At 52.7% G+C, this 57,671-nt stretch carries 52 protein-coding genes and 1 riboswitch (1 of these 53 running past the window's edge); of the genes, 48 read left to right on the forward strand and 4 right to left on the reverse strand.

The window, feature by feature from the left end; all coding sequences use genetic code 11:
• Positions 1-143 precede the first annotated feature (143 nt).
• Positions 144-1,181 (forward strand): RluA family pseudouridine synthase, encoded by a 1,038-nt coding sequence (locus tag AN477_RS22165; RefSeq protein ID WP_054971367.1) that lies wholly within the window; start codon positions 144-146, stop codon positions 1,179-1,181.
• Positions 1,182-1,299: 118 nt separating this feature from the next.
• Here AN477_RS22165 and AN477_RS22170 read toward each other — a convergent pair whose 3' ends face one another.
• Entirely contained in the window at positions 1,300-1,695 is a 396-nt protein-coding gene (locus AN477_RS22170) for an acyl-CoA thioesterase (RefSeq protein WP_054971438.1), read from the reverse strand.
• Positions 1,696-1,968: 273 nt separating this feature from the next.
• Here AN477_RS22170 and AN477_RS22175 point away from each other — a divergent pair, with 273 nt between their 5' ends.
• From AN477_RS22175 to AN477_RS22220, 11 genes are all read left to right on the forward strand, one after another.
• The gene (locus AN477_RS22175; protein WP_157062124.1) at positions 1,969-2,139 is read left to right on the forward strand and encodes a hypothetical protein; all 171 of its coding nucleotides are present in this window, start codon (positions 1,969-1,971) and stop codon (positions 2,137-2,139) included.
• Positions 2,140-2,286: 147 nt separating this feature from the next.
• Positions 2,287-3,333 carry a M23 family metallopeptidase gene (locus tag AN477_RS22180; protein WP_245631933.1) on the forward strand — a complete coding sequence of 349 codons (1,047 nt, stop codon included), beginning with the start codon at positions 2,287-2,289 and terminating at the stop codon, positions 3,331-3,333.
• A 214-nt stretch (positions 3,334-3,547) separates the two neighbouring features.
• A complete protein-coding gene (locus tag AN477_RS22185; RefSeq protein WP_054971369.1) occupies positions 3,548-4,846 on the forward strand; it encodes an O-antigen ligase family protein in 1,299 nt (432 codons plus the stop codon).
• On the forward strand, positions 4,843-6,480 hold the full coding sequence (locus AN477_RS22190) for a hypothetical protein (protein ID WP_054971370.1): 1,638 nt from the start codon (positions 4,843-4,845) through the stop codon (positions 6,478-6,480). The genes AN477_RS22185 and AN477_RS22190 overlap by 4 nt, the downstream gene beginning before the upstream one ends.
• On the forward strand, positions 6,480-7,271 hold the full coding sequence (locus AN477_RS22195) for a hypothetical protein (RefSeq protein WP_054971371.1): 792 nt from the start codon (positions 6,480-6,482) through the stop codon (positions 7,269-7,271). Before AN477_RS22190 ends, AN477_RS22195 begins: the two co-directional genes overlap by 1 nt.
• An 87-nt stretch (positions 7,272-7,358) precedes the next feature.
• A riboswitch (cyclic di-AMP (ydaO/yuaA leader) is annotated at positions 7,359-7,486 on the forward strand.
• Between the two features lie 105 nt (positions 7,487-7,591).
• The gene (locus AN477_RS24860; RefSeq protein WP_157062125.1) at positions 7,592-7,750 is read left to right on the forward strand and encodes a hypothetical protein; all 159 of its coding nucleotides are present in this window, start codon (positions 7,592-7,594) and stop codon (positions 7,748-7,750) included.
• A gap of 148 nt (positions 7,751-7,898) precedes the next feature.
• Positions 7,899-8,609, forward strand: a complete 711-nt coding sequence (locus tag AN477_RS22200; RefSeq protein WP_054971372.1) for an HlyD family secretion protein — start codon at positions 7,899-7,901, stop codon at positions 8,607-8,609.
• Between the two features lie 125 nt (positions 8,610-8,734).
• Positions 8,735-9,079: a 50S ribosomal protein L19 gene (gene rplS, locus AN477_RS22205; protein ID WP_054971373.1), complete on the forward strand. Its 345-nt coding sequence runs from the start codon at positions 8,735-8,737 to the stop codon at positions 9,077-9,079.
• 114 nt (positions 9,080-9,193) lie between these two features.
• Positions 9,194-10,087 carry a ribosome biogenesis GTPase YlqF gene (gene ylqF / locus AN477_RS22210; protein ID WP_054971374.1) on the forward strand — a complete coding sequence of 298 codons (894 nt, stop codon included), beginning with the start codon at positions 9,194-9,196 and terminating at the stop codon, positions 10,085-10,087.
• A gap of 141 nt (positions 10,088-10,228) precedes the next feature.
• Complete coding sequence (locus AN477_RS22215; protein ID WP_245631934.1) at positions 10,229-10,903, forward strand: ribonuclease HII; 675 nt, start codon at positions 10,229-10,231, stop codon at positions 10,901-10,903.
• The gene (locus AN477_RS22220) at positions 10,896-11,279 is read left to right on the forward strand and encodes a YraN family protein (protein ID WP_054971375.1); all 384 of its coding nucleotides are present in this window, start codon (positions 10,896-10,898) and stop codon (positions 11,277-11,279) included. The genes AN477_RS22215 and AN477_RS22220 overlap by 8 nt, the downstream gene beginning before the upstream one ends.
• Here AN477_RS22220 and AN477_RS22225 read toward each other — a convergent pair.
• Positions 11,270-12,793 carry a YifB family Mg chelatase-like AAA ATPase gene (locus tag AN477_RS22225; protein WP_054971376.1) on the reverse strand — a complete coding sequence of 508 codons (1,524 nt, stop codon included), beginning with the start codon at positions 12,791-12,793 and terminating at the stop codon, positions 11,270-11,272. The genes AN477_RS22220 and AN477_RS22225 overlap by 10 nt on opposite strands.
• A gap of 157 nt (positions 12,794-12,950) precedes the next feature.
• On the opposite strand from AN477_RS22225, the gene AN477_RS22230 reads away from it, so the two are divergent.
• From AN477_RS22230 to AN477_RS22320, 19 genes are all read left to right on the forward strand, one after another.
• Positions 12,951-13,328: a hypothetical protein gene (locus AN477_RS22230; RefSeq protein ID WP_054971377.1), complete on the forward strand. Its 378-nt coding sequence runs from the start codon at positions 12,951-12,953 to the stop codon at positions 13,326-13,328.
• Between the two features lie 252 nt (positions 13,329-13,580).
• The gene (gene sucC / locus AN477_RS22235; protein ID WP_054971378.1) at positions 13,581-14,735 is read left to right on the forward strand and encodes an ADP-forming succinate--CoA ligase subunit beta; all 1,155 of its coding nucleotides are present in this window, start codon (positions 13,581-13,583) and stop codon (positions 14,733-14,735) included.
• A gap of 14 nt (positions 14,736-14,749) precedes the next feature.
• Positions 14,750-15,652, forward strand: a complete 903-nt coding sequence (sucD, locus tag AN477_RS22240) for a succinate--CoA ligase subunit alpha (RefSeq protein WP_054971379.1) — start codon at positions 14,750-14,752, stop codon at positions 15,650-15,652.
• 176 nt (positions 15,653-15,828) lie between these two features.
• The gene (gene dprA, locus AN477_RS22245) at positions 15,829-17,013 is read left to right on the forward strand and encodes a DNA-processing protein DprA (protein ID WP_169787942.1); all 1,185 of its coding nucleotides are present in this window, start codon (positions 15,829-15,831) and stop codon (positions 17,011-17,013) included.
• 187 nt (positions 17,014-17,200) lie between these two features.
• A complete protein-coding gene (topA, locus tag AN477_RS22250; RefSeq protein ID WP_083486578.1) occupies positions 17,201-19,477 on the forward strand; it encodes a type I DNA topoisomerase in 2,277 nt (758 codons plus the stop codon).
• 64 nt (positions 19,478-19,541) lie between these two features.
• Positions 19,542-20,849 carry a methylenetetrahydrofolate--tRNA-(uracil(54)-C(5))-methyltransferase (FADH(2)-oxidizing) TrmFO gene (trmFO, locus tag AN477_RS22255; protein ID WP_054971380.1) on the forward strand — a complete coding sequence of 436 codons (1,308 nt, stop codon included), beginning with the start codon at positions 19,542-19,544 and terminating at the stop codon, positions 20,847-20,849.
• Entirely contained in the window at positions 20,849-21,742 is an 894-nt protein-coding gene (xerC, locus tag AN477_RS22260; RefSeq protein ID WP_054971381.1) for a tyrosine recombinase XerC, read from the forward strand. Before trmFO ends, xerC begins: the two co-directional genes overlap by 1 nt.
• 29 nt (positions 21,743-21,771) lie before the next feature.
• The gene (hslV, locus tag AN477_RS22265; RefSeq protein ID WP_054971442.1) at positions 21,772-22,305 is read left to right on the forward strand and encodes an ATP-dependent protease subunit HslV; all 534 of its coding nucleotides are present in this window, start codon (positions 21,772-21,774) and stop codon (positions 22,303-22,305) included.
• 76 nt (positions 22,306-22,381) lie between these two features.
• Positions 22,382-23,770 (forward strand): ATP-dependent protease ATPase subunit HslU, encoded by a 1,389-nt coding sequence (gene hslU / locus AN477_RS22270; RefSeq protein ID WP_054971382.1) that lies wholly within the window; start codon positions 22,382-22,384, stop codon positions 23,768-23,770.
• A 276-nt stretch (positions 23,771-24,046) separates the two neighbouring features.
• Complete coding sequence (gene rpsB / locus AN477_RS22275; RefSeq protein WP_054971383.1) at positions 24,047-24,760, forward strand: 30S ribosomal protein S2; 714 nt, start codon at positions 24,047-24,049, stop codon at positions 24,758-24,760.
• A gap of 98 nt (positions 24,761-24,858) precedes the next feature.
• Positions 24,859-25,509 carry a translation elongation factor Ts gene (gene tsf / locus AN477_RS22280; RefSeq protein ID WP_054971384.1) on the forward strand — a complete coding sequence of 217 codons (651 nt, stop codon included), beginning with the start codon at positions 24,859-24,861 and terminating at the stop codon, positions 25,507-25,509.
• Between the two features lie 198 nt (positions 25,510-25,707).
• On the forward strand, positions 25,708-26,439 hold the full coding sequence (gene pyrH, locus AN477_RS22285; RefSeq protein ID WP_054971385.1) for a UMP kinase: 732 nt from the start codon (positions 25,708-25,710) through the stop codon (positions 26,437-26,439).
• The gene (frr, locus tag AN477_RS22290) at positions 26,432-26,989 is read left to right on the forward strand and encodes a ribosome recycling factor (RefSeq protein ID WP_157062127.1); all 558 of its coding nucleotides are present in this window, start codon (positions 26,432-26,434) and stop codon (positions 26,987-26,989) included. Before pyrH ends, frr begins: the two co-directional genes overlap by 8 nt.
• Before the next feature lie 37 nt (positions 26,990-27,026).
• Positions 27,027-27,791: an undecaprenyl pyrophosphate synthase gene (locus AN477_RS22295; RefSeq protein WP_054971386.1), complete on the forward strand. Its 765-nt coding sequence runs from the start codon at positions 27,027-27,029 to the stop codon at positions 27,789-27,791.
• An 8-nt stretch (positions 27,792-27,799) separates the two neighbouring features.
• Complete coding sequence (locus AN477_RS22300; protein ID WP_054971387.1) at positions 27,800-28,585, forward strand: phosphatidate cytidylyltransferase; 786 nt, start codon at positions 27,800-27,802, stop codon at positions 28,583-28,585.
• 78 nt (positions 28,586-28,663) lie between these two features.
• On the forward strand, positions 28,664-29,842 hold the full coding sequence (locus AN477_RS22305; RefSeq protein ID WP_054971388.1) for a 1-deoxy-D-xylulose-5-phosphate reductoisomerase: 1,179 nt from the start codon (positions 28,664-28,666) through the stop codon (positions 29,840-29,842).
• On the forward strand, positions 29,839-31,119 hold the full coding sequence (gene rseP / locus AN477_RS22310) for an RIP metalloprotease RseP (RefSeq protein ID WP_054971389.1): 1,281 nt from the start codon (positions 29,839-29,841) through the stop codon (positions 31,117-31,119). The genes AN477_RS22305 and rseP overlap by 4 nt, the downstream gene beginning before the upstream one ends.
• A gap of 74 nt (positions 31,120-31,193) precedes the next feature.
• Positions 31,194-32,888, forward strand: a complete 1,695-nt coding sequence (locus AN477_RS22315; protein WP_054971390.1) for a proline--tRNA ligase — start codon at positions 31,194-31,196, stop codon at positions 32,886-32,888.
• A gap of 28 nt (positions 32,889-32,916) precedes the next feature.
• Positions 32,917-37,311: a PolC-type DNA polymerase III gene (locus AN477_RS22320; protein WP_054971391.1), complete on the forward strand. Its 4,395-nt coding sequence runs from the start codon at positions 32,917-32,919 to the stop codon at positions 37,309-37,311.
• Positions 37,312-37,507: 196 nt separating this feature from the next.
• Here the strand turns inward: AN477_RS22320 and AN477_RS22325 are convergent, their stop codons facing one another.
• Complete coding sequence (locus tag AN477_RS22325) at positions 37,508-38,239, reverse strand: thymidine kinase (RefSeq protein WP_054971392.1); 732 nt, start codon at positions 38,237-38,239, stop codon at positions 37,508-37,510.
• 460 nt (positions 38,240-38,699) lie between these two features.
• Between AN477_RS22325 and AN477_RS22330 the strand changes: the two genes are divergently transcribed.
• The gene (locus AN477_RS22330; RefSeq protein WP_169787943.1) at positions 38,700-39,503 is read left to right on the forward strand and encodes a glycosyltransferase family 2 protein; all 804 of its coding nucleotides are present in this window, start codon (positions 38,700-38,702) and stop codon (positions 39,501-39,503) included.
• A gap of 168 nt (positions 39,504-39,671) precedes the next feature.
• Here the strand turns inward: AN477_RS22330 and typA are convergent, their stop codons facing one another.
• Entirely contained in the window at positions 39,672-41,504 is a 1,833-nt protein-coding gene (gene typA, locus AN477_RS22335; protein WP_054971394.1) for a translational GTPase TypA, read from the reverse strand.
• 287 nt (positions 41,505-41,791) lie between these two features.
• Between typA and rimP the strand changes: the two genes are divergently transcribed.
• The 16 genes from rimP to AN477_RS22415 all read left to right on the forward strand — a co-directional run.
• Positions 41,792-42,265 carry a ribosome maturation factor RimP gene (rimP, locus tag AN477_RS22340; protein WP_054971395.1) on the forward strand — a complete coding sequence of 158 codons (474 nt, stop codon included), beginning with the start codon at positions 41,792-41,794 and terminating at the stop codon, positions 42,263-42,265.
• Positions 42,266-42,328: 63 nt separating this feature from the next.
• A complete protein-coding gene (gene nusA, locus AN477_RS22345) occupies positions 42,329-43,456 on the forward strand; it encodes a transcription termination factor NusA (RefSeq protein WP_054971396.1) in 1,128 nt (375 codons plus the stop codon).
• A 64-nt stretch (positions 43,457-43,520) separates the two neighbouring features.
• Positions 43,521-43,796, forward strand: a complete 276-nt coding sequence (gene rnpM / locus AN477_RS22350) for an RNase P modulator RnpM (protein ID WP_054971397.1) — start codon at positions 43,521-43,523, stop codon at positions 43,794-43,796.
• Positions 43,793-44,188, forward strand: a complete 396-nt coding sequence (locus AN477_RS22355) for a L7Ae/L30e/S12e/Gadd45 family ribosomal protein (RefSeq protein ID WP_054971398.1) — start codon at positions 43,793-43,795, stop codon at positions 44,186-44,188. The genes rnpM and AN477_RS22355 overlap by 4 nt, the downstream gene beginning before the upstream one ends.
• Positions 44,189-44,207: 19 nt before the next feature.
• Complete coding sequence (infB, locus tag AN477_RS24040) at positions 44,208-47,297, forward strand: translation initiation factor IF-2 (RefSeq protein WP_425388204.1); 3,090 nt, start codon at positions 44,208-44,210, stop codon at positions 47,295-47,297.
• A 41-nt stretch (positions 47,298-47,338) separates the two neighbouring features.
• The gene (gene rbfA / locus AN477_RS22365; RefSeq protein WP_054971399.1) at positions 47,339-47,713 is read left to right on the forward strand and encodes a 30S ribosome-binding factor RbfA; all 375 of its coding nucleotides are present in this window, start codon (positions 47,339-47,341) and stop codon (positions 47,711-47,713) included.
• Positions 47,714-47,716: 3 nt separating this feature from the next.
• A complete protein-coding gene (locus AN477_RS22370) occupies positions 47,717-48,796 on the forward strand; it encodes a DHH family phosphoesterase (RefSeq protein ID WP_054971400.1) in 1,080 nt (359 codons plus the stop codon).
• Positions 48,754-49,662, forward strand: a complete 909-nt coding sequence (gene truB / locus AN477_RS22375) for a tRNA pseudouridine(55) synthase TruB (RefSeq protein WP_054971401.1) — start codon at positions 48,754-48,756, stop codon at positions 49,660-49,662. Before AN477_RS22370 ends, truB begins: the two co-directional genes overlap by 43 nt.
• Positions 49,659-50,621, forward strand: a complete 963-nt coding sequence (locus AN477_RS22380; protein ID WP_245631936.1) for a bifunctional riboflavin kinase/FAD synthetase — start codon at positions 49,659-49,661, stop codon at positions 50,619-50,621. The genes truB and AN477_RS22380 overlap by 4 nt, the downstream gene beginning before the upstream one ends.
• 164 nt (positions 50,622-50,785) lie before the next feature.
• Positions 50,786-51,052: a 30S ribosomal protein S15 gene (gene rpsO / locus AN477_RS22385; RefSeq protein ID WP_054971402.1), complete on the forward strand. Its 267-nt coding sequence runs from the start codon at positions 50,786-50,788 to the stop codon at positions 51,050-51,052.
• A 130-nt stretch (positions 51,053-51,182) separates the two neighbouring features.
• Positions 51,183-53,270, forward strand: a complete 2,088-nt coding sequence (gene pnp / locus AN477_RS22390) for a polyribonucleotide nucleotidyltransferase (protein ID WP_054971403.1) — start codon at positions 51,183-51,185, stop codon at positions 53,268-53,270.
• A gap of 189 nt (positions 53,271-53,459) precedes the next feature.
• Entirely contained in the window at positions 53,460-54,443 is a 984-nt protein-coding gene (locus tag AN477_RS22395) for a polysaccharide deacetylase family protein (protein WP_054971404.1), read from the forward strand.
• A gap of 79 nt (positions 54,444-54,522) precedes the next feature.
• Complete coding sequence (locus AN477_RS22400) at positions 54,523-55,776, forward strand: M16 family metallopeptidase (RefSeq protein ID WP_054971405.1); 1,254 nt, start codon at positions 54,523-54,525, stop codon at positions 55,774-55,776.
• Positions 55,777-55,846: 70 nt separating this feature from the next.
• Entirely contained in the window at positions 55,847-56,320 is a 474-nt protein-coding gene (dut, locus tag AN477_RS22405) for a dUTP diphosphatase (protein ID WP_342668587.1), read from the forward strand.
• A 173-nt stretch (positions 56,321-56,493) separates the two neighbouring features.
• Positions 56,494-57,369 (forward strand): dipicolinate synthase subunit DpsA, encoded by an 876-nt coding sequence (dpsA, locus tag AN477_RS22410; RefSeq protein WP_054971406.1) that lies wholly within the window; start codon positions 56,494-56,496, stop codon positions 57,367-57,369.
• Positions 57,370-57,436: 67 nt separating this feature from the next.
• On the forward strand, positions 57,437-57,671 hold the beginning of the coding sequence (locus AN477_RS22415; protein ID WP_054971407.1) for a dipicolinate synthase subunit B. It continues 371 nt past the right edge of the window; 235 of the gene's 606 nt are visible here — the first part of the coding sequence; the start codon lies at positions 57,437-57,439; its stop codon lies beyond the right edge, outside the window.

The following is a 57,671-nucleotide window of genomic DNA, read 5'->3' on the forward strand; positions in this document are numbered from 1 at the left end:
CCAACCCCAGGGTCCAACCGACTTGTTTGCGGACATGCCCTTCAACGTGTAGCATAGAGCGCGGGCGATAAAGAAGCTCCGCAGTCTGTCAGCTTTTCTTGCAAGTACAGTTCAATGAACTTTGAGAAGGAGATAAAGTACACATGGTGTCACATACAGTCGGTCCTATGGAGGCAGGCAAGAAAGTTCATCGATTGGTTCGTCAACTTCTGCCTGGGGTACCCCTATCTGGTATACATAAAATGCTTCGCGTAGGGAGAGTCAGGCTGAATGGGAAAAAGGCCAAGCCAGATACCCTGGTTGCGGAGGGCGATGTTTTAGAACTCCGGATGGCTGAAGAGGATTTTGCTGTTGTCAGCAAGCCAACGCGCAAATATGGCGGCGTTCCTCGGGAAATTGACGTCATCTATGAGGATGAGACCGTCCTGGCAGTCAACAAACCAATGGGGCTGCTGACTCATGGAACCGCAGAAGAGCAGCGTGACACCCTTGCTAACCGTGTCCTCGCGTATCTTTTCGATAAAGGGGAACTGGGCAATTCAGGATTCGCTCCTGCCCCTGCAAATCGATTGGATCGGAATACGAGCGGGATCATCCTGTTCGGTAAGACGGGTGACATGGCAAGGGAGTTGGCCAACGGCTTTAAGGACCACACCATTCGTAAATGGTACTTGGCCGTCGTGAAAGGGCATGTGAAGAGCGGTGGCAAGATTGATGTGGGGTTGTCGAGGGATCCCCAACAGAACTTGACGCGAGTCGATAAGGAATCCGGCAAGGCTTCTTTTACTGTGTACGATCCGTTGGCATCTGCAAATGGCACCTCGATTGTCCGACTTGAACTGATCAGCGGGCGAACACACCAGATACGGGTTCATATGCAGCACATTGGACATCCGTTAGTGAGTGATCGCAAATACCAAGGCGGAAAAGTCATTCGCCGGCCGGCTGGCAGTATGTCTGAAAATGCGGGTCGCGGGATGGGGAAACAACAGCCAAGTTCACGTTACGGATCGAATTCAGACGCCGAGGAGCCTAAGTATTTGCTCCATGCAGCTTGGCTGAGGTTACCGATGGGAGATGTGCTACACGCTCCTCTGCCAGTGCCGTACCGACAGCAACTGTTGGCTCTCGGCTATCCAGAGGATGTCATATCCAAGCTGGAAAGTGAGGTTCCTGAATAAATCTGATACATTTTGGACGCATGCACTGGTCTGACGGTTTGACAAATCTGTCCAGGGATTCTGCTGCGCCAAACCAGCTCGCAAAGCGAAACTGAAGAAAAGCGAAACTGAAGAAAGGTTAGACCAAGCTGCGGATCTGGTCTGGCACGCGGATCTTTTCGTGACTGCTGGCACTCACGGTCACAATGACGACGGTCGCTTCCAACACCACGACATCGTGCTGATTGTTGATGGTCTGCTTCATCGTCATGCTTGTATTGCGCACTGAATCAAGCCAGGTGATAATCCGCAACCGATCGTTTTGAATGGCTTCTGCTTTATAATCCGCACTGATGTGAGCTACTACGGTGACAATATCCATGTCTTTTAAAGTCTGATAATCAAGTCCTAATTGTTCATACCAATCTTCACGGCCCCATTCGAGGTACTCGAGATATTTTGCATTATTGACGTGACCATTGACGTCGATCTCTGTGGAGCGTACGAGGATTTCAATCTGTGTTTTTGTTGTCACGGCGCTTCGTTCCTTTCCCCATACCGGATGCCTGGTTGATCCCGATTTGCTGGAAGCGAATTTCAGCGTATCACACTTCAACCGCATGTGCCTATCTTGTGGACATAACAACATGTAATCGGATCCATTTTCAATGCCTCAGGTGACATGAGACGCGCTCAACCGTCATACCACTATTGATAAGGCGTTATCGTTCAGGGTTGCCGGCAACCCAAATTTGCGAAACGCTTTGGTGATGCCTTGCAGGAAAAACGTTACTGGATGTTTTACCATTTGGCTGATGACGTTAAGGCTTACTGGGAGGGACCATTTGCCACGTTTAAAGAGGCAAGGAGGGTAGCCGAAGAAGTCGACGGGGATTTGTTTCCGGTAGAGATCTGGATTCAGACCGGCTGTCAGTCGGTATGGAAGTACAGTCGTCAATCTGCAGTGCGCATCATCTAACGTTTTGCATACGGGACCCGTCGTTGGGTCAAGCAAAGAACCGACTGTCGACTTGCTCGACAGTCGGTTCTTACGTCCGCATAGGATACGCGAATCAGGGGGACTTTTAACAGGGAGTGTCGATGTTCTCCTGAGAGGTGTACGCATATGACAACCAACAGAAAGCAGAACATCCCAGCACGTATGCTTGGAGCCGCTTTAGTTCTGTCTCTTATGCCCACGAGTTCCGTGCCGTTTGCGGGAAGGGGTCACTTGCTTCAACATGCTTCGGCGGCTGCCGTCTCTCAACAACAGTCACTGCGTCCGATATACGAGCGTGCCGCTGAGGATCATGACCTGTCCTGGGCATTGCTGGCTGCAATCGACCGATACGCAGAACTGACGGAATCGAAGTCGAATCAAAAGACCCACCCTTGGTATGGCTTTTCCTTCGAACCGGCGGCTTGGGCTGGTTTGGATAATCCCGATCCCGATGACGTGAATCCGCTGACGATTCGCCTATTTCACGGTCTCGGAACGGACGCCAATGGTGATGGGCTTGCAGTTCAATGGGATCCCGCTGATCGCATTCCCGTACTTGCGGAGTGGATTGACAAACTTTCCGGTGAAGATGACGCAGAAACGGCAATCTGGGACCTGTTTCAAGACCCAATTGCGATGGACCGTGTATTCTCGTTTGAAAAGATATTTGCAAAATACGGATTAAATCCCAATGAGCACTGTTTCCCAGTTGCCAAACGATACAACTATAGTGTCAAGCACTCTTTTGGTGCTGGACGGTCATACGGTGGACGACGGACCCACGAAGGTGTAGACATCTTTGCTAACTATGGTACGCCTGTGTTAGCTTGCAGTTATGGCTATGTAGAGCTCATCGGCTGGAATCGATTCGGAGGCTGGAGAATTGGCATCCGAGATGCAAACAACGTGTATTACTACTACGCTCATCTGTCCAGTTTTGCGAAAGGAATGCGCCAAGGTCAACTCGTGGAACCGGGAGAGGTTATCGGTTATGTGGGGAGCAGCGGATATGGACCACCTGGGACAAGCGGTAAGTTCCCACCGCACCTGCATTTCGGAATATATCGAGACACCGGAGCTCACGAATGGGCGTACAGTCCGTCAAGCCAACTCGCCCAATGGGAGAGACTCCCTCAGAAGATAAAGTACCCGAAACGCCAGGCGGAGTCGTAGGCTTTCTGTGGCAGAAGATCCGTATGCCAAGCCGGATTGGAGGGAGATCTCGCCCTAGGAGATCTCCCGGGGAGATCCGTGATTGGATGCGCTTTTTCGCGCAGAATGCTGTGGTATAATGGGAAACGCTTGGGTTTTGGCCAGGATCCCATGCCGCACGAGGCTTGGTCTTCGACACCGTGCGATTTTGTGTCTCTTTGAGGTGAGTTGGACTGTGATTGGACAAGCTGTTTCAGGGTGGGTAAGGACAAATTCAAACAGTCATCCTAGCCTTGAAGATTCTCGACTGAGCCGTTGGTCGTTATATGCGCTGACTGCCTTTCCGCTTGTAGACTTCGCTTTACGTATGCAACACATACACCCACTCGGGGTCATCTGGGACAAAGTCGTGATGCTTGTCCTCGTGGTCCTTGCAGTCATGCGTTGGGCGGATGGGTACCGTCAACAACCGTTTCACTGGCAACGTTACGCAGGTTGGTTTATTGTTTACGCCTTGGCTCTGATGTTTTCCGGACTGAGTCACCCCCTCACATCGCTGCAGGGATTTCGAATTGACGTGTATTACATACTGTATGCTTTTTTGATCCCGTTTGTAGTAGGACCAAAAGACGTACCAAAACTGTTGCATGCCGTCGCACTGGTGATGATTTTGGTTGCTGTGCACGGTGTGTTTCAGTATGTCATTAAGGTCCCAAACCCTCACAGTTGGCAAGATCTAGGCGAGTCTCTTCGAACCCGCGTGTTCAGTGTGATGCAAAGTCCAAACGAACTTGGGTCTTATATGGCTCTTGCGACACCGTTTTTGTTCGGCCTGTTTTTATATGAAACGGATCGTTGGCGTAAGGCCATCTACCTGTTTGGCATTGTTTTTGCCGTAATGACGTTGTTCCTCACCTTTACACGTGGGGCGTGGTTTGCGCTCGCCATCGCTGTTTTAATCATGGCCACTCTATTCGAACGGCGTCTGCTCATTGTTCTTGTGGTGCTTGGTATCGCTGCATTCTTTTTGCCGGCCATTCATCATCGCATTGCAGACCTCTTTTCACCGGTTTATTGGATCAAATCCTCACAGTCTGGGCGGGTTTACCGCTGGATTATGGCCTACGACAAGATGAGTAACAATCCATTGTTCGGAGTTGGCCTTGGGAAGTTCGGCGGTGCGGTGGCTTCCCAGTACAGTGGAGGTCTGTATTCTGACAACTATTATGCGAAAACGCTCGGAGAAACAGGATTGATTGGGCTTACGCTGTTTCTCATTATGCACTTGGCACTATTCGCTGAGATTTTCCGCAAGACCGTTCGAAAAGCAAAGGGGCGAGTGAGATTTTTGGTGATTGGTGCAGCTACGGGGTTGCTTGCTGTTCTAATACATAACGCCATGGAAAACGTCTTTGAATTTGCCCCCATGGCAATAACCTACTTCTTAATAGCCACACTGCTATTGGTTTGGGGTCGAGGTTTGCCAGAGTCCTTCAGTGGGGCAGAAGCAGAGTCAGGGGGTGCTGTTTCATGAGATGGAAACGTGGGTTGACGTGGCTTGGCTATCTGCTGTGGGCTCTATTTGTAAATGCATGTGATGTTTGGATTGTGCGCCCGTTGCTGCTCGATTACGCAGCCATTGGTATGGTTGGTTTGGTTGTACTTGTGTTGTTATGGCTGTTCAGTATCCCAAAGGCTTATCGCCGGCGGTGGCTTGGTTTTACGCTGTTCAGTCTGCTCCTTGGAAATGGAGTCAGTAACATCCTGTACAATCCATCGCTAGGATCGATTGTGCTTCTTGTGGTTATGGTTATTGGACTAACGTTCATCGCTTGGCTGATGGCACGCGTTCGGATTACCCGACTCCTGACAGGTGCGCTTGCGCTTATCATTGCAAACCTGTGGTTACCAATGACTCTATGGCCCTTCCTGACGCATTTTGAGGTCGCCTACCACGCCAATCTGAACTTGGTGCCTGGAGATTTCCCAACTGTCCCGCTCGAAGTCGTCAACACGCCATCAGGGCAGGAAGTAGTCTCGCTCACCAACGTTCAGGAGTCGTCGAAGAACCTGAACAAAGCAGCGTTGGCTGCAGACAACTCGCCAAATGCGCTTGAAAATCTATTACGGAACTACAATCATCGTTACGCGCTCGTCAGTCTGACACAAGCCGGCAAAGGGTTTCACTTGAAGGATGTAACACCTCAAAGTGCCCGCTCGGTCGATCCGCTGTCCTTGGTAACCACGTTTTTCCCAACAATCCGGGCGTACTGGGCGGTTGAAGGCAACAAGGTGATTCAGTACATGGCGCCGGCAGCGTCTCCCCGTGTGATGTCAGAAGCGGGTGTCACCCCTGGGAATTTGGTCTCCAACCTGATTACGATGGGTCAACAGACAGCAGCTGCAGAAACATCCAACTGGCAACAGATGCTGCAACCCTACGGTGGTATGGCCGAGCAACAGGGATTAACCGTTCAAAATGGCTACCTGAGAGGAACATGGAACGGTCAGAATGTCGATATCGCTGTGACAGGAAACCGGGTCGTCGGGGTGGGCTCATTCACCGGATCCGGTCAGCATGAGGTTCTGATTGAAGGTCCGAATTTCCTTTCGGTCGTATCGCTTGATACGGACAAGGTCGTCTCGACATATCAAGGTAATGTGTGGCATCCGCTGTCCAATGATGTTGTCACGGGGCCGCTTACTGCGTCCAAGCGCGATGTGATCTTCGTTAACAGCTCCCCGGCGGAGATTCTTGAGCCTGCCGCAACTGGGAATTGGAAGGTTCTTTATACGGCCCCCAATCCATCTTTGCGATTTGAAGCATCTGTGAGGGATACCGCGTCAGGGAGTCCGGAAATTATTACGGATGACCCGAGCTTGATTCGGAATTCTCCAACGCGCTACTTTACCAGTTACACCTATCGGGATGGACAGTTGGTTCGAAACTGGCGTGTCTACGAAACGAACGTGGTAAACGTAAACCCGGTACAGTTTGAGAAGAATGGAACCCAGTACATTGTTGCCGCCATTTATGGCACTGGCCACGTGCTTGTGCTGAAACGTCAATTCCTGCCGATATTGCCTGCAACTTCAGCGATTCTCGGCATCATCATCGTCCTCGGCTATGTACGGCGCTTCACATGGAAAGGAGAGGAGGCTCGATGATGGGAAGGCAAATGCGTTTTGTCGTGCCGGTTTTCACCGTGTCCGCAGCATTACTGCTGACAGCTTGCGGGCCTGCAGTCCAACCGATGAACACGGCAGGTGCAACCGGTCCTGTGTTTGTCAACCCGCAAAAAACGGGTACACTCGTGTCTCCCGCGGGATGGTTGACGCTTCAAGCGAGTGCACAAGCTGGAGCACAAGCTCAGTACTACAAGGAACAAATGTCGTCCACAATGGTTCAAGGCTCTCTCCATAGCGGCTTTTCCCTCTATGGAAGCCTGAATCCCCCTGACAGGGTGTCGCTTGCCCTGCAAGAGGGCAATACCAGCACATATTATTATCAACAGGGCCAGGTTGCGTATTACGAGGACAACGGTCGCTGGACTTCCACGACGCCGATTGCCAACGTGAACGTGTTCCCGTCGTATGAAAAGATCATCAGTCAGGCAAGTGCAGAGAACATCCCTCTATACCAGCAAAAACGAACGTACGTGTTTGATGAGTACTGCAATGTCTACACATCTGTGCTTCCGGCCGCGATGTTCACGTCTCTTCCGGCCTTCGGCGGTGCAGGGTCTAGCCGGCCCACAGGACAAGTCGCGGTGACATGGTATGTCGGCCAAACGGATCACATCCTGCGGCGCGTCGATACACAGTCTGTTGGTGGTGTTCCAGATATTGGTTCCATGCAGGTCAGTACATCCACACTGGTGTATGACATCAATTCACCAATAGCGAAGGTTTCCATTCCAACTGCTTTGGTCAAACAGTTAGAGAACTCTACAAAATGACGTATTTGCAGACAGGCAGAGATTGTCTGGGAAAATAGACCAAGTGTCTGTTTGCACCGGGGCTGCGGTTGGAATATAATCAGATTACGTAAACTATCGCTGAGTTCCAATGGAAGCGGAGGACCCAAGTAATTGGGGTGAATCGCCGTTAGAGGCGTAGGGGTGCCTACATCCGAACCCGTCAGCTAACTCCGTAAGCGCGTAGGTATGTGCGGAAAGGTACAACCGAATTGAACTGTTTGGTGCCCTTTCTGCCAACGTCACGAAAGTGAGCATCTGTTGGAACCCGGCGAAATACTCTACGTCGGGGGTGTCGGTCAATGACGAAGGAACCTGAATTGCCGAACTTTGTGAGAGACCTGGAGATTCTTCAGTCGCTGGATCGTCTTGAAACTCCCCTAGAGGAGTACGCAGCAGAGAGTGCAGAAGTAGAACCAGTGAACGACATCGAAACAGGCATGGAAGGTATCACATCGTAGGAACACAGCCCCCTCCTTGGGGGCTGGATTTTTGTTTATAACACAAAATTGTGGAGAACATATCCGGTGGGGCTGTAGACAAAGTAATCTATACATATTAAAATATCTCTCGGCTAAAATATTTTGCTGAACGAACGGGGGACCATGGATGAACATCCGCCGCATTGTGCTGTTGAACGTCATTGGGCTGATTGTGCTCTTGGGTGTCGTTTATGGTGGCTGGAACTGGTACTACCAAAGTGCCAACTACGTCTCCACAGACAACGCCTTTGTTGAAGGTACGGAGTACCCCATCAACGTACAAATCCCTGGGACGCTGACAGCGTGGAACGTACAAAACGGAGCAACTGTGACAGCGGGTGAGGTGCTTGGCCAGCAAGATACGAGTACAGAGGCAGCTCAGCTTGGAACTGCGGCAAAATCCTCGTCTGTCATGACTGCTGTTAAGAATTCAGCACAGATCACAAGCCCGATTGACGGAACCATTCTGAATCCGACTGCTTCTGTCGGACAAATGGAAGCACCTGGGACGCCGATTGCCTATGTGGTGAATCTCAATCAACTGTACATTCTCGCGAACATCAAAGAGACAGATCTGCGCCACGTGGCGGTGGGAGACACTGTCGACATATCCATCGACGCTTTCCCGAACCAAAGTTTCAAAGGTACCGTGCAATCCATTGGCTTGGCCACGAATTCCATGTTTTCGCTGATCCCGCCGAGCGACGAAACGACCGGCACCTACACCAAGGTGACTCAAACAGTACCAGTTCAGATTTCGCTGCAAGGATACAGCGGTGTGAATCTGGCGCCGGGAATGAGTGCCACAGTGCATATTCATCGTCAAACAGGGTCTTGATTCTGCGCTGTCCACGAATTTGCTTGCGCATTTATGAAAGCCTGTGATAATATAAGTCGGTATGATTACGGTGGTCCTCTGTCGATGGATTCGGCACGAACACCCGTGGGAAGGAGGCCGTATCTATGAACCAACTCGTTCGCGCTGTGACACAAGAACAGCTGCGTCAAGATCTACCAACATTTCGTCCTGGTGATACGGTTCGCGTTCACGTGAAAGTTCGTGAAGGTCAACGTGAACGCATTCAGGTTTTCGAAGGCGTTGTAATTCGCCGTCGAGGCACTGGCATCAGTGAAACCTACACTGTTCGTAAGATTTCTTATGGTGTAGGTGTTGAACGTACTTTTCCGGTTCATTCGCCTAAGGTCGACAAGATTGAGCGGATGCGCAGAGGTAAAGTTCGCCGCGCAAAGCTGTACTACCTGCGTGGTCTATCTGGCAAGGCAGCACGTATCAAAGAGATTCGTTAGGAAACGACGAAACGCGGACGCAGGAATTGTTCCTGCGTCCGATTTTCATATTGACCGCATTTTTGTTTCAGTAAGGAGAATAAGGAGAACTTCACGCGAAGGAGAACTTCACTCGTGCAACCCATTCATTGGTTTCCTGGACACATGGCAAAGGCACGTCGAGAGATGTCAACAGCTTTACGGGCGGTAGATGTGGTACTTGAGATTGTTGACGCTAGACTACCGCTTGCCAGTTCGAATCCTATGCTCGAAGAACTGATAGCCAACAAGTCGAAAGTCATGGTATTGAGCAGAGACGACCTGGCTGATCCCGTGATGACGGCGCAGTGGCTCGACTACTTTCGGAACCGTAAGCAAAGTGTGGTTGTTGTGAACGCACGGACCGGCAATGGAATTCGTGACATCGTACCTGCACTGGAGAGGGCCGCTGCTGAAAAACGAGCACGCGAAGCAGGGAGGGGATTAAAGCCAGGCTCGATTCGCACGATGGTTGTTGGTATTCCGAATGTGGGGAAATCATCCGTGATTAATCGTCTCGCAGGCCGTGCAGCAACCAAAATTGGAGATCGCCCGGGAATCACGAAGAACCAGCAGTGGATTCGACTTGGCGGTGTCGATCTGCTGGATACGCCTGGAGTCTTGTGGCCCAAGATTGAAGATGAACGCACAGGCTTTATCTTGGCGGTGACGGGGGCCATTAAGCCGGAGATTCTCGATATGCAGGCGCTTGCAGCGTATCTGTTGTCTTGGTTATCCCGCCATTACAAAGACTCTGTGAAGGAGCGCTACGGGGTAGATGTCGATCCGTTTGACTGGGATGGGATTGAGAACGCATGGGCGCATGCTGAGCGGATTCTCGAAGCCATCTGTAGTCAAAGGGGCTTGCGGCGAAGCGGAGGCGTTTTTGACCTGGAACGCGGGGCGGAACTCATTATCCGTGAAACGCAGACGGGTAAACTCGGCCGCTTGAGCTTTGAGGCGCCCCCAGAGGAACACCTGTCGCGATAATGCCAGTACCTCAAGAGAGTACTTACAGGTTTTCAATCGTTGTTTCCTCTCTCCGAAGGCAGTGGTCAAAGTTTACATTGGCAAGTACACTGGTGTGAGGATAAGCCGGTTTCTTGAACGGAAAGGGAGAGGGGAACTTTCGTGCCACTTGTAGATACAACCGCATGTGCTGTAAGCCTGTGGGATTTTGAGCAGCAGATGGTGCATCCATGCAAAGGGGAATACGCGGGCGTGGACGAAGCCGGGCGAGGGGCGCTTGCCGGCCCTGTGGTGGCTGCGGCAGTCATCATTGGAGGACGTCCCGAGGACTGGGCGGGTGTAACAGACTCGAAGGCACTGTCGAAGAAACAACGAGAGTCGCTGTACAGCCGTATTCGTGAACATGCTCTGGCCGTAGGTGTCGGAATGGCAGATCCATTAGAAATTGATGATCTGAACATCCTTCATGCTTCACGGTTAGCGATGGCCAGAGCGTTGTATCAGCTGGAGGTCATCCCTGACGTAGCACTGATTGACGGGCCTTATCCACCGTTGTTTCCAGCCGAGACGTTACCAAGTATTCCGGTCATCGACGGTGATGCGAAGTGTCTGTCGATTGCTGCCGCATCGATTATCGCCAAGGTTGAGCGAGACCGTATTATGGCAAAATTACATATCGAGTATCCCGAATACAGATTTGACCAAAATGCAGGGTATCCTACGGCATCTCACCTCGCGGCACTGTCCGAAATCGGACCTTCAGCGATTCATCGCCAGTCGTACAAACCTGTGCAACGAGCAAGCCAAGCAAGGCTGGATTTATTTGGCCATGAATGACAGGCAGCTCCTCGGACGGGCGGGCGAGGAGTTTGTCGAAAGGTATCTCGGTTCATGCCTCGGTTGGAACATCGTCAGCCGAAATTGGCGTTGTGCAGCCGGGGAACTGGATCTTGTGGCGATAGAGCATGAATGCCTCGTGATTGTTGAGGTTCGTACGAGACGCGGCATAGAGACAGGCAGAGCCGTCGAGGCGGTGGACAGGAAGAAACTTCGCCAGTTATACCGCGTGATTCCGTTTTTCCTCGCTGCGTTTCAATCGCTCTCACAGCTCCCCCTGAGACTCGACGTGGTTGCCCTACATATTGAACATTGGACGGTACAAGAACTAACGCACGTTCGGAATGCACTCATCCTCGACTTACTCTACTCTTGACCCGCTGCTTCCCAAGGTCGCTGCACCCTAAGGGCCAAGGCTTCAGCGAGATGGCTGGATGTAACTGAATCGCGGCCATCGAGTACGCTGATGGTGCGCGCAACACGCACGACCGCGTCCGCCGCGCGTTTGGACAACCGAAGCTTCTGCTCACTCGTTTCGAGCAGGTTGGTTGCTTTCGGTTCCATGTCTGACAGAGGTGAGGAGAGACGAGTTAGCCGCGCGAGCAAGGCTGCTCGGCCTTCCGTCACGATACGGCGCATGTCTGCGGACGATTGATGGTTGGAGCCTTTGACACGAGAGGGGCTGTTCGAAGACTCGGCCGTCGGTTGCATCGTAATGACGAGCTCCATACGGTCAAAAAAGGGACCAGAGACACGGGACCAATAGCGCCGAACCTCGGAAGGCAGGCAAGTGCAGGTGCCAGAACCCAGTTGACCGCAAAGGCAAGGGTTGAGGGTGCCTAACAGGATGAACGCGGCAGGGAACAGACTCGTATGGTTACCCCTTGTGATTCGAATTTGCCTGGTTGTGAGAGGCTCACGTAAGCTGTCGAGGGTCTGGCGCTGAAACTCCAACAGTTCATCAAGGATGAGAACCCCGCGATGAGCCAGTGTGGCTTCGCCTGGCATTGGAGGCGATCCGCCGCCAATTAATCCTGCGACCGTCAGCGAATGATGGGGTGCACGAAGCGGCGGGTAAGCGGTCAGTTCGGTCATGTCCCCACAAGCTTGATGTAACGCGTACACCTCGAGAGCCTCCGCGTTTGAAAGTGGGGGAAGAATGGTGGAGAAGCGTTCGGCAAGCATCGTTTTGCCGCACCCGGGCGGGCCAATCAAGAGCGTGTGATGTCGACCGCAGGCTGCAATCATCAAGCCGCGTTTGGCTGCTTCAAGTCCATGCACGTCTTTCATGTCTCCAACAGGACTGCTTGCGCCGCTGATGGCAGCGTCAAGTGAGGGATCCAAAGTCCAACTAGGCTGAATTGGGCAATCGGTCGCAGGTTTTGTCCGGAGCCAGGTGACCACCTCGGAAAGGTTGTTGAGTCCGATCCAGGTAAAATTCGGAATCGGCAGGCAAGCACCCCATTGTTCTTGTGAGATAAAAAACTGTGTAAAGCCACTACCGTGCAACGACAAAGCCAAGTTCATGATGCCGGGAACTGGTACGAGCCGCCCCGACAATCCTAGTTCTGCTGAAAAACCGCAGTGGTTTAGGCGTTCACCAGACAGGGCGCCAACAGCGTTCAGAATGGCCATTGTGATGGCTAAATCGAGACCGGCTCCACGCTTACGCAAACTTGCAGGTGACAAATTCACGGTGATCCGACTGTTTGGAAACGGAAGACCAGAGTTTTTCATTGCGGCTCTGATACGCAGGCGGGACTCACTGACAGCGGAATCCGGGAGCCCGACAATCGAAAACTGCGGTAATCCCTGACTGACATCTGCCTCTACACGGACAACCGTAGCGGAGATCCCTTCCAAGACCACCCCGAACGCAACACCAATCATCTTGTCACCTTCTTTTGCAAGTTCAAAACAACGCGGCATACATTCTTATATACCAGAGGTGTGTCAGTCTTTCGATAAGGTGCGGAATACAGATATAACCGATTGCAGACAAGTGGCAAACAAGCTACCATGTGGATAAAGGAGGCGTGGGGCGGATATGGGGAGTCAGCAGAGTCGAAAAGGACAGAATCGGCAACCGCGGTCGGAGGGCCGGGCCCGGGTAGTCAATATGCGTGCTTGGAAGGCGCGAAAGAAGATTCGAACGATGCGGGGAAGGTCCAGTTGGGCACGGTATGTCCTGCTCCAGCTGTCATATCTTCTAGTCATTTTCGCAGTTGGCAGTGCAATACTGAGTTGTATCCCCTCTAGTGTTCAATTTGAAAGCATCATCTGGGCATGGTTTTTCAGCTCAGTTGGCGCGGCTGCCGCACTGATTTTACAGGTCCTCCTAGAGCGAAAATGGTCAACCCGTTTTCTGTTTATCTACCTTGCGTGTATGGCCGTCAGCTTGGTGGCGGGACTCGTCTGGGCATAAACAGTGGCGTCTCCTCGTCTGGGCATAAACAGTAATGCATGGAAGTCTTCATCTGTTCTGCTATATAAAAGTGTGTTCTGCTATATAAAAGTGCGTTAATATTCCTGCAATTCCTCGAATGCTTGTAAATGCACCCGTGGTGGTCTATCTTAAGAAAGGGATAAGAAACCAGATCGCCTTCGTATTGATATGAAGACGACCGATGTGGTGTTTTTGTGTTTGCTATCACCCGGAGAAGGAGGAATTGACAGCATGAACATCCATGAATATCAGGCGAAGGCTGTACTCGCCAAGTATGGAGTTGCTGTGCCGTCCGGAAAAGTGGCTTTTACAGTCGAGGAAGCTGTAAACGTTGCGAAGGAGTTGGGCGGAAGCGGCGTGGTCAAGGCTCAAATTCACGCAGGGGGACGCGGTAAAGCCGGAGGCGTGAAAGTCTCCAAAACCCTCGCTGACGTGGAGGCGAACGCCAAGGAGATTCTTGGTAAAACGCTCGTCACGCATCAGACGGGACCACAAGGCAAAGTCGTCAAGCGGTTGCTTGTTGAGCAGTTGACAGACATCCAAAAGGAGTACTACATAGGTCTTGTTCTCGATCGGGCTCAGAACAGGGTTGTCATGATGGCGTCAGCTGAAGGCGGCATGGAGATCGAAGAAGTCGCTGCCAAAACACCAGAAAAGATCTTCCGTGAGACGATTGATCCAGCTGTCGGGTTATTGCCGTTCCAGTCCAGAAAGCTCGCTTTTTCGATTGGTATTCCTTCTAAGTTGGTCAATAAAGCGGTCAAGTTCATGACCGGTCTATATACCTGCTTCGTGGACAAGGATTGCTCTGTCGCAGAGATTAATCCGCTCGTCGTCACGGGTGACGGAGACGTGATGGCACTTGATGCGAAGCTGAACTTTGATGACAACGCACTCTACCGTCATCCGGACATTGAAGAACTCCGTGACTTTGATGAGGAAGACCCAAAAGAAACGGAAGCGAAAAAGTTTGAATTGAACTATGTAGCGCTTGACGGCAATATTGGCTGCATGGTCAATGGCGCAGGTCTGGCGATGGCGACGATGGACACCATCAAGTACTACGGCGGTGAGCCGGCGAACTTCTTGGATGTCGGCGGCGGCGCAACCGAGGAACGTGTAACGGAAGCCTTCAAAATCATTCTTTCAGATGAAAAAGTGAAGGGCATCCTCGTCAATATCTTCGGCGGTATTATGAAGTGCGATGTGATTGCAAACGCAGTCGTTGCCGCTTCCAAACAAATCAGTTTAGACAAACCGCTTGTCGTTCGACTCGAGGGAACAAACGTGGACCTTGGCAAAGACATTCTTAACAAATCTGGCCTGAACATTGTGGCGGCTGACTCGCTTGCAGACGCAGCACAACGCATTGTTGGGCTCGTTTGAGGAGGGGTTCGCAGATGAGTATCCTGATTAACAAAGACACGAAGGTCATCACACAGGGTATCACCGGATCGCAGGGGTTATTTCATACAAAGCAAGCGATTGAATACGGAACCAACATGGTTGGCGGAACAACGCCGGGCAAAGGCGGCACCACAGTTGAAGGATTGCCTGTATTTAACACGGTTGCAGAGGCCGTGAAGGAAACGGGTGCAAATGCGTCGGTCATCTACGTACCACCTGCGTTTGCAGCGGATGCCATCATGGAAGCTGTCGACGCTGAGCTTGACCTCGCCATCTGTATCACAGAAGGCATTCCGATTCTTGACATGGTCAAGGTCCGTCGTTATATGGAAGGAAAGAAGACCCGTCTAATTGGACCAAACTGTCCAGGGGTTATCACTCCTGGTGAGTGCAAAATCGGTATTATGCCGGGCTACATTCATACCCCAGGCCGCGTTGGCGTTGTGTCTCGCAGTGGAACGCTGACCTATGAGGCAGTTTACCAGCTGACTGTGCGCGATATCGGACAGTCAACTGCAGTCGGTATTGGCGGCGACCCCGTCAACGGCACCAACTTTATTGACGTGCTGAAGATGTTCAACGAAGACCCGGACACCGAAGCAGTCATCATGATTGGTGAGATCGGTGGTACAGCAGAGGAACAGGCTGCAGAGTGGATCCGCGATAACATGACAAAGCCTGTTGTCGGCTTCGTCGCAGGCGCAACAGCCCCTCCGGGACGCCGCATGGGTCACGCTGGTGCGATTGTGTCCGGTGGTAGCGGGACCGCAGAATCAAAGATCAAGACCATGACCGAGTGTGGAATCCGCGTTGCTCCCACCCCGTCCGATATGGGTTCGACCATGGAAGCACTGCTTGCCGATCGCGGACTGCTTGAGAAGTGCAAAGTCCGTTGATGTAAAGGATTGTTCGCTTGACGATGCCGGAAGCACCTTGATTGTGCGAAATGGCATGCACAGAATTACAACTTGGGTCTGACACTCCTCTCGAGGATGTCAGGCCTTTTTTGCGTACAGGTTACGAAGGTGCATGTGGCAACGAGGGTTGTTGTTTCAGGGATGTCATACTGTTCGTGTCTGAATCCTTCGAAGCTTTATTGCAGGTTTGGAGACTTGACGACACACTGAATGTGTTCAAGTCTCTCACGAAGGAGCCGAACGTGGATATGGTATCGGAAAGAGACTACACCATCGCTCTCGCGAGTTGTCCGGGACTGGAACCGGCAACCCTCCGCAAATTGATTGCAGGCTGTGGCAGTGCAAGGAACGTTTGGGATGGCGGGCAAGAGGATTGGCTCGCCGCCGCCCGCATCTCACCCGGCACAGTCAGACGATTGACGGCTTGGATAGATTCAACACGAGATGCATCGGGTGTGGAAACGAGGTTACTTGAGCGAAGGATTGGCTGTGTCGTCAAGGGAGATAAAAATTATCCGAGTCGGCTTTACGACCTTGAGAACGCTCCTGCTGTCATCTTTGTGCGCGGGCACAGTAGGGATATAGGGATGCTGTTTCAGCGTGACGATATTGTAAGTGTGGTAGGCACACGGCGCGCCTCGGCGTATGCTGTCGAAGCAACGCGATGGATTGTCGGTACACTTGCCAGGTCACGGTGGCATGTCGTATCTGGTCTCGCACTTGGAATTGACATTTGCGCACATCAAAGCGCTCTTGAGGTACAAGGTGTGACATCTGCAGTATTGGCTTGCGGCGTGGATCTCTGTTATCCTGTGAACCACAAACGTACTTACGACGCGATACTCGAGCATGGATGTATCATTAGCGAATACCCACCGGGGACGCCAGTCGCTAAACATCGATTTCCGGAGCGGAATCGGTTGATTGCAGCGCTCAGTCCTACACTGATTGTTGTTCAGGCCGGCGAAAAGAGCGGGGCGCTCTTAACTGCAGGCATGGCGCTCGACTTAGGTCGTGATGTATATGCGGTACCCGGTCCGATAACCAGCGTGCACTTTCGCGGCTCGAACCGTCTGTTGGCAGACGGTGCCGGAGTGCTTCTGAACCCAGAGGAGTTTCTTCTGGAGCAAGGGCAAACTCTCGTCGCAGCAGGATTTGAGCAAACTCCGCCGGAACGGTGGCGGAGACTCTATGAGATGCTGCAAGAGCCCCTTGGAGCAAGCGCTCTCAGTGAGAAACTTCTTGTGCCGGTGAGCCATGTTTACGCAGGTCTTTTGGAATTGGAACTTGACGGATTCGTTCAACGCAAGCCCGGTGGTGTATATCAGCGGAACCGGTAGTATTTGCATCCAAATTCTGACCGGTGTTAAGATGGGGTCAATATGCCGCTGATGCGTTTTCGCAATTCTGTTTATCAACGTCGAGACTCGGGGTATCATCTCGCCTTTGGATGCTGAATCATGGGTGGTTTAGGCACTCAACTCGTTCGAAACGGGCAGCAAGGGATCCCGTCAAGGAGGATATACATTGGCAGACTATTTGGTCATCGTGGAGTCTCCGGCAAAGGCCAAGACAATCGGGAAGTATCTCGGGAAGCGTTATGCCGTGAAGGCCTCCATGGGTCACGTTCGTGACCTGCCCAAAAGCAAGTTGGGTGTGGACGTCGAACACGACTTTGAGCCGCAGTACATTACCATACGTGGTAAAGGTGATGTCATCAAAGACCTCCGGGAAGCAGGCAAAAAGGCCAAAAAAGTGTTTCTGGCCGCTGACCCTGACCGTGAAGGTGAGGCCATTGCCTGGCATCTTGCGACACTTTTAAATGTAGACACGAGCGAACCCTGCCGCGTTGTCTTTCATGAGATTACAAAAAACGCGGTTCAAGAGGCATTTCACAAACCGCGAACGATGGATATGAATCTGATCCAAGCACAACAAACCAGGCGTATTCTCGATCGTCTGGTCGGCTACCGACTAAGTCCCTTGTTGTGGCGTAAGGTAAAAAAGGGGCTGTCTGCCGGACGCGTGCAGTCTGTGGCCGTACGGATGGTGGTTGAGCGGGAACGCGAAATCCGTGCTTTTCAACCAGAAGAGTACTGGACGGTAGATGCAGCGTTCAATACGGAGGATGGCAAATTCAAGGCACGATTCACAGGCTATCACGGTGAAAAGACGGCGCTCCCGAACCGTGAAGGTGTAGACGAGCTGTTGACACATGTAGACGGCAGGCCGTTTAACGTGAAGCATGTCAAGAAAAGCGAGCGTCGACGAAATCCGAGTCCGCCGTTCATTACAAGCAGCCTCCAACAGGAAGCAGCTCGTAAACTGGGGTTTCGAGCCTATCGAACGATGGCCGTCGCACAGCAACTCTATGAAGGGCTGGAGTTGCCGAAAGAAGGCAGCGTTGGTCTCATCACGTACATGCGTACAGATTCGGTGCGTGTTTCGGAAGTCGCACAAGACGAAGCTCGAGGGTTCATCGTCGACCATTTTGGATCGTCGTACGCGCCGTCCACCCCGCGCCAGTATCAAACGCGCAATAAGAATGCGCAGGATGCTCATGAGTGCATTCGGCCCACGTCTGTTCTTCGCGACCCTGAGTCGGTCAAAGAACATCTATCCAAAGATCAGTATCGACTTTACAAGCTGATCTGGGACCGCTTCGTGGCGAGTCAGATGAGTTCTGCCATCCTAGATACGACCACGGTTGATATTACAGCGAATGATGCTTGGTTTCGGGCCACGGGTTCGATTCTGAAATTCGCCGGTTTCATGAAGTTGTACATTGAAGGGCAAGACGATGGGACGACGGAAGATGATGACGCACGACTTCTGCCTCCGCTTGAAGAAGGGCAACACTTGCCGAGTCCGGCTTTAGTCCCCGAACAACATTTTACACAGCCACCGCCGAGGTATTCCGAATCTTCTTTGGTAAAAGAGATGGAGGAACGGGGTATCGGCAGACCGAGTACGTATGCACCCACGATTGAGACGATTCTCAAACGAGGATATGTGGTTCTCGACCAAAAGCGGTTCATACCCACAGAACTCGGAGAAATTGTCGTTGATCTCCTGGTGCAAAATTTCCATCAATTGATTGATACCGACTTTACAGCTCACCTTGAAGATGAGCTCGATTCTGTGGAAGACGGCCGTTCCGATTGGGTTGGTATCTTGAATGACTTTTACCGTCAACTCGAAACGGACCTTGAAGAGGCTGAGAAGAACCTCGAACATGTGAAGCTGGAAGATGAGGTTTCCGATGTCGAGTGTGAGAAATGCGGCAGGATGATGGTTTACAAGCACGGTCGCTATGGCAAGTTTCTCGCCTGCCCCGGGTTTCCTGAATGCCGCAATACAAAACCGATTGTGAAGGACGTTGGGGTTGTTTGCCCGGATTGTGGCAAACCGCTCGTTGAACGCAAAGGGAAGCGTCGGACCTTCTATGGCTGCAGCGGATATCCGGAGTGCGAGTACGTCCTGTGGAACCGACCGACCGGCACGCTGTGCCCGGAATGCGGACACCCGATGGTTGAGAAACGCAGCCGCGGTAAAGTTGAAGTCGTCTGCAGCAACGAGACCGCGCATCCAGGCCAATCCGGGTCGTCAGGGCGCACAGGGAAGGCAACTGGAGCCTCAAAGACAAAGGCAGCCGGAGCATCGAAGACAAAGGCAGCGGGAACGGTGAAGTCGGGTGTGAAGAAACAGACGGCAACTTATCGGCGTGGTAAAGACAAACGGAAATCAAGCCCCGACTCCAAACGCACACGAGCGGAAGCGCCAGCACGGAAGTCCGGAAGTTGATGATAGAACATCCGTTATCCACGGTTTCGACCGTGGATGACGTATTTTGGTCAGGAGGTGGAGTTTGGTGCGAGTCACAGTGATTGGTGCCGGCCTAGCCGGTGCAGAAGCAGCATGGCAAGTCGCTCGTCAGGGCGTCGAAGTCGATCTCTATGAGATGAGGCCCACTCGGCAAACACCGGCGCACCATACAACACAATTCGCGGAACTCGTCTGTACAAATTCACTAAGGGCGAACGCGGTGACAAATGCGGTAGGGCTGTTAAAAGAAGAAATGAGACGCATGGATTCACTGATTCTGCGCAGTGCGGACCTTCATGCGGTTCCCGCTGGCGGCGCCTTGGCAGTCGACAGGGAACGCTTTTCACAGGCAGTCACTGAGGAGCTCACAAATCACCCGAATATACGCGTGATTCGAGACGAAGTCTCGGAAATTCCAGGTGAAGGGTTGACCATTGTTGCCACAGGTCCTCTGACGTCACCGGATTTGTCGCAGTCTATTCGCCGTTTTATCGGCCAGGAACATCTGTACTTTTTCGATGCTGCTGCGCCGATTGTAACCAAAGAGTCCGTCGACATGGATAAGGTCTACTTTGCCTCGCGTTATGACAAAGGTGAGGCTGCATACCTGAATTGCCCGATGACTGAGGACGAGTTTAATGCTTTTTACGATGCGCTCGTGAGTGCGGAAACGGCGCCATTGCACGAGTTTGAAGAGGAAAAGTATTTTGAAGGATGCATGCCGGTAGAAGTGATGGCGAAAAGAGGGCGCAAGACACTCTTGTTTGGACCCCTGAAACCGGTTGGCTTGACCGATCCGCGCACAGGGCAACGCCCCTATGCTGTCATCCAGCTTCGACAGGATAATGCTGCCGCAACCCTGTTTAATATCGTCGGATTCCAAACGCACCTGAAGTGGGGCGAACAGAAACGGGTATTTCAGATGATCCCGGGTCTTGAACAGGCGGAGTTTGTTCGCTACGGGGTGATGCATCGAAATACATATCTCAACAGCCCCACATCCCTGGAGTCGACGTACCAAGCCAAACGCCGGCCGGACCTGTTCTTTGCCGGGCAGATTACTGGGGTTGAAGGCTACGTCGAATCCGCGGCGGCCGGCCTGATTGCAGGTATTAATGCAGGCCGCATGGCGAGAGGGTTGGAGCCGGTTGAGGCTCCTGTGACGACAGCTATCGGGAGCCTCGCGCACTACATTACACACGCTGCACCAGACAATTTTCAACCTATGAATGCGACCTTCGGACTCTTGCCTCCCCTCGAGGTTAGAGTACGGGATAAGCGAGAGCGTGCACAAGCGATGGCGGACAGAGCTTTAACGCACCTGGCGGGCTTTATCCAGGACTTGTCGTGATGGATACTCCACATCCACTATCTGAGGCGGTTGCCGAGTATATATATCGTTTGCGGGTTGAAAAGGGAAGCTCGGAACACACGGCGATGGCGTACGAGACAGATTTAACGATGTTCGCTGAGTTCTTGGCGGGGCAGGGTGTTGTCCGGTGGGATGAGGTGAAGGCTGCCCAGATTCGTAAATACGTCGCAATGATGACGACAAACGGGCTCGCCAAGTCCACCATCGCCAGGCGTCTGTCCTGTTATCGGTCGTTTTACGAACACCTGATTCGCGAGGGTACAGCAACACAGAATGCAGCCCGTTTCATATCGCTGCCGAAGCAGCAAAAACGCGTTCCGTCGTTCTACTTTCAAGAGGAGATGAAGGGGCTTCTTGAGTCTGTCAACGGGACCGATGTTTTGAATCTGCGTGACCGCGCACTGCTCGAGTTCATTTACGCGACGGGTGTCCGCGTTTCCGAATGCGTATCCTTGAACATAAAGGACATAAACTTGGAAGAGGGCTTCGCACTCGTACTTGGCAAAGGGGCAAAGGAACGCTATGTCCTGATCGGTGACGCGGCCGTAGAAGCGATTAAGGCGTATCTGCACAAACGAAAGAATGCAGGCTCTGACGATCCGCTTTTTTTGAACCACAGAGGCGGAAGACTCACCGATCGCAGCGTTCGGCGTGTGTTACACCAACGGATCGAAGAATGTGCGAAGTTGCGTCAAGTGAGTCCGCATGCATTGCGGCACAGTTTTGCTACTCATTTGCTCGATGGTGGAGCGGACTTGCGCGTCGTCCAGGAGTTACTTGGTCACGCGAGTCTCTCATCCACGCAAATTTACACACATACATCCAGAGAACGCTTAGTGCAGGTTTATCAGGCATCTCATCCGAGGGCATAGACAGGGAATAAGGAGGTTCACCAATGAGCATGGAACTTCATGCCACCACAATCTTTGGTGTGCAAAAAGATGGGCACGGTGCGATTGCCGGAGACGGTCAGGTTACCCTTGGCAACAGCATGATTATGAAGCAAGGTGCAAAAAAGGTTCGCCGGCTGTACAAAGGTCAGGTAATTGCAGGATTCGCCGGCTCAGTGGCTGACGCGTTTACGTTGTTTGAGAAATTTGAAGGAAAGTTGGAAGAGTTTCATGGAAACCTGCCGCGCGCGGCTGTTGAGTTGGCTCGCGAATGGCGCTCAGACAAGGTGTTGCAAAAGCTTGAGGCGATGCTGCTCGTGATGAACAAAGAGCACCTGTTGATTGTCTCCGGCGGCGGAGAGGTCATTGAACCGGACGACGGAGTTTGTGCTATCGGATCCGGTGGCGCATATGCGCTTGCAGCTGGGCGCGCATTGTTACGCAATACGGACCTGCCAGCACCGAAGATTGCTGAACAAGCGCTGAAAATCGCCTCGGAAATCTGCGTTTTTACGAACGATCATATTATTGTGGAAGAGATCTGAGCAGGAGAAAACTTCAGCAGAGAGTCGCGGAAAATTTGCAAACGTGATTTGACGACTGATAAAGGGAGCGGTGTTGATGCAGAAAGAAGACCTCACGCCTAGACAAATCGTTACAGAACTGGATAAATATATTGTTGGTCAGGGGCCTGCTAAGAAATCTGTCGCGATTGCTCTGCGCAACCGCATGCGGCGCGCCAAATTAAGCCCGCAATTGCAGGAGGAAGTCACACCGAAAAATATCTTGATGATTGGTCCAACAGGCGTCGGTAAAACGGAGATTGCCAGACGTTTGGCAAAGTTGGTCGGTGCTCCTTTCATCAAGGTGGAAGCAACGAAATTTACAGAGGTCGGTTATGTGGGCCGGGACGTTGATTCGATGGTCAGAGACTTGGCTGAAACCGCTGTTCGCATGGTGAAATCCGAATACGCGGAACGAATGAAGGGTGAAGCTGAGGAACGTGCAGAAGAAAGAATTGTCGAAGCTCTGGTACCGGATCCGAGCAGCCGCAAATCGAACCGCAATCCTCTTGAGATGCTGTTTGGCGGGGCAGGTGGTGGTGCGAACTCTGAACCTGTGTCTGACAATGTGAGGTCAGAACGCAAGCGCGTGGCTCATCAACTCGCGATGGGGGAGCTCGAAGACCGGATTGTTGAGGTTGACGTTGAAGAGCAACAATCCTCACCGATGCTTGGCTTTATGCCAGGTATGGGTGCTGAAGGGATGGGAAATCTCCAAGAGGTCCTCGGCAACCTGATGCCAAAGCAAACCAAGCGTCGAAAGATGACTGTCCGAGAAGCGAGACGCGTGCTCACTCAGGAAGAGGCTCAAAAGTTGGTAGATATGGATGCCGTGACGACGGAAGCGGTTTATCGCGTGGAGAATCAAGGGATCATTTTTATCGACGAGATGGATAAGATTGCAGGACGCGAGCAAGGTGCACGAGATGTGTCTCGGGAAGGCGTACAGCGGGACATTCTCCCAATTGTCGAAGGATCGACCGTCGTGACGAAGTACGGCCCAGTCAAGACCGATCATATGCTCTTTATCGGCGCCGGAGCTTTCCATGTGGCGAAACCGTCTGATTTAATCCCTGAACTTCAGGGGCGATTCCCAATTCGGGTTGAACTTGAAAGTTTAACGACTGAAGACTTCGAGCGGATTTTGAAGGAACCAGAGCATGCGCTCCTAAAGCAGTACACCGCGCTGTTGGAGACGGAAGGAGTGCGGGTTCGTTTCACGGACGACGCGATTCACCGAATCGCAGAGATGGCGGAGGTTGTTAACCGTGAAACCGAAGATATCGGTGCGCGCAGACTCCATACCTTGGTGGAGAAGGTTTTGGAAGAGTTGTCTTTTGAAGCTCCGGAAGTCCGACTTGATGAAGTGGTAATTACGCCTGAATATGTCAACGCTCGGTTGGGGTCGATTGTGCAGAACAGGGACTTGAGCCAGTTTATTCTGTAACCTGTCAATGACTGGTCTGGTAAGTCTTCCGTGATTGCACTGACTGCGATGCACTGACTGCGATGCACTGAGGCGAATTTCCTTTTTCGGAAATTCGCCTTTTTGCAAATCGAATATTTTATAGTTGCTGTACGTTCTAGGCTATGATATATTAAAAAATGGTGTAATTACCCGCACTAAGCGGAGCACACACGTTTGCAGATGGAGTGCCAGGTCCCGTGTTTGGGCAGCAGTCCAAGTGAAGCGGACGGAGGACAAACCTGGGAGGTTATGAAATTGGCGATTATTTCTATGAAGCAGTTGCTGGAAGCTGGTGTGCATTTTGGCCACCAGACGCGTCGTTGGAACCCGAAAATGGCGCGCTACATTTTTACCGAGCGGAACGGTATCTACATTATTGATTTGCAGAAAACTGTTCGTAAGGTCGAAGAAGCCTACAATTTTGTTCGTGACTTGGCTGCGGAAGGTAAGACGATTCTGTTTGTCGGTACGAAGAAGCAGGCTCAGGAAGCTGTCAAGGAAGAAGCAGAACGCTCTGGGATGTACTATGTAAACCAGCGTTGGTTGGGCGGCACCCTGACAAACTTCCCAACCATTCAAAAGCGCATCAGTCGCCTGGTCAAGTTGGAGACCATGGAAGAGGATGGAACGTTCTCTGTGCTGCCGAAGAAGGAAGTTATTTTGCTTCGCAAGGAGAAAGAGCGCCTTGAGAAGTTCCTTGGCGGCATCAAGAACATGAAACAGATTCCGAGTGCGATGTTTATCATTGACCCGCGTAAAGAACGCATTGCGGTCGCAGAAGCACACAAACTCGGAATTCCGATTGTGGCGATTGTTGACACTAACTGCGATCCAGATGAGATTGATTATGTAATTCCTGGAAATGATGATGCTATTCGCGCTGTCAAGTTGCTGACCAACAAGATGGCGGAAGCCGTCCTTGAAGGTGCGCAACAGGTGTCGGAGGAGACGACGACTACGACGGCTTGAACGATATGAATTTCGCTGAAAGAGGCTGGTGGGGTGGCGTGCCTGTCCTCACCGCCTCTTTTTGCGCCTTACTTACTTAATTGGGAGGTACTTAGACGATGGAGATCACAGCAGCACTGGTAAAGCAGTTGCGTGAAAAGACTGGCGCAGGCATGATGGACTGCAAACGCGCGCTCACCGAAGCAAACGGTGACCTTGAGAGAGCTGGAGAACTGCTCCGCGAAAAGGGACTAGCTTCTGCGGCGAAGAAGGCAGGGCGTGTGGCTTCCGAGGGCATTGTTGAATCCTATATTCATGGCGGCGGACGCATTGGTGTTCTGGTAGAAGTGAACTCGGAAACAGACTTTGTTGCCAAGAATCAGGAATTCCGGGATTTTGTTCACGATGTCGCCATGCATATTGCTGCCGCAGGGCCACAATATGTGCGTCGCGAAGAAGTTCCGGCAGATGTGGTGGAACATGAAAAAGAAATCTTGAAGCAGCAGACGCTGAATGAAGGCAAGCCTGCAAATATCGTTGACAAGATTGTTGAAGGTCGCATTGACAAGTTCTTTAAAGATATTTGCTTGCTGGAACAACAGTTTGTGAAGAATCCAGACAAGACTGTTGAAGAATTGCTCAAAGAGACCATTGCCCACATTGGCGAAAATATCTCGATTCGTCGCTTTGCTCGATTTGTTGTGGGTGAAGGAATTGAGAAGCAAGAATCCAACTTTGTTGAAGAAGTCATGGCGCAAGTGCGCGGCTAAAATGAGTACGAAACTGGGAACACCAATGTGTGTTCCCTTTCTATAGGCAGAATACATTTTTGATGCACCAGCGCCGGTCTGCCTGATAACGCAGCCTGAGGAAATCATTCCGATGAACTGAACTGGCACAGACAGTGCCATTTAGAGGGATGCGTGTTATATTGGTTTGAAGGGTGTCGGTGGAACGGGGGAGTATACATGTCGTCACCGAAATACAGCCGCGTAGTCCTGAAGTTAAGTGGGGAGGCTCTTGCGGGCGAAAAAGGATATGGGATTGACGCCCAAGTGATTCAAAGAGTCGCTGATGAAGTGAAGGACGTCGTTGGGCTTGGCGTTCAGGCGGCTGTTGTGGTCGGAGGCGGGAACATCTGGCGCGGCATCTCCGGAAGTGCGCAGGGCATGGATCGCGCGACTGCTGATTATATGGGGATGTTGGCCACTGTGTTGAACGCCTTGGCGCTCCAGGATGCCCTTGAAAAAATGCATGTCGATACACGCGTGCAGACGTCTGTGGAGATGCGTCAGGTTGCTGAACCCTACATTCGACGAAGGGCGATTCGCCATCTGGAAAAGGGACGTGTTGTCATCTTTGCAGGCGGCACCGGCAACCCATATTTTTCAACAGATACAACGGCAGCACTGCGTGCTGCAGAGATCGAGGCCGACGTCATTTTAATGGCAAAGAACGGTGTCGACGGAGTCTACAGCGCTGATCCGTTAAAGTTCCCGGACGCCGTGAAATACGACCACCTTGGGTTTTTCGATGTGCTGAGTCAAGGGCTCGGTGTGATGGACTCGACCGCTACGTCGCTTTGCATGGACAATGACATTCCACTTTTGGTCTTTTCTATTACTGAACGCGGCAATATTCGTCGAGCAGTGCTTGGTGAATCGATTGGGACGATTGTTGGGAGGCAGACCCGTGATTGATACGATTCTGAAAAGTACAGAAGAACGGATGGATAAGGCAGTCCATGCGCTGCGCCGAGAGTTGGTTTCTGTGCGCGCAGGGCGTGCTTCCGCAAGCATGTTAGACAGGGTTGTGGTAGAGTACTACGGAAGTCAGATGCCTGTGAATCAGGTGGCGACAGTGAACAGCCCGGAACCGCGTCAGTTGGTTATACAACCGTGGGATAAAGGGATGTTGACAGAGATCGAGCGTGCCATTCAAAAGTCCGATCTCGGTCTGAATCCAATGAATGATGGAAGCGTAATTCGCCTTGTCATCCCGCCGCTCACTGAGCAACGTCGTCAAGAGTTGGTCAAGTTAGTAAAAAAGATGGCTGAAGAGTCTCGCGTGGCAGTAAGAAATGTCAGGCGTGATGCCAATGATGAATTGAAAAAGCTTGAGAAAACCGGAGACGCGTCAGAGGACGAAGTGCGCCGTGCGTCGGATAAGGTGCAGGCCCTTACGGATCGCTTTGTTGGTGAGGTTGACAAGGCAGCGTCCGCCAAAGAACAGGAGATTCTGGAAGTCTAGAGCTTTGCTGAGGTGTTGAGTGGGGAGGTTTGGGAGGATGAAGTGGCTTTTCAACAGATCATCCCAGACGCAAAGCGGGACGGAGTCCCAATTGTCGAAGGAAAACTTCCCCAGCCATGTAGCTATAATCATGGATGGGAACGGGAGATGGGCCAGACGACGCGGCTTGCCGCGGATAGCCGGGCACCATGCGGGAATGTCGACTGTACGCGATATCATTCGCGCAAGTGACGAAATCGGGTTGCAATACCTGACGTTGTATGCCTTTTCAACAGAGAATTGGAAGCGTCCGCGAGCAGAAGTCGAGTACCTGATGCGGTTGCCAGAGGAGTTTTTTCGCTCTGAAATTGATGAACTCGTGCAGCGAGGCGTGTGCGTGCGCTTTATTGGCGATACCTCACGCCTGCCTGAGTATACGCAAGAGACTGTGCGGCGAACTCTGGAACGAACCGGAAACAACCAAGGTATGACTGTTAGCTTTGCGCTTAACTACGGCGGACGTGCAGATGTGATTGGCGCCATTCAGGCATTTGCGAGACAGGTCGAGAACAATGAAACCACGTGGGATGACCTGTCAGAAGATGTGTTTGGCAATTACTTGTCTACATACGGCATTCCAGACCCCGACTTGATTATTCGCACGAGCGGGGAACAGCGGCTCAGCAACTTTTTAATCTGGCAGGCAGCTTATGCTGAACTATGGTTCACAGAAGCTTTGTGGCCCGATTTTAAACGGGCTGAGCTGGAAAGTGCGCTGATGGATTATCAGAAGCGCAAGCGTCGATTCGGTGGTTTGAAGTAGGTGAAACTGTGCTGCAAAAGCGGGTCATAACTGCCACCTTGGGTGTCGTCGTGGTTGTCATCGCGATGGCCCTTGGAGACACGGCATGGCGTTTGCTGGTGTACGTTGGAGCGATGTGGGCGATGATTGAGTTTGTTGGTCTTGCTCAGCAACGCTGGTACGGTCTCTTAAGTATTTGCGCCTATGTTGTGGTTAGCTATGCTTTATTCAGTCGTTCGCCCGTCAGCGCACACTCACTGGTGGTAGTTCTGGCTGTTTTCTTAGCGGTTCCGGTGTTGCTTCAGAATCGAATTTCGGTGCAGCAAGCCACTTTTGTTCTGGTTGGTGCACTTTATATTGGGCTCGGCGGGAGCAGCCTGACAGCCATGCGGAGCGTTCCGCATGGTTGGCAATGGTTGCTCATCTATCTGTTGGCAATCTGGTCAACCGACACTGCGGCCTACTTTGTTGGGAGGTCTGTTGGCGGGCGCAAGTTGTTGCCTGCCGTCAGTCCAAATAAAACTGTCAGTGGATCAGTTGGAGGGTTGGTTGCTGCGATTGTCATCCCGACGGTGCTTGGTGTGATTCTGATTTCGCCTGTCGGGTGGTGGAAGTACGCCGTGGTTGGATTGGTTGCTTCCGTCGCCGGTCAGGTCGGCGATCTCATCGAGTCGGCATATAAACGCACTTCAGGTGTCAAAGATTCAGGCCGTTTGTTACCTGGCCATGGCGGCATGCTTGACAGAGTAGACAGCCTCTTGTTTGCGGCACCCCTCGTCTATTGGATTATGCAATCGTTAACTAAGCTGACCTGATTTCATTTCTCAATAAAGAGAGACGCTCATCCGGAAAGAAACGGGAAAAACAACGAGCGGCAGATGGGGGGAGCGGTTATGGCAACCTCAATTACTGTACTAGGGTCAACGGGTGTGATTGGGAGACTCACTCTAGAGGTTCTGCGTGATCTCGGGGACCGTTTTGAAGTGAGGGCTTTGACGGCGGGTCAAAATGTTGACCTGTTGATTGATCAGATTGTCGCCACTCGACCAGCGTACGTTGCTGTTGGCGATGAAACTGCTCGAAAAAGTTTATCCGAACGATTGCCCTCCGAATTTCGCCACATGGAGATTGGCGTTGGCACGGAAGGTTTGGTGACTGCAGCGAAACTCTCTGCGGACGTGGTGGTTTCAGCTGTGGTTGGAGCCGTTGGTCTCTTGCCCACATGGGCGGCTGTGGACAGAGGAGCAACAGTAGCACTCGCGAACAAGGAGACACTTGTGGCTGGAGGAGACCTCATCATGCCTCGTGTTACAGCACAAGGATCGTCGATATTACCGCTGGATAGTGAGCACTCGGCCATATTTCAGTGCCTTGCAAGCCGTGGGAGTCTCGTCGGGTCGGTTCGCAAGCTTCTCGTTACCGCATCAGGCGGGCCCTTTCGAACTTGGGATGAGGCACAACTTGAAAATGTCACGGTCGCAGATGCGCTTCGTCATCCCACTTGGAATATGGGGCGTAAAATTACCATTGATTCGGCTACACTGATGAACAAGGGGCTTGAAGTGATTGAAGCGCATCATTTGTTCCAAACCCCGTATGATAGTATTGAGGTAGTTGTACATCCCCAAAGTATCATCCATTCGATGGTAGAGTTTGTGGACGGTTCTATCATCGCGCAACTCGGCCCGCCGGATATGCGCTTGCCGATTCAGTACGCACTGACGTATCCCGAGCGTGTCAAGCGGCAGACGAGCAGCTTAAATTTCGCAGAACTGTCGCGGCTCTCTTTCGAAGCCCCGGATGTCAGTCGATTCCCAGCGCTCCGGTTGGCCTATGAGGTTGGACGAGCGGGCGGGTACGCGCCGTGTGTCCTGAATGCAGCCAATGAAGTAGCTGTCGGAGCTTTTCTTGAGGGGAAGTTGCCGTTCACGGCGATTTCCAAGGTTGTCGAGCAAGCGCTGGAAGAGCATGAACAAGGAATGCCGGGCTCGATTGAAGACGTAGTGGAAATGGATGGTGTTGCTCGTCTCCTGACACAGGCGATTCTCAAGGAGGGCAGGTGGCGTGATTGATATTCTCCCTAGTCGGTGCTGTCAAGGCGGTTGTCGCCGTAGTTTTGGTTTTTCTCGGTACCATCGTCATTCATGAGTTCGGCCACTTTATCGTCGCGAAATGGTCTGGTGTTGCGGTACCTACGTTCGCAGTTGGATTTGGCCCGAAGCTTGTGAAATGGTTTCGAAATGGGACGGAGTACTCCATACGGCCATATCTGTTTGGCGGCTTTGTGCAGCTTGCGGGAGAGGTCCCGCAAGATTCGCTGTTCCGAAAAGGTGAAAAGATTGCGGTTGTACTCGATGAGAGGGATACGATTGTTCAGGTTGGCGAACCGGATGACGTCCGGGGAGGAGACGTGTTTCGACTCGTCGATCTCGATTTAAGTGACCGGCTTACAATGACGCTGGATGCAGACGGCGATGTTCGAACCTACAAGGTCAAGCCGCACGCCAGGTTGATGACGAGTCGCAAGAACTCCATGCCGATTGTTGAGCGACACGAGCAGGTGCTCGGAAAACCGCTGTGGCAACGGGCCTCCATTATTCTTGCCGGTCCAGTGATGAATTTCCTCTTGGCAGGCATCCTATTTGCTGTGGTATATATGCATACAGGAGTACCGCTGAATCAACCTGTCCTTGGACAAATAGAAGCGGGTTCCCCGGCGCAGGCAGCAGGCTTGATGGCTGGGGATCAGGTATTGTCAGTGAGCGGTTCAAAGGTGACCGACTGGATGAGTTTCGTCAATGCCATTCAAGCCGATAAGTCGAATCCTCCTGCACCGCTTGATCTGAAAGTCTTGCGGTCTGGTCACGTCGTTAATGTCGAGGTTAAGCCGAAAATGGTTACGATCCCTGGCGGCGGACACGTCCCGCAACTTGGCATTCACCAGCCTGTTACGTATAGCGTCACAAAGACGGTACCGAGTGGTTTTTCATCTGTCTATTATGCATCTGCAAACACACTCGGATATTTGTTCCACCAAGTGATTGCACATCATCAGTTTCAAAACCTTGCAGGTCCTGTAGGTATCGCAGATGTGATTGGTCAACAAGCTCAATCGGGCGTTTGGAACGTCTTGATGATTGCAGGTCTCTTGAGCCTGAACCTTGGGCTCATGAATCTGTTACCCATCCCCGTACTAGATGGGGGACGACTCCTGTTTATGATCGTCGAGTTGTTCCGTGGCAAGGCACTGGACCCAAGGAAAGAGGGGCTCGTGCACATTGTCGGGTTTGCGCTTCTGATGCTGTTTGGAGTCATGATTACGTATCGCGATGTACTACGGTTGTTTTAATGTGACCTGGGTTCATGAGATGGTTATAGTTGAGTTGGGCCTAATGTGAGCTATGGAATGTGGGAGGAAATTGGATGCGACAAACGAGGCTTTTCCTGAATACGATGCGGGAAAATCCCGCCGACGCGGAGATCGCAAGTCATCAGTTGATGGTGCGGGCAGGCTTGGTCAGGCAGTTGACCGCTGGTGTGTATACCTTTTTGCCGCTCGGGTACCGGGTGCTCAAAAAGATTGAAGCGATTGTAGAATCCGAAATGGATGCCATCGGTGCGCAAGAGGTCTTGCTGCCCGCCATGCAACCTGAAGAGTTGTGGGTTGAGTCAGGCAGGTCTGAGACCTATGGGCCTGATATGTTCCGTCTCGCTGATCGCCATCAGCGAAAAGTGGTGCTTGGACCGACACATGAAGAGGTCGTTACGAACCTGATTGATAACGAGGTCAGTTCCTACCGTCAACTTCCAATCACGCTCTACCAGATTCAAACGAAGTTTCGCGATGAAGTCCGGCCGCGCGGCGGACTGCTCCGTGTCCGAGAGTTTCGCATGAAGGATGCCTATTCCTTCCACACCTCCCCGGAAAGTCTAGATGAGACGTATCGGGATATGCATGATGCCTACTGCCGAATCTTTGAGCGACTTGGGATTGGCTATCGCGCTGTTGAGGCCGACTCAGGAGCCATCGGCGGCTCTGGCGGTTCACACGAGTTCATGGTGCTCTCGGAGGCCGGGGAAGACACCGTTGCCGGATGTACAAGCTGTGACTACTCGGCGAACCTTGAAAAGGCTGTTGCAGTGCCGCTGCCTGCAGGTGACGCATCTGCCACGCCGGCTCCTCTGGTGGTTCCGACGCCAGGCACAAAGACAATCGAGGAATTGTGCCGTCTGCTGGATGTTCCTGCTTCAAGGATCATTAAAGTCGTTGTGTACTTCGCAGATGGACAAGCTGTGGGCGTTTGCCTGCGTGGTGATCACGAGGTCAATGAGGCCAAACTGAAGGCGGTACTCGGCGCGGATCACTTGAGGCTGGCCACGGCAGACGAAGTGCTTTCAGCGGCTGGAAAACGCGTCGGATTTGTCGGACCTGACGCTCCGATTCGCATGCTGTTTGACAGAGACATTCAAAGTGTCAGCGATGGTGTGGCGGCGATGGCTGGGGAAGACGAGCACAAGATCCACGTTGTGCCAGGTCGTGACTTCGATTTGTCGGAAACCGTCGATATTCGAAACGTCGTGGATGGGGATGCCTGTCCTCGTTGCCAGAGCCCACTCGCTTTCTATAACGGCATTGAAGTGGGGCACATTTTTAAACTTGGCACACGCTATACAGATGCGTTTGACACCACCTATCTTGATGCAAACGGGGCTGCGCACCGGATCATCATGGGGTGCTATGGGCTTGGTACGTCTCGAGTGCTGGCTGCCATCGTCGAGCAGTCCCACGATGAGAAGGGCATCATCTGGCCGTCTGCGGTTGCACCCTTCCAGGTTCACATTGTCTTGGTCAGCGTCAAAGACGAGGCGCAAGTGAAAGCGGCCGAGTCCCTGTATCACCGGTTGTACGCAGCCGGGGTCGAAGTCCTCCTCGACGATCGCGATGAACGTCCTGGAGTTAAGTTCAACGACGCAGACCTGATGGGTGTTCCCGTGCGTGTGACGATTGGGAACAAGATTAAAGAAGGTCAAGTAGAGTTGAAGGACCGCAAGACCGGAGACGTTCAAGTGTTGTCGGCTGAAGAAGCTTTTGCAACTGTGCTGGGAATGGTGAAGTGATACAGAATTGGATGTTGGGGGGAAGACCATGGACGCCGTAGACGTGCGGAGCGAAACAGGCTCAACTGCGCCTGCCGACCTCGTAACACAACTCCTCCCGATGATTGAAACCGTTCGGGTCCACAGGGCCAGACGACAGCTCGCAGTTGTCTTGAAGCCTTGCCCTGTGCATTTCGGACTAGAAGCTCCTGGAGCAGATTTCAAGGCGCAGGTCGCCCAGTTTGTGGGGCAGTTTCGAAGTCTGCAAGCGGTTTGTGAAAGTCAATTTGCGGATGCCAATTACACTCTCTTGACGGAGGAGCGGATTCATCCGTCAAGCGTGTCAGAAGACGTCATCAACGTGCTGGTCGATGTGCTGCTCGACTGGTACGTGGATGATGAAGGGATTACTGGGAACATGCTTCGACACGCTGCGCGTGTGCTCCAAGTGTCCGATGGCGGTTGGCAGTTACAGTTTTGTCTTGGCACAGAAGCGGAATGCGCAAAAGTCCAAAAGAAACAGGCGCTTACGTGGATTGCAGAGCAGTGCAAGAGGGCGTTTGGCGTCCAGCTGTCGGCAATTTGCACAGTCGATTATCTCGCTCAAGTGCGGCAAGAGGCACTCCGCAAGGAACTGGACGATGCACAGCAAAGAGAAGTCGCAGACATGATTGCACGGGAGCAAGAGCTTGCGAAACGGGCAGAGACGGTCGAGGAGAAACGTCCGGAGGGCGGTGACCGCCCTTGGCGGCGCAAGAAAGAGGACGATGGCCCAATTGTGCCCTTGTGTCTGGGGCGTGCGATTGATGACCAACCGATCTCGATTCACGATATCCAGGATGAAATGCGCAGAGCTGTTGTGGAAGGGCGCGTGTTCCGCCATGAAGTGCGGACATTACCGAGTGGTCGAACACTTGTGCAGTTTAACATCACAGATGACAAAGATTCCATCTCAGCCAAACTGTTTGCGAGCACTGACCGTCAACTGCAGGCACTTGCCGACCTCAAGGACGGCGTAACCATAAGGATTGCAGGTAATGTACAGTTTGACACGTACGCCAAGGAACTCGTGTTCATGATCCAAGACATGCAACCGGGTGAATCTGCAGCTCGTAAGGACACTGCAACAGATAAACGTGTTGAGTTGCATATGCATTCAACGATGTCTACTTTAGACGGCCTGAATGAAGTGAAAGACTACGTTAAACAAGCTGCGAAGTGGGGCCATCAGGCAGTTGCCATCACAGACCACGGAGTCGCCCAGGCCTTCCCGGAAGCGTACGCTGCAGGGAAGAAGAACGAGATCAAAGTGATCCTCGGGGTTGAAGCCTATGTTGTGGACGATGGGGCGCCGATTGTCTATCGACCCGATGACAGCGCACTTGACGCTGCGACTTTTGTCGTTTTTGACACCGAGACAACCGGTTTGAACGCACGGGAAGATACGCTGATTGAACTCAGTGCGGTCAAAGTGGTGAACGGCGAGATTGTCGATACATTTACGACACTTATCGACCCGTTGCGCCGCATTCCGCAGAAAGTCTCAGAGCTGACTGGCATCACGGATGACATGGTGAGGGGTCAACCGCAGCTTGAAGACGCCTTGAATCGGTTTCGCAGTTTTGCCAGTGGTGCCGTATGGGTTGCGCATAATGCAGAGTTTGACGTCGGATTCCTTGGCCAGTGTGCAAGACGTCTCTCGATGCCGGACTGGAAGGAGCCCGTCATCGATACGCTTGCGTTGGCAAGAGCACTGTACCCTGGGGAGAAGAACTACCGTCTCAAGACGTTAACGCAAAAGTTTGAGGTTCAATTGGTCAACCACCACCGCGCTCTGGCTGACTCCGAGGCCACAGCCAAGGTATTTTTGAAATTGCTGGAGGGTGTAAAAGCCCGGCAGATTCATCGAGTCATGCAGTTAAACACGCTGCGTGGGGGCGTCGATGTGACACGGGTTCGTCCGTTTCATCTCACGATGCTTGCGCAAAATACTGCTGGTCTTAGAAACGTTTATGAACTCATTTCTTTTTCTCATACCGAGACTTTTCATCGAGTTCCCAGACTTCCGCGAAGTGAACTCTCTAAGCGTCGGCAAGGTGTGTTGATTGGCAGTGCATGTCAGCAAGGAGAGGTATTTCAGTCTTTTCTGCGTGGGAAGTCGATAGAAGAGATTGAAGAAGTCTGCCGTTTTTACGACTACCTCGAGATCCAACCCTTGCTTCACTATGAACCTTTGATTCGCGAGGGGCTGATTCAAAGTCTCGAGAGTGTGAAGGAGATCCATCGGCAAATTGTAGACATCGGGAAACGTCTTGAGATTCCTGTTGTGGCAACCGGGGATGTCCATTATCTGAACCCGGAGGACGCGGTATACCGGGATATCTTCCTGCAGTCTCAAGGGACGACCGGGCCGCAGCCGCCGATGCACTTCTACACGACAGACGAGATGCTCTCTGCTTTCTCATACCTCGGTGAAGATGCCATGGACGTGGTTGTTCACAACACGGTGCACGTTGCAGAGCTGATTGAAGAAGTGCGGCCAATGCCGAATGAACTCTTTACGCCCGTGATTCCTGGGGCAGAGGAAGAGATCGAGCGCATGTCGTACGAAAAGGCGCGACGTCTGTACGGTGATCCGTTGCCGGAAATTGTCGAAGCGCGGCTGAAAAAGGAATTGAACTCGATTATCACACACGGGTTCGCCGTCATTTACTTGATTGCACACAAACTCGTGGTCAAGTCACTGTCGGATGGCTACTTGGTTGGCAGTCGTGGATCCGTTGGTTCGTCACTAGTCGCCACCATGACGGATATTACCGAGGTCAATCCGCTGCCGCCGCATTACCGTTGTGAGACGTGCAAATATAACGAGTTCATCGAAGACGGATCGGTTGGTTCCGGTTTTGATTTACCGGAGAAAGACTGCCCGAACTGCGGCACACCGCTCGTCAAGGACGGACAAGACATCCCGTTTGAGACATTCCTTGGCTTCAAAGGCGACAAGGTACCTGATATTGACCTGAACTTTTCTGGCGAATACCAGCCGCGAGCGCACGCATACACCGTCGAACTGTTTGGTGAGGACCACGTCTTCCGTGCGGGCACAATCTCCACTGTTGCGGAGAAAACGGCCTACGGCTATGTTCGCAAGTTTGCGGATGAACGGGGTATGGTGCTGCGAAATGCTGAAATTGACCGACTGGTTCAGGGGTGTACGGGGATCAAGCGGACAACCGGGCAGCACCCGGGTGGCATGGTGGTCGTGCCGTCACATAAGTCGATTTACGAATTTACGCCCGTTCAGTACCCTGCAGATGACCAGAGTGCGGGAATGCGGACGACACACTTTGATTATCACTCTGGCCTTGAAAGCTGTCTGTTAAAGCTTGATATCCTCGGACATGACGATCCAACGGTCATTCGTATGCTTCAGGACCTCACCGGAGTCGATCCGAAGACGATTCCGCTCGACGATTCGAAGGTGATTGGGCTCTTTAGCGGCACAGACACGCTTGGGGTTGCATCTAAGGACATTCGTTCCAACACTGGGACGTATGCAATTCCTGAGTTTGGCACCAAGTTTGTCAGGCAGATGCTTGAGGACACGAGGCCGACGACGTTCTCCGAGTTGGTCCGTATTTCTGGTCTGTCCCACGGGACGGACGTGTGGTTGAACAACGCGCAAGACTTGATTCGCCGAGGTGTAGCTACACTGTCTGAAGTCATCTGCGCACGCGATGACATCATGGTCTACTTGATCTACAAGGGCCTGGACCCGTCGCGGGCATTCAAAATTATGGAAGGCATCCGGAAAGGCAAAGGCGTCACAGAAGACGACGAGAGTTACATGAGACAGTTTGATGTTCCGGATTGGTACATTGAGTCCGGACGCCGTATTAAATACATGTTTCCGAAGGCCCACGCGGCCGCTTATGTTCTGATGGCTGTGCGTATTGCATGGTTCAAAATCCATCATCCACTGGCCTTCTACGCAACCTACTTCACCGTTCGCGCGGATGACTTCGACGTTGAACTGATGGCTCGGGGACGCGAAGCTATCGTGGCACGCATTGAGGAGATCGAGGCGAAGGGTAATGCAGCGCTGCCAAAGGAGAAGAGTCTGTTGACGGTGCTTGAAGTGGCACTTGAGATGGTCGTGCGCGGATTCCGCTTTTTGCCCGTCAATCTCTATCAGTCCCATGCGAACAAGTTCCAGGTGATAGAAGACCAGCAGGCGCTGTTACCCCCGTTTGCCGCTATTCCTGGCGTTGGCGAGGCAGCAGCAGCGAGCTTGCACCGTGCAGCTTCAGAGGGTGAGTTTCTCTCCATCGAGGATCTCCAATCTCGCAGTCGGGTCTCGAAGACTGTTGTTGAGATTCTCGAAGGGCTTGGTTGCCTGAAGGGGATGCCGGAGACCAACCAGTTATCTCTGTTTGACCTATAGTTCTTGCGTGAAATGGTTTGATTGTTGTTTTGTGCGACTTCTCTGATGGATCGTCCTGTGTTTGAAAATAGGATGGGGCATCACAAGATGTGAACAGGTAAAAGGCTGGCCCGTTGTCCATGACGACGGGCCAGCCTTTTTGATATTCAGTGAGTCAGATGCCAGCCGGGCTCCACTGGGCCCCAACGGCAGTTTACTATTCGTCTGCCGCAGCGACTTCTGCACGCACGACATCAACAACCGACCGCGTGTCGACCGGATAGACCTCTGTCGATTCCGAGTAGAAGGTGACATGACAGCGTCGGCACCGAGGTTCGTAAGACTCTGTGGCTCCGGGAAAGACAATCGGATCGTTCCATGCCGCAGGTCGGCCGTCGATGAGACGCTGTGGCAGGACAGCTGGCGCGCCGCAGCGAACGCACGTTGACGTGAGGCTAACGCGCTCGTCTGCGAGGGCAAGGATATCGCCCATCGGGCCAAAGGGCATACCGCGAAAATCTTTGTCTAGTCCGGAGACGACAACGAGACAACGCTGACGCAAAAGCTGAGCGAGCACTTTGATGATGACATACCCGTCAGCGTCCCGTTCCATGAAAAACTGGACTTCGTCACACGCGACGATCCCATATGTATTGGTCATCACATCGTTGTACAAGGCGATGGGACTGTCAACCAGAGTGGCCTCGATTCGTTGTCCGCTGTGGCTCGCAATCTGTGTATCTGAGTAGCGCGTGTCGAGTCCGTGTTTATACACGCCGATGCGCCTAGCTTTGTAGACAATGTCTTCACGCCTCGCAGCCTGTGCTCGAATTGCCTCGACACGTTCAAAAGTGCGGATCCGAGCAATCAGTTCTTCTGTCTTTCCCGACATCATGTTTCCTGTAATAACCAAAAGATGTCCAACATCCGGGTTGGGCGTGTCAAACATTGTAAGTCAGACTTCCTTTCCATTGTTACGTCGCTTTTCGGTTGCTGTTATCGTATCGTCGCGGTTCACACACTGTTACTTAGGAGTCTTTCCGACTGCAAAATTCGACAAAAAAACGGCCCTTTCCTTCCGTCTAGTGGAATTTGTCCGTGTCAAAAATTCATTGACTCACTTACTTTGAAACGTGGACCGTTTTAGGACGGGGTCGAGCTGACTCAAGTGCTGGCTCGAACGGCCGAGCCCGATAAGGATACACTTCTATTTTAAGTCACTAGCCAGAAAGAGAAAACAGGTTGAAATGTGCCAAATTGCCTAAACAGTTTTTAGGAGAGTGGCGGGATTGGAAAAAACCAGAAGGATAAATTCTTATAGCCCCGGACCTGCCCTTCAGCGCCTGTATCGCCAAGATACACTGGGTTTAAACGTTCAGCGACCCAAACCCATACGGGGTCCCAAGGACTTGCGACGATACTCCTCAGTGGTCACGGTGGTCATTCCTTCCTACAATCCAGGCGGATATCTCAAAGAGGCCGTTAAAAGTGTATTCACACAGACGTATAAAAATTGGCGCATGATTATTGTCGATGATGCTTCGTCCGATGGCAGCATTGCAAGTATCCGTGAATACTTAAGAGACCCTCGGATTAGGGTGATCCGCAATAAAAAGAACATGGGCCAAACGAAGTCTCTCAATGTTGCCCTAAAACATGTGCATACGCCATTCATAGTTCAGCTGGACAGTGATGATTGGTTCTTGCCGCATACTTTACAAACACTGGTCAAGGAAACTCGCAATATCGGGCCAAATGTTGCACTCATCAGTGGAAACATTAAACTTCTGTGGCGCGCCAAAGGTGGAAATCCGAGCAAATCGCTCGTTATCAAAGGGAGGCAGTTCAAAGATAAGTACCCGTTTTTACTTTCCAATAAATCTTGTTGGCCGCGATTTTACCGGACGAGGGCCTTGCGAGCAGTCGGTGGATGGCCTACAGACGGACCTTATGAAGGGAGATATATTGAAGACCTGCGAATTCTGTTTAAACTGATACCGAGATATAGATTCAAGTGGATTGATAAGACTCTGTACGTACACCGCCGTCATAACAAGAGTATGACTCACCACACCCAGAAAATGAAAAAAACACTTTACTGGTTAATTGACAAAACCTTAAGAGACTGGGGTGACGAGTACCTCCCCACATACAGACTTCTGCGCAATGGCTATCCTCAGCTAAAATCGTTAGTCCCAAAGCGTGCTCTGTAATCGGATATTCGTTTTGGTGCACAGTGAACGAAAATCAAAAATCACTCCTCAACGAGCCAGTTGGCTCGGTGAAGAGTGATTTTTTTATCTGTCACGATCCGTTGTGCGTCTTTGTTTCGCTTGTGCACCAGCGTCGTTCAGCTCTGGTACCCGGCAGCTCCGTATGATTTACTGGGGCTGTTTGGCACGTTTCGCCGATTTTTCACGTTCGCCCTTGTTTAAGATGCGCTTGCGAAGCCGGAAGCTCTGCGGCGTTATCTCACACAGTTCGTCGTCTTCAATGTACGTAATCGCCGCTTCCAGACTCAACTGCCTGGGCGTCTTCAGTCGTGTTGTTTCGTCCTTCGTGGAAGAACGGACGTTGGTCATATGCTTCTGTTTCGTGCAGTTGACCGCCAGGTCGTTCTCACGGGAGTGTTCCCCGATAATCATCCCTTCGTACACCTCAGTACCCGGTGTGATGAACATTACGCCGCGGTCTTCCAGGTTTTGCAGACTGTACGCTGTAGCCGGGCCGCTGTCAATGGACACCAACACACCTTGGCGCCTCGTCGTGACTTCGCCGCGCCATGGTCCGTATTCGAGGAAACTATGGTGCATGATCCCGTAGCCTCTGGTCAGGGTCAGGAATTCGGTCCGAAACCCAATCAATCCGCGCGCCGGGACGGTGAATTCGAGACGCGTGGACTCGCCGGATGCCGACGGTTCCAGGTGACGCATTTCTGCTTTGCGCAGACCAAGTGTCTCGATGACAGCGCCAACTGCTTCGCTCGGCACATCGGCAACGAGGTATTCAATCGGCTCGTAGACGGTATCGCCTTCACGACGCAAAATGACCTGTGGTTTCGAGACCTGGAACTCGTATCCTTCGCGACGCATCTTCTCAATCAGGATGGAGAGATGAAGTTCACCGCGGCTGGCAACGAGAAACGTATCTGCATCGTCCGTCTCATTGACGCGCAGACTGACATCCGATTCGAGCTCTGCAAACAGTCTGTCGCGAACTCGCCTTGAGGTGACATAGGTGCCTTCACGTCCGGCCATCGGGCTGTCGTTCACGAGAAATGCCATTTCGAGCGTCGGTTCGTCGATGCGAAGGAGCGGCAGTGGATCTGCGTTGTCCGGGTCGCAGACGGTTTCGCCGACGGTCAGGTCCTCGATGCCAGCGACGGCAACAATATCACCAGCGACAGCCAAGTCCACTTCAATGCGGCGCAGACCTTCGAATCCAAACAGTTTTGTAATGCGTGAACGTGCAATAGAACCGTCGCGCTTTACAACAGCGATACTTTGACCGACCGATATGGTGCCGCGCGCAATCCGTCCGATGCCGATGCGACCCATGAACTCGTTGTAGTCGAGCATTGTGACTTGCCACTGAAGAGGCCCATCGGGATCGACCGTTGGGTTCGGAATGTGCGTGACAATAGCATCAAAAATCGGTTTCATGTCTGTGCCAGGCACATTTGGGTCTGTCGTTGCGACGCCTTGCAGTGCCGAGGCGTAAACAACGGGAAAATCGCACTGCTCGATGCTGGCTCCAAGCTCGATGAACAGGTCGAGAACCTCATCGACGACTTCGGCAGGCCGAGCTGCCGGTCGGTCCATCTTGTTCACCACGACAATCGGCGTGAGACCTTCGGCAAGCGCCCGACCAAGTACGAACTTCGTTTGCGGCATAACACCCTCGAAGGCGTCGACAACGAGGAGTACTCCGTCAACCATCTTCACGATTCGCTCGACTTCACCGCTGAAATCCGCGTGTCCGGGTGTATCGACAATGTTGATTTTGTAATCTTCGTAAGGAATAGCTGTGTTTTTGGCCAGAATGGTAATCCCGCGCTCACGCTCGAGTTCACCGGAATCCATTGCGCGCTCCTGGACCTGTTCGTTTGAACGAAACAGTCCGGATTGTCGTAATAACTGGTCGACAAGACTGGTCTTACCATGGTCGACGTGAGCCACAATGGCCACGTTTCGAAGCGAATTTGTTGCTGACATTTTTATCCTCACCTGTCATACTGGTTTATTGTTCTCTGGAGACGGAGAGTTCGCGGTCCTTCCAAAGACCATACCATCTCCGGCGCATCGGTGCAATTAGTTAACGATAAATGTCTTTGCCATTGAGTGGGATCCGTGCTATACTCGGATTGTTAGGCTTCGTATAGGTTATGACGCGAAGAGTGGGGAAACCCACTCTTCGTTGCATGAACAGTGGCTGTTGGGTATTATCTGCCCGCATCTGCTGCCAGCCGAAGAGAGTGACGGTATCAAGGGGAGGTAACTCCGTGCCAAAAGAACGTGTGACAGACATCGTGGAGAAACTGGCGGAGCCGATTGTGGAAGAAGCAGGGCTTGAACTAGTGGACGTTGAGTTTAAAAAGGAAGGCGCCAACTGGTACCTGCGCGTGTTTATCGACAAACCGGAAGGGGTAGACATCGACGACTGTACACGGGTCAGCGAACAACTGTCTGACCGTCTGGATGAAGTCGATCCGATTCCAACGGCCTATTTCCTGGAGGTATCCTCGCCAGGCGCTGAACGCCCCTTGAAAAAACCATCGGACTTCGAGCGGGCTGTGGGTGAGCATGTACATGTTTCCTTGTACGAAGCACTGGACGGCAGGAAGAGTTTCGAAGGAGAGCTCGCAAAGTATTCCAACGACGCCGTTACCCTGCACTACCTCGTGAAAGGGGTTCAGAAAACCGTCGAGATCCCAACCGAAAAAATTGCATCCGCGAGGCTGGCGGTTGAGTTTTAGGTTGCGCTTAACGTGTGAGGACTGTTCGTTCTCGGCGACGGTGAAAGGGGGAGAAAACATTCAATGAACGTTGAGTTTATCGAGGCTCTTGACCAACTGGCTAAGGAAAAGGGCATTGACAAAGACACCTTGCTCGAAGCCATTGAAGCGGCACTCATCTCGGCTTATAAACGAAACTTTAATTCTGCACCAAATGTCCGTGTAGAGATTGGCCGTGAGACGGGCGAGGTGCATGTGTTTGCCCGGAAGGAGGTTGTTGAAGTTCCTTCCGATACCCGGCTTGAAATCTCGCTGGACGCGGCGCTGGATATCAGTGCAGCGTACCAGATTGGGGACGTCGTGGAAATCGAGGTGACACCGAGAGACTTCGGGCGGATTGCGGCTCAAACTGCAAAACAGGTCGTGACACAGCGGATTCGTGAGGCGGAACGTTCGATTGTGTATCACAAGTACGTGGACCGCGAGGACGACATTGTCACGGGTGTGATTCAACGGCAGGATGCACGCGCGGCCTACGTAGACCTTGGTCAAACCGAAGCTGTCCTGCCGTTGTCGGAACAGATGCCGACGGATAAGTTCAAGATGGGTGACCGCATCAAGGCGTATATCACCCGTGTTGAGCGGACGACCAAAGGCCCGCAGATTGTTCTGTCACGGACGCATCCTGGTCTCTTGAAGCGACTGTTTGAACTCGAGGTTCCGGAAATATACGAAGGGGTCATCGAGATCAAGGGCGTGTCAAGGGAAGCGGGCTACCGGTCCAAGATTGCTGTTCACTCCAAGAATCCAGATGTCGATCCGATTGGCGCTTGCGTCGGTGCCCGCGGAATGCGTGTGCAGTCTGTAGTGACGGAACTCGGCGGCGAAAAGGTAGACATCATCAAGTGGAGTGAAGAGCCGGAGGAGTTCGTCGCGCACAGCCTGTCGCCAGCGAAGGTCTCGAGTGTGCAGATCCTTGACGAAGAACGGATCGCTCGGGCGATTGTCCCGGATTACCAACTGTCACTTGCGATTGGCAAAGAAGGGCAAAACGCGCGTTTGGCGGCGAAGTTGACCGGCTGGAAGATTGACATCAAGAGTGAAACCCAAGCAGCGGAACTCGGAATGTTTGGACGTATTGACTTTGAGGAAGATACAGAAGAAGAAGAAGACGTCGGTACCCTGTCAGTCGATTGGCTAAACGAGCCGTAGTCGGCTTTGCTTGGCTCGACAGGGTGTCAGCAGGGTGAACTCGTCTGGGAGGAGGACTTTGGACATGCAGAAGACAAAGAAAACACCTTTGAGAAAGTGTGTCGGATGTCAGGAGATGCATGACAAACGCGAACTTCTACGCGTAGTGCTCACGCCAGAGGGCGAGGTCCTGCTCGATCCGACGGGCAAGCAAAATGGGCGAGGTGCGTACCTCTGCCCCAAAGCGGAGTGTTTGCAACTTGCGCGAAAGAAAAAAGCGCTCGAACGTGCTCTGAAGACGTCGATTCCGGATGCGGTCTATGACCGCCTGTTGATGAAGATGGAGGGGATCGCAAAGTGACACAGCAAGAGGGCGCTCCGTCCGACCACTCGTCAGCACCGGACGGCCGTGACGAATCAAAGTTTTTACAGGCCATTGGGCTTGCGCTGCGTGCGCGTCACGCTGTTGCCGGACACACGGGTGTGCTCCAAAGTGTGCAGGGGGGTAAGTCACGGTTGGTGATTGTAGCAAGTGACGCGGGTGCAAATGGGCTGAAGAAGTACCGTGACAAATGCACATTTTATCGTGTGCCGCTCGTGACTGCTTCAGACCGCTCAAAGCTCGGAGTCGCGTGCGGGCGTTCATATACAGTCGTTGTCAGCGTTACGGACGATGGGTTTGCAAGGATGTTGTCGGAACTCGCTCGGGAAATCTACGGAGGTGAAGCCTTTGGCGAAACTTCGAGTTTATGAATACGCAAAGCAATTAAATATGTCCTCAAAGGAAATCTTGACGATTTTGAGTCGTTTGGATGTACCTGTCGCCAATCATATGAGCGTGATGGACAACGAGATGGTGACAAAGGTGGAACAATTTTTTAATGACGTAAAAAAGCGCGCTGCCCAGAAGCATGCAACGGAAGTGGAACGGGAATTGCGCGAGAAGCAACGCAGTCGGGAACGTGCCTCACGGCAGAACAATAACAATCGCGGTGAGGAGAGACCGGCGAGCAATGCGAACGCGGGTGCTGGCAGTTCTTCAGATGCACGTCCGCCTCGTCGAGATGACCGCCGCGATGACAGGAAATCTGCAGCCGCTGCATCTGTGTCAGGGGCTGGGGCAACTTCAAGTGCGAGTGTGTCTCCGCGTCTGGATGCGAGTTCTGATGAGTTAGGCAAAACCAATACCGGGAGAACGGCTGATGACAAGCCATCAGCACCTGTCGCGCCAGTAGGTGGTGAGACAACAAGCCAGAGTACAGCTGCGCAACAAGACAGCGCATCACGTCCGGACTCTCATTCGGAGGAGCGACCCGCGAGGAACTCCCGGCCGTTTGACGGTCGCCGTCCGTCCGGGGCTGGTGAGAGTCGGCCGATGTCCGGAGACAGTCGGCGTTCCAATTACGGCAACGGCCAAACGAGCTCGGGACAACGGGGCGGTTCTGGTTATGACAACCGAAACCGTTCAGGCTCCGATGGTCGTTCAGGTGGTGACAACCGGGGCGGGTACCAAGGTCGTCCCGACGGCGGCAGAAGTGAGGGGCAGAACCGGGGCAGTTCTGGCTCCAACGCTGGCGGTGCACCTCGCACCAATGATAATCGCGGTGGTTACAGCGGAGGCCAAAACCGCAGCGGATACCAAGGTCGTCCCGACGGAGGCCAGAATCGCGCCGGTTATCAGGGACGTTCAGACGGTGGGCAACGGTCTGGTCCAGGTGGACGTCCCCAAGGCGGCAGCGGTGCTGGTGGATACGGCGGTCGTCCCCAAGGCGGTGGCGGCAGTGGATACGGCGGTCGTCCCCAAGGCGGTGGCGGCGGTGGATACGGCGGTCGTCCCCAGGGCGGCGGCGGTGCTGGATACGGCGGTCGTCCCCAAGGCGGCGGACGTCCCGGGGCAGGCTCTGGGCGCGGCGGCATGACTGCGTCAGCGGCTCCGGTGGCAAAGCCGGTCAGCCCAAGCTCCAAGGCGAAGGAAAAGGAACGCGAGCGCAACAAGTCGGACTTCCCTCGCGATAGAAAAGAGCAGTTCAACGAGGAGAAACTGCAACGTTCCGGCGGGAGACGCCGCGGCGGTGGTGGCGGACGTTCCGAATCCCGTCGTCCGGAGCTGCCGACTCATGTGACGGTCGAGGGTGCAATGTCGGTTGGCGACTTCGCAAAGCTGTTGAAGCGGGAACCGTCTGAGGTCATTAAAAAGCTGTTGTTCCTTGGTATTATGGCGACCATCAATCAGGATATCGATACGGATGCCATGGAACTCATTGCCGGCGAGTTTGGTGTCACAATTGAAGTGACAGAACCGGTGGATGAAGAAGCGCTTGATATGCTGATTGAGGAAGATAAAGAAGAAGACCGCAAGTCTCGTCCGCCTGTGGTTACCATCATGGGGCATGTTGATCACGGTAAGACAACTTTACTGGATGCCATTCGAAACAGTCGCGTTACGGCCACGGAGTCTGGCGGCATCACGCAGCACATCGGCGCTTATCAGGTCGAAGTCAACGGTCGTGCCATCACCTTCCTTGACACACCTGGTCACGAAGCGTTCACCACTATGCGTGCACGTGGAGCCCAGGTGACGGACGTAACCATTCTGGTCGTCGCTGCAGATGATGGTGTCATGCCGCAAACGGTGGAAGCCATTAATCACGCGAAGGCAGCGAACGTTCCAATTATCATCGCTGTGAATAAGATGGATAAGCCGGACGCCAATCCGGACCGTGTCAAGCAGGAGTTGACTCAGTACGGCCTTGTCTCGGAAGACTGGGGCGGCGAGACGGTGTTTGTGAACATTTCCGCATTGAAACACGAAGGACTTGAGGAATTGCTGGAAATGGTGCTACTCGTTGCAGACATGCAGGAGATGAAGGCGAACCCGACCGGACGTCCGCGAGGTACTGTGATTGAGGCCAAACTGGATAAAGGCCGCGGTACAGTCGCTACAGTGTTGGTGCAAAACGGAACCTTGAAGGTCGGTGACATCGTGGTCGCCGGAAACACCTACGGAAAAGTGCGCGCGATGGTCGATGACCTTGGCAAGCGCATTAAGGAAGCGGGACCTTCGACGCCAGTCGAGATCCAAGGTCTGAACGATGTGCCGAGCGCGGGTGACCTGTTTGTGGTCTATGACGATGAAAGGTCAGCCAGGAACCTTGTTTCGAAGCGTGTCAACCGTGAAAAGGCAGAGCAGTTGCAAAACACGTCTCGGGTGACTTTGGATGACCTGTACCGTCAAATCAAGGAAGGCAACGTCAAGGAACTGAACGTAATCGTCAAAGCCGACGTGCAAGGTTCTGTCGAAGCCTTGGTTCAGTCCATCGAGAAAATCGATGTAGAAGGCGTTCGTGTCCATGTCATCCACAAGGGTGCAGGGGCGATTAACGAGTCTGACGTATCGCTGGCGAGTGCATCAAATGCGATTATCATCGGTTTCCACGTTCGTCCGGATGTCAACGCCAAACGAGCGGCTGAAGCTGAGAAAGTCGACATTCGCTTGTACCGTGTTATTTACAATGTGACTGAAGAGCTTGAGTCTGCGATGAAGGGCATGCTTGATCCAGAGTACAAGGAAGTTGTTCTGGGTCACGCTGAGGTGCGGAATACATTCAAGATCTCTCGAATCGGAACCGTCGCAGGGTGTTATGTTGTGGACGGTAAGGTTGCCCGCGATGCAGAGTGTCGCGTGGTTCGTGACGGGATTGTCGTCTATGAAGGAATGTTTGACAGTCTGAAGCGTTTCAAGGACGATGCGCGCGAAGTGGCCACCGGATTTGAGTGTGGTATCACGCTCGAAAAGTTCAACGACATTAAAGTCGGCGACGTGATTGAGGCCTTTAAAATGGAGGCTATCAAGGTACAATAAGCGAGCGGGCGAGACAATCGGCTGCAAGGGAGGGACTGCCCATGGCCGCAATCCGTCATCAACGCGTAGCAGAACAGATGAAGAAAGAATTGGCGGATATTATTCGCACCGATATCAAAGATCAACGCATCGGCTTCACAACCGTCACGCGCGTGGAGGTCTCGAATGACCTTCAGCACGCAAAGGTGTACGTCAGCGTGTTCGGCGATCCTGAACAAAAACAGGTCACGCTGAGTGTACTGCAGAAAGCTGCAGGGTTTATCCGCGGTGAAGCGAGTCGCAGGCTTCGTATGCGGGTTACCCCGGAGATGGTCTTTGTGCTCGATGAGTCCGGAGAGTATAGTGCTCACATTGAGTCTGTGCTGAAGAATATTCGCGGGTCTTCTCTGCACGAAAGCAGAGAAACGGAGGAGTAGCTCATGTCTGAGTCTCAACATTGTGCAAAAGACTCGGGGGTGGCAGCGGGGTGGACTCCGGCCCCGCGCCATCAAGATGAACTCAAACAAGTCGCAGACGCACTGCGCAGCCATGATGACTGGCTGATTGTGACCCATGAGCGTCCCGACGGGGACGCCATCGGTAGTGCACTTGCGATGGCATGTATTCTATCTGAGCTGGGAAAGCGCTGGACGTTTGGAATTGCTGAACCGATGCCGATTCGGTTCAGCTTTCTGCCGTTCTTTACAGAGGCGATCATCCTAGCAGGCGACGTTCCGCTGACTCATGTTGTGGCTGTAGACTGTGCAGACTCTGGCAGGTTTCAGTATGCGAAAAGGTTGATTCGGGATGATGCGATGGTGGTTAATGTAGATCATCATCAAACGAATCCTCATTACGGTCACGTCAACTTCGTAGACAGTGACGCCGCGGCAACGTGTGAGTTGGTTTATCACATTGCGCGTTCGCTCTCGGTTTCCATCTCAGAGGAGCTTGCCAAATGCCTGTATACAGGTATCCTCACCGACACCGGTGGTTTTGCACAACCGAATACGAGTCGGGCGGTCCACCAGATAGCAGCTGAATTGCTGGAAAGTGGTGTTCAGCCGTACGACATCGCCGGTCCCGCTCTCGAGGCTCGGACATGGCAACAGACAAAATTGTTACAGGCGTCTCTGAACACCTTATCTTTACACCAGGACGGTTTGGTTGCGTCATTGTACGTCACGCGTGAAATGTTGGACTCCACTCTGTGTACGGACGATGACACGGAGATCCTTGTCGGATTTGCCAGGGCCATCGAGACCGTGGAGGTCGGGCTGATGTTTCGCGAATTAGCGAATGGCCGTGTGAAGGTGTCACTGCGTTCAAAGCGGTGTGTCGATGTAGCCCGGATTGCGCAAGGGTTTTCGGGTGGAGGCCATGCGCGTGCAGCGGGCTGTGAACTGGCAGAGCCGCTTCAAGTTGCGATGGATTTGGTACATTTAAAAGTGCGAGAAGCAGTGATGGAGGCAGCAGAGTGTATTGCGGGATACTCATCCTCGACAAGCCCGCTGGGCTGACATCCCACGATGTGGTGGCGCGGGTTCGACGGAAGTTAAAAACGAAAAAAGTTGGACATGCAGGTACCTTAGACCCTGATGCCACGGGCGTCTTGGTGCTTTGTACAGGTGATGCAACGAGGCTTCTGGAGTACATGGGGGCTGATGAGAAGGTGTATCAAGGTCAAGTTGTGTTCGGTGTTGGCACTGACACGGATGACGCTTCTGGAGAGGTTGTCAACGAAGCTGATGCAAGCAGTCTTTGCGCGGATGAGGTCCTTGAGACCGCACACCAACTGACGGGGCATATTTTGCAACGACCGCCGCGGTTTTCAGCTGTCCACGTGCAAGGGAAGCGCGCTTATGACCTGGCACGGGCGGGTGCTGAATTTGATTTGCCAGCCCGAGAAGTATTCATCCGGGAGTTGAGTGTCGGTGAGTTTGTGCCGGGTGTTACTGCAAAAGCTGACTTCCGTGTTCATTGCTCAAAGGGTACATACATCCGATCGCTGTGTCGGGATTGGGGCGCTTTAATGGGATTGCCTGCACATATGTCTACGCTTCGCCGCGTGCAGTCCGGGTCTTATCGCATCGAGGAGGCAGCGGCGCTTGAAGCCTTTGAAACTGCAGAGGAGCCCGGAGTGTACCTCCGGCCGATGCAAGAAGCAGTTCGACACATGCAGAAGGTAGAGGTCTCTCTGAGCCAGGCAAAGCGTCTGAGTCAAGGGCAAGGTATCACACTGGCTGCACATGGACTCGATGAGGGGCCCGTCGCGGTGGTCTGTCAGCATGAAATTGTGGCTGTCGCAGCGGCGTCGAGGCAAAGTCTGGACAGCGACGTTGTAATACGGCCGAGAAAGGTTTTTTGGAGGGAGGGCCAGCAGTGATAGACGTGATTGAAGTGACAGGGATTCCGCCCGTCAGCGACGAGCGCCAGGTGCTGGCCATCGGCAAGTTTGACGGGGTACATATCGGTCATCAAGAAATTTTGAGGCAAGCTAGGGCCTGTTCTAACGGGGAACGAATCGCCGTGATGAGCTTTTGGCCGCATCCTGCTTGGACATTGGCAGGGAAAGCCGGATATGATCGTGCATTAACGCCCAAGTACGAACAGGCGCGTCTGCTCGAGGGGTTTGGTGTCAGTCGTCAATACCGCGTTGAGTTCTCGAAGGAATACGCGGGAACCAGTGCAGACGAGTTTGTTTCTGTCCATCTGTCGAGGCTTAATCTGGCGGGGATCATCGTTGGAGTCGACTTTACATTCGGCAAGGGTGGACAGGCAACGGTGGAAGACCTTGAGAGACTGTGCAGGGTCATTGGGGTCCCCGTTCATGTGGTCACAGCAGTAGAGGAGAACGGCATTAAGGTCAGCAGTTCACAGATTCGCAGTCATCTGGTACAGGGGCGAGTTGAGGCTGCGGAAGCCTTGCTCGGCAGACCCTATGCTGTCACGGGACAGGTAGCGCATGGTCAGGAACTTGGCCGCAAGCTTGGATTCCCGACGGCCAATCTGGAGGGCATCGACGAGTACGTGATGCCTGCAACAGGGGTTTATGCGGTCTCTGTTCAAGTCCTCGGCCGTAATGGTGAGGAAAGCGAAGCTGGAGGAAACACCTGGTTTGGTGTCCTCAATGCTGGCGTGCGGCCGACAGTCGATGGAACACGCTTTCAGGTCGAAGTTCACCTGCTTGACTTCTCGGGAGACCTATACGGTCAATCGATTCGTGTATCGTTTCTCGGTCGCGTTCGGGATGAACAGAGATTCTCGTCTCTCGATGCGCTCAAGGAGCAGATTGCAAAGGATACGGAATCCGTGCGCCGGTTGTTTGGAATTGGCAGAGGCTGAATTGACGTTGGCACTTATTATGTTATAATAACTTGGTCTTAACCGCAGGAAGCGACGGAGATTGACTCTGTCTGGTTGAACTGTAACGTTGATTTCCGTGTCCTCCGCACGCGAATTCTCCGTAACAGGGATGGGCTTCCCGACTAAAGGAGGATCCTGCTTAAATGCTGACAAACGAATTGAAGAAGCAGATTGTTGAAAAATTCCAGCTTCATGAGACCGACACTGGCTCTCCAGAGGTTCAGGTTGCTATTCTCACGGAGCGCATCACTCAGCTCACTGAGCACTTCCGTGTTCACAAGAAGGACCATCACTCACGCCGTGGACTTTACAAGATGATTGGACATCGTCGTAACTTGCTGAACTACATCCGCAATAAGGATGTTAATCGCTATCGTGAGTTGATTCAAACTCTCGGACTGCGCAGGTAGTAGTCTTGAAGGGGGAGGCGGGCTTCGGCCCGCTTCTTTTACATACTTGTACATATGGAAACGCTGAGAGTATATGCGTCGAGCGAAGGACATTGCTTGATGCTGTGAAAAGGGAGGATTATGGACAAGCATGGTGACACGTCATGAGTTTTCCGTCGGCGGCCGCAGGATGGTTCTTGAAACCGGCAAGCTGGCCAAGCAGGCAACAGCCGCTGTAAACGTGCGGTATGGAGATACCGTGGTTTTAGCTACGGTGACGGCTTCGAAAGAACCAAAGGACCTTGACTTCTTTCCATTAACGGTGAACTATGAGGAACGTTTTTACGCCGTAGGCAAAATTCCCGGTGGGTTTATCAAGCGGGAAGGACGCCCAAGTGAGCGAGCGATTCTGGCATCGCGTTTGATTGACCGTCCGATCCGGCCGTTGTTTCCAGAAGGTTTTCGCAACGAGGTCCAGGTTGTGGACTTGGTGATGTCTGTTGAACAGGACTGCGCTCCGGAAATTACGGCCATGATTGGTACCTCAGCCGCTCTCACAATCTCCGACGTCCCATTTGACGGGCCGATTGCTGGCGTGATTGTAGGTTACATTGGCGGAGAGTTTGTGCTGAACCCGACTGTCGCAGAGGCGCTTCAGAGCGAAATGCATCTGACTGTTGCAGGAACCAAAAACGCGATCGTCATGGTAGAAGCGGGTGCAAACGAAATCCCCGAGCAGAAGATGCTCGAGGCAATCTTGTTTGGACACGAGGCGATTCAAAAGATTATCGCGGAGATTGAGAAATTTGCCGAGATGGTCGGTGTGACGAAGCGCGAAGTGGTTTTACATGCGGTTGACGCAGAACTGAACAGCGCCATCAGGGACTATGCAACCGAGAAAATCCGTGTTGCGGTGCGCAATGCGGACAAGCTTGCACGAGAAGCTGCTATCGATGAAGTGAACCAAGAGGTGTTGGCGCATTTCGCTGAACAATTCGTTGACCAAGATAAAGCCATGCACGAGGTCTTGCATGATATCCTCAAAGAAGAAGTGAGGCGTGCAATCTTATTTGACGGGATTCGTCCGGACGGTCGCAAGCTGACGGAAATCCGTCCCATCTCCTGTGAAGTGGGTTTACTTCCAAGGGCACATGGCTCAGGGCTGTTCACACGTGGACAAACCCAGGCATTGTCGGTGTGCACGCTTGGAGCACTTGGTGATGAGCAGATGCTCGACGGACTTGGTACAGAAGAAACCAATCGTTATATGCATCACTACAATTTCCCGCCATTCAGCGTTGGCGAGGCTCGGGCGCTGCGTGCGCCAAGTCGTCGTGACATCGGCCACGGGGCACTTGGGGAACGTGCCCTTGATCCGGTGATTCCGAGTCCAGAAGAATTCCCGTACGCAATCCGCGTTGTGTCTGAGATCCTGGAGTCGAACGGGTCAACGTCGCAGGCAAGCATTTGCGGCAGCACAATGGCGTTAATGGACGCTGGCGTTCCCATCAAGGCCCCGGTTGCCGGTATAGCAATGGGTCTCGTCAAAGAGGGAGACGCAGTTGCCGTGCTCAGTGATATCCAGGGACTTGAAGACCACCTTGGTGACATGGACTTTAAAGTTGCCGGCACTGCTAAAGGTGTCACTGCACTTCAGATGGACATCAAGATTGCCGGCATTGACAGAGAAGTCCTTGACCGGGCTCTGAGCCAGGCGCATGAAGGTCGCATGTTCATTCTTGGCAAGATGCAAGAAGCGATTGTTCAGCCGCGCGAAGAGTTGTCCAAGTATGCACCGCGCGTACTCTCGCTGACGATTCCACCTGAGAAGATTCGCGATGTAATCGGACCTGGCGGGCGGGTCATCAATAAGATCATCGAGGAGACCGGTGTGAAGATCGACATTGAACAGGACGGCCGCGTCTTTATTTCCGGAGTGGATTCAGAAGGCGCAAACAAGGCTCGTCAACAGATCTTGAATATCACTGCGGACGTAGAGGTTGGTAAGGTCTATCTCGGAAAAGTGACCCGGGTTGAAAAGTACGGCGCGTTCGTTGAGGTGCTGCCCGGTAAGGAAGGGCTGGTTCACATTTCACAGCTCGACCTGAACCGCGTGAATAAGGTAGAAGACATCTGCAACGTCGGAGAGCAAATCCAGGTCAAGCTGACAGAAATTGATGGTCAGGGCCGGATCAATCTCTCTCGCAAAGAAGCGTTAAAGGCGGAACAGGAAGCCTAAGGGCGTTTCGCGTATGGCATGGTGAACACAGTCGGTTCAAACAACGATCGTTTGAACCTTTGTACTACAAATCCTTCTCTGTGGTTCAGAGAGGGATTTTTCGTTTATTTTGGGTACCCTAGCCGTATCATACACCGCTTTGAGCCGCCGTCTGGCGGCACCTCGGTGACGGCTGGGAGTTGAAGTTCTATGCAGTGGAAAGGTGTACTTATCAGTGTAAGTCTGTGTTCACAATTGTTCACAGCCGGTGGAGCTCCGGTACAAGCAGCGACAAAGTCCTCAGGTGCATCATCACAGGCGGCGAACACTGCTTCGTCAGGAGATAAGAGCGAAGCCGCCGTGCTGGAGGAAATTCAGCGAACACTTGGGAAATCCCCGATTGACGCGCATGTAGACCGAGTTTGGCATGCGGTTCCTGGATTGTGCGGGTGGGCACTAGATATCCCTGCGAGCAGTGCGAAAAGCAAGAGGATAAACGACGGGGCATTGCACTTGGTTTGGACATCCGTGCCGCCGGCTAAGCGCCTCACAGATTTACCGGCGGAGCCGATCTACAGAGGACCAGCGAACGAAAAGTCTGCTGCCCTCATGTTTAATGTCGCTTGGGGAGAAGAAGATATCCCGTCCATCCTTTCGACACTCGACAAGTACCACGTCAAAGGAACCTTTTTCCTCGATGGGGATTGGGTGAAGAAACACGGGGATTTGGCGAAGAAGATCGCGGAGGATGGTCAGGCCATAGGCAGTCACGGAACCGGTCATCCTGACTTTCGTCGACTTGGCGACAGTGCGCTCGGGAAGCAGATTACGGGGACGAATGAACGGATCGAGCATACAATAGGGAGAAAAATAGACCTCATCGCTCCTCCTGCTGGGGCCTTCGACGGTCGAGTGGTTCGGATGGCCAAACAGCACGATATGTACACGGTCCTATGGACGGTAGACACGATTGACTGGAACCGTCCCGCCGCCAGCGTGATTGTTAAGCGCGTGCTGAGTCGAATGGAGCCTGGCAGTTTGGTTCTGATGCACCCGACACCGTCCACTGCTGCTGCCTTGCCCGTGGTCATTGAACGGTTGCAGGAACAGGGCTATCGATTAAAGACGGTCGAAGATGTTGTTCACGAACAGCCGGCAGCACACCCCCCGCAAACCTTGAGGAGGCAACCCTGATTTGCTATAGTTAGGGTCGCCAATAGAGGTCGAATCTACCAATCACAAGATGGGCACCTCTGCGGCGAGGAGGACACAAATGACGTACAAGATACGCCTTCAAAACGGGATTCGCGTGGTGGGAGAGGAAATACCCAGCCTGCGTTCGGTCAGTATTGGCATTTGGATTGGCACGGGTTCACGCTACGAATCCCCAAGCAATAACGGCATCAGTCATTTTCTTGAACACATGTTCTTTAAAGGCACAGACCGTTATACGGCGCGCGAAATTGCCGAGGTCTTTGACGGGATCGGCGGACAGGTGAATGCGTTCACGGCCAAAGAGTACACTTGTTTTTACGCGAAGGTCCTTGATGAGCACTTTAATGTGGCGGTTGAAACCCTGGCCGACATGCTGCAAAACTCCACCTTTCATCCGGATGAAATGGAGAAGGAGAAGCGCGTTGTCATCGAGGAAATCAGAATGTACGAAGATACTCCGGATGAACTGGTGATGGATATCCTCGCTGAAAGCGTCTACGGGTCCCATCCGCTGGGATACACCATTCTGGGCCTCGAGGAGAACCTGCGCGCCTTTTCAAAGTCGGATGTGATGTCATACGTGGATGGACATTATCACCCAAACAATATCGTTGTTGCGATAGCAGGAAATGTGAACCAAACTCAGGCTGTGGAGACGATTGAACGTCTGTTTGGAAATCTGTCTTCGGCAACGCAAAGTGACGTCGAGATTGTACGCCCATCTTTTCAGAGCACCTTGTCTGTCCGCAAAAAGGACATTGAACAGGTGCATCTGTGTTTAGCGTCGAACGGACTCGAAGCCGGAAGCAAAGACCTGTACTCGCTGGTGCTCTTAAACAATGCCCTTGGTAACTCTTCGAGCAGCCGGTTGTTCCAGGAGATCCGTGAGGACAGGGGTATGGCATACTCGGTATTTTCCTTTCACTCGGCCTACCTTGATAGCGGGATGTTCGGTATTTACGCTGGAACCTCACCAGAACATGTTCATGATGTCGTATCCTTGATCCAACAAATTTGTGAGGATACAGCTGAGCATGGTCTTACAGAGGCAGAATTGACAAAGGGAAAAGAGCAGGTCAAGGGGTCGATGATGTTAAGCCTTGAGAGCACGAGCAGCCGAATGAGTCGGCTCGGTAAAAATGAGCTGGTTCTTGGTCGCGAGGTCACCCTCGATGAGACCCTTGCAGGGATAAACGCAGTCACTGCAGGTGATGTACAGCGGGTTGCAAAGAGAATCCTGCAACAACCATTCGCCATCGCTGCAGTCGGTCCTGTAAGTGAGGCTGACTTCAAACTCTTTATGAAATCTTAATGACGAGGTCCTGGACGGATGGGTCCAGGACTGCATTTTTTCTGGACAAGCCAAGATAGGTGGGGAAAAGTTGACCGCTACAGGCCGCATGGAAGTGACTTACACCGTGGTAAGCCCTTTGTTTCGGGATGAGTATCTTCCCGCGTACAAGACGAGTGGGGCAGCTGGTATGGACTTACACGCATGTTTGTCCAATCCGGTCCAGATTCAGCCTCTTGAACGCGTGCGCGTTCCCACTGGGATTGCCATCCAGTTGCCGGAACAAGGGGTTGTCGCGCTCGTTTATGCTCGCAGTGGACTTGCCTGGCGGCATGGCATCGGGTTACCAAACGGAGTAGGGGTTATCGACAGCGATTACACTGGAGAGATTCAGGTGCTGCTGACGAACTTCTCGTCGGAGCCATTTGAGATCCGACCTGGAGACCGGGTTGCGCAACTTGTGGTTGCGCCGATTTACATTGCAGGGCTGGTTCAAGCAGAGCAGCTTACGCCGACCGAGCGAGGTGCTGGGGGCTTTGGTTCAACCGGGGTCCGCCAAGAGTAGCACGGCACGCAGAGTACGGTATCATTGATGTTTCAAATTCTAGGCACGGTTGTTGCTTTCGCCTTTAGCGGCGAGGGCAACGGCCGTGCCTTTTTCGTCACCCATCATGCGGAAGGGGAATAGGCTAAAGGCGATGAGTGCAGTTGCACCAGCGGTTGAAAGGAGCAGGGAGGATGCTAACAGGTCGCAAGTTCGTATTCCTTGGCGGGGATGCGAGGCAACTGGAAGTAATTCGCCAGGTTACAGAGATGGATGCTAGTGCTACTCTTGTCGGCTATGACAACCTTGGGGAAAGTTTTCTCGACACACAATTGATGCCGATGTCAGAGAATGTCCTGGCTGATGCGGACGCCGTCGTGCTTCCTGTCGCCGGTATGGACAATGACGGTAAAGTCGATACGCGTTTTGCCGATGAACCGCTTCATTTGGAACCAGAGCACTTCGCGGCAATGAGGCCAGGCACATTTGTGTTCAGCGGAATTGCCGGAGAACGTTTGCAGTCGTACTGCGAGGAGCATCAGTTGCGTCTTGTCAAACTGATGGAACTCGATGAAGTTGCGATCCTGAACTCTATCCCGACGGCCGAAGGAGCGATTGCGCTGGCGATGCAGCACACGGACATCACCATCCACGGTGCCAATGTGTCCGTGTTGGGATTCGGCAGGTGTGGAAAGACCCTTGCACGGATACTGTCTGCGATGGGAGCCAACGTGAAGGTGTCAGCGCGGGATCCGGCGAACGAGGCCAGGATTTACGAAATGGGCTTTACCCCTATTTCATCGGGTGAACTCGACGGCCTGCTTGGGCAAGACGATATCATCTTCAACACCATTCCGCATCCTGTTTTAACGGCGTCCGTTCTTGCCACGGTAAACAAGTCTTGCGTAGTCATTGATATTGCGTCAAAACCCGGAGGGACAGATTTTCGCTACGCCGAACGGCGAGGCATTAAGGCGGTACTTGCTCCGAGCTTACCGGGCTTGGTTGCACCAAAGACCGCCGGCCGCATCATCGGCAATACCATCTGCCGGCTCTTGGCGTTGGAGTGATGCCTGAGCTTGACGCGGGAGATTTGTACGATGAAGCAGGTCCAGCAGGACGGAGGAGGAGATTTTAATGGGGTTACAGGGGAAAACGATTGGGTTTGCTATCACAGGTTCGCACTGCACGTACGAAGAGGTGTACCCAGAGGTGAAGCGTCTCGTTGACATGGGAGTCCACGTGGTGCCAATATTCTCAAATAGTGTACTCTCCGTAAGCACCCGCTTTGGAGAAGCAGGGGAGTGGGCAAAAAAGATTGAACAATTAACCGGTGAAAAGGCGATTACGTCCATTCCGGAAGCAGAACCTC

It is taken from the genome of Paenalicyclobacillus ferrooxydans, assembly GCF_001399675.1.
Lineage (GTDB): Bacteria > Bacillota > Bacilli > Alicyclobacillales > Alicyclobacillaceae > Alicyclobacillus_B > Alicyclobacillus_B ferrooxydans.

What these genes read in the sequence shown, in the direction of transcription:
- AN477_RS22180 (WP_245631933.1), top strand. Translation starts at nt 2,287, where the DNA reads ATGACAACCAACAGAAAGCAGAACATCCCAGCACGTATGCTTGGAGCC.
- rplS (WP_054971373.1), top strand. Translation starts at nt 8,735, where the DNA reads ATGAACCAACTCGTTCGCGCTGTGACACAAGAACAGCTGCGTCAAGAT.
- tsf (WP_054971384.1), top strand. Translation starts at nt 24,859, where the DNA reads ATGGAGATCACAGCAGCACTGGTAAAGCAGTTGCGTGAAAAGACTGGC.
- nusA (WP_054971396.1), top strand. Translation starts at nt 42,329, where the DNA reads ATGAACGTTGAGTTTATCGAGGCTCTTGACCAACTGGCTAAGGAAAAG.
- infB (WP_425388204.1), top strand. Translation starts at nt 44,208, where the DNA reads ATGTCCTCAAAGGAAATCTTGACGATTTTGAGTCGTTTGGATGTACCT.
- AN477_RS22220 (WP_054971375.1), top strand. Translation starts at nt 10,896, where the DNA reads ATGAATGACAGGCAGCTCCTCGGACGGGCGGGCGAGGAGTTTGTCGAA.
- pyrH (WP_054971385.1), top strand. Translation starts at nt 25,708, where the DNA reads ATGTCGTCACCGAAATACAGCCGCGTAGTCCTGAAGTTAAGTGGGGAG.
- AN477_RS22225 (WP_054971376.1), bottom strand. Translation starts at nt 12,793, where the DNA reads ATGATTGGTGTTGCGTTCGGGGTGGTCTTGGAAGGGATCTCCGCTACG.
- sucC (WP_054971378.1), top strand. Translation starts at nt 13,581, where the DNA reads ATGAACATCCATGAATATCAGGCGAAGGCTGTACTCGCCAAGTATGGA.
- AN477_RS22230 (WP_054971377.1), top strand. Translation starts at nt 12,951, where the DNA reads ATGGGGAGTCAGCAGAGTCGAAAAGGACAGAATCGGCAACCGCGGTCG.
- AN477_RS22190 (WP_054971370.1), top strand. Translation starts at nt 4,843, where the DNA reads ATGAGATGGAAACGTGGGTTGACGTGGCTTGGCTATCTGCTGTGGGCT.
- AN477_RS22395 (WP_054971404.1), top strand. Translation starts at nt 53,460, where the DNA reads ATGCAGTGGAAAGGTGTACTTATCAGTGTAAGTCTGTGTTCACAATTG.
- AN477_RS24860 (WP_157062125.1), top strand. Translation starts at nt 7,592, where the DNA reads ATGACGAAGGAACCTGAATTGCCGAACTTTGTGAGAGACCTGGAGATT.
- AN477_RS22400 (WP_054971405.1), top strand. Translation starts at nt 54,523, where the DNA reads ATGACGTACAAGATACGCCTTCAAAACGGGATTCGCGTGGTGGGAGAG.
- AN477_RS22315 (WP_054971390.1), top strand. Translation starts at nt 31,194, where the DNA reads ATGCGACAAACGAGGCTTTTCCTGAATACGATGCGGGAAAATCCCGCC.
- pnp (WP_054971403.1), top strand. Translation starts at nt 51,183, where the DNA reads ATGGTGACACGTCATGAGTTTTCCGTCGGCGGCCGCAGGATGGTTCTT.
- dpsA (WP_054971406.1), top strand. Translation starts at nt 56,494, where the DNA reads ATGCTAACAGGTCGCAAGTTCGTATTCCTTGGCGGGGATGCGAGGCAA.
- sucD (WP_054971379.1), top strand. Translation starts at nt 14,750, where the DNA reads ATGAGTATCCTGATTAACAAAGACACGAAGGTCATCACACAGGGTATC.
- AN477_RS22320 (WP_054971391.1), top strand. Translation starts at nt 32,917, where the DNA reads ATGGACGCCGTAGACGTGCGGAGCGAAACAGGCTCAACTGCGCCTGCC.
- AN477_RS22165 (WP_054971367.1), top strand. Translation starts at nt 144, where the DNA reads ATGGTGTCACATACAGTCGGTCCTATGGAGGCAGGCAAGAAAGTTCAT.
- rnpM (WP_054971397.1), top strand. Translation starts at nt 43,521, where the DNA reads ATGCAGAAGACAAAGAAAACACCTTTGAGAAAGTGTGTCGGATGTCAG.
- xerC (WP_054971381.1), top strand. Translation starts at nt 20,849, where the DNA reads ATGGATACTCCACATCCACTATCTGAGGCGGTTGCCGAGTATATATAT.
- AN477_RS22325 (WP_054971392.1), bottom strand. Translation starts at nt 38,239, where the DNA reads ATGTTTGACACGCCCAACCCGGATGTTGGACATCTTTTGGTTATTACA.
- rbfA (WP_054971399.1), top strand. Translation starts at nt 47,339, where the DNA reads ATGGCCGCAATCCGTCATCAACGCGTAGCAGAACAGATGAAGAAAGAA.
- typA (WP_054971394.1), bottom strand. Translation starts at nt 41,504, where the DNA reads ATGTCAGCAACAAATTCGCTTCGAAACGTGGCCATTGTGGCTCACGTC.
- AN477_RS22370 (WP_054971400.1), top strand. Translation starts at nt 47,717, where the DNA reads ATGTCTGAGTCTCAACATTGTGCAAAAGACTCGGGGGTGGCAGCGGGG.
- hslU (WP_054971382.1), top strand. Translation starts at nt 22,382, where the DNA reads ATGCAGAAAGAAGACCTCACGCCTAGACAAATCGTTACAGAACTGGAT.
- AN477_RS22305 (WP_054971388.1), top strand. Translation starts at nt 28,664, where the DNA reads ATGGCAACCTCAATTACTGTACTAGGGTCAACGGGTGTGATTGGGAGA.
- AN477_RS22200 (WP_054971372.1), top strand. Translation starts at nt 7,899, where the DNA reads ATGAACATCCGCCGCATTGTGCTGTTGAACGTCATTGGGCTGATTGTG.
- AN477_RS22295 (WP_054971386.1), top strand. Translation starts at nt 27,027, where the DNA reads ATGAAGTGGCTTTTCAACAGATCATCCCAGACGCAAAGCGGGACGGAG.
- rpsO (WP_054971402.1), top strand. Translation starts at nt 50,786, where the DNA reads ATGCTGACAAACGAATTGAAGAAGCAGATTGTTGAAAAATTCCAGCTT.
- hslV (WP_054971442.1), top strand. Translation starts at nt 21,772, where the DNA reads ATGGAACTTCATGCCACCACAATCTTTGGTGTGCAAAAAGATGGGCAC.
- AN477_RS22195 (WP_054971371.1), top strand. Translation starts at nt 6,480, where the DNA reads ATGGGAAGGCAAATGCGTTTTGTCGTGCCGGTTTTCACCGTGTCCGCA.